Raw genomic sequence first — 57671 nt, 5'->3', positions numbered from 1 at the left:
AGCTCGCGCTGGCCGCGGCCGACGGGGATCAGGGCGTCGATGGCCTTGATGCCGGTCGACATCGGCTCATGCACCGATTTCCGCGGAATGATGCCCGGCGCCTTGACATCGACGCGGGACAGTTTCTCGGCGACGATCGGCCCCTTGCCGTCGATCGGATTACCCAGCGCGTCGACGACGCGGCCCAGCAGTCCCTTGCCCACCGGCACTTCGACGATGGCGCCGGTCCGCTTGACCGTGTCGCCTTCCTTGATGGTGCGATCATCGCCGAAAATCACGACGCCGACATTGTCGGCCTCGAGGTTCAGCGCCATTCCCTTGATGCCGCCCGGGAATTCGACCATTTCACCGGACTGGACCTTGTCCAGGCCATAGACGCGGGCAATGCCGTCACCGACGGAAAGGACCTGGCCGACCTCGGCGACTTCCGCTTCGGTACCGAAATTCGCGATCTGTTCCTTGAGGATAGCGGAGATTTCCGCGGCCCGGATTTCCATCACCCGATCCCTTTCATAGAGAGCTGTAGATGTTGCAGCTTGGTCCTGAGCGAGCCGTCCACCATCCGTGAGCCGACCTTCACGATCAGGCCGCCAAGCAGGCCGGGATCGACGGTGACGTCCAAGGTGACATTGCTGCCAACGACCTTTTTGAGGGCGGTTTCGATCGCCCCGATTTGTTTTTCGGCAAGCGGCACGGCGGAAGCCACCTCTGCCGTCACCTCTCCCCGCTTCGCGGCAAGCCGCGCCAGATAGGCGGCGATCATGCCCTCGACGGCGAACAGGCGGCGGTTCTTCGCCACCAGCCCGAGAAAATTCTTCGACAAGGAGCTGAGCTGCGCCCGCTCCGCCACGGCGCCGATGGCTTTCCGCTGCTCGCTCCGGCTCAGCACCGGACTCTTCAGCAGGCGGCGCAGATCCTCGCTTTCAACGATCAGAGCCTTCAGACTTTTCAAGTCCGCGGCGACCGCATCGAGACAGGATTGCTCTTCGGCCAATTCGAACAAGGCCGCGGAGTAACGTTCGGCGATTGAACCAGTGACTTCGGATGACACTTGATACGGTCCCCATCCATTGCCGCAACGAATTACAAGGTCGGTCGAAAATTATTGATTTTATTGATTAATATCGCAAGGCAGGCAAAAGGCCCCCGGCAATGCGTGGGTTAACTAGCATATCGAGGGATGGCTGGCAAGACGACTCCCGAGCAATCTCCTGTCGGGAATTGCTCTTTTTGAGATGTTTCTCGACAGGAGAATACCGGCGGATGCGGGTGGATGGGGATTTCTCAGACAAAACTGTAGGGATCCACGTCGATCTGGATACGCACCGCGCTTTGCGGACCAAGCCGTCCCAACCATTGGCGGATCACTCCCTGGACTTTGGTCGAGCGGGATGCCTTCAGCAGGAGGCGCCGGCGATGCCGTCCGCGCAGCAGGGCCAAGGGAGCCGGGGCCGGGCCGAGGACCTCGATTCCGCCGTCCCGCGGCGCCAGACGGGCCAGTTGCTGGGCGACCCGGTCGACCTGATCGGGATCCGGGCCGGAAACGATCAGGGCGACCAGCTTGCCGAAGGGCGGCATTCCGGCGATCCGGCGATCGTCGGCCTCGGCGCGGTAGAATTCCTCGGCGTCGCCGGAGACCAGCGCCCGCATCACCTTATCGTCGGGCTGATAGGTCTGCAGCAGGACGCGCCCCTTGCGGGCGGCGCGTCCCGCGCGCCCGGCCACTTGGCACAGCAACTGGAAGGTCCGCTCCGCCGCCCGCAGATCCCCGCCGGCCAGCCCTAGGTCGGCATCGACCACGCCGACCAGGGTCAGCAGCGGAAAATGATGCCCCTTGGCCACCACCTGGGTGCCGATCAGCAGGTCGATCTCGCGGCGCTCCATGCTGGCGATCAATTCTGCGGTGGCGCGCGGTCCGCTCAATGTATCGCTGGCCATGATGCGGACCCGGGCGTCGGGAAACTTCGCCGCCACCTCCTCGGCCAGACGCTCGACCCCTGGACCGCAGGCGGCGAAACTGTCCTCGGCCTGGCATTGAGGACAGACCGGGGGTTTGGACGAAATATAACCGCAGTGATGGCATTGCAGCCGTCCGGCATGACGGTGTTCGACCAGCCAGGCGGTGCAATGGGGGCATTGCAGCCGCAAGCCGCAGCCCCGGCACAGGGTCAGGGGGGCATAGCCGCGCCGGTTGAGGAACAGCATGGCCTGCTCGCCGGCGGCGAGCGATTCCTCCACCGCGGCGACCAGCGGCGCCGACAGCCAGGTCTGGCGGGGTGGAGCGTGCCGACGCATGTCGATCACCGCGAGATCGGGCATATCGGCCCCTCCGTGGCGCAACGGCAGATGCACCCGTTCGTACCGGCCGGCCTCGACATTGGTCTGGGTTTCCAAAGACGGCGTCGCCGAGGCGAGAACGATCGGCAGTCCGCCCAGCCGGGCCCGCACCACGGCCATGTCCCGGGCATGATAGATCACCCCCTCCTCCTGCTTGAATGACGAGTCGTGCTCCTCGTCGACGATGATCAGGCCGAGATCGGGATAGGGCAAAAACAGGGCCGAGCGCGCTCCCACCACCACGCGGGTCCGCCCCTCGGCGACGGCACGCCAGGACGAGCGGCGCTGTGCCTGCCCCAGTTCGGAATGCCATTCAAGCGGCGGGGCGCCGAAGCGGCGCTCGAAACGGGCCAACCATTGCGCGGACAGGGCGATTTCCGGGAGGAGGACCAGGATCTGCCGCCCCTGTTCCAAGGCCGCCGCCACCGCCTCGAAATAGACCTCGGTCTTGCCGGACCCCGTCACCCCCTCCAGCAGGGTGACGGAAAAGCCCCCGGACAGCTTGGCGCGCAGATGGGCGGCGGCGGCGGCCTGATCGGACGACAGGGGGAACCCCTCCCTCCGCCAATCGGACAACGCGCCGGGCGTGCGGCGCGGCATGACGAGCCGGGTAAGCGCCCCCGCATCCGCCAAGCCCTTGACCACCGATGCGCCGACCCCGGCGAGCCGGGCCAGTTCGGCGGCCGGCAACGGCTGACCGGCAGCCTCCAGCACGCGGCGGCGGGCCTCGGTCATCTTGAGGGAGGCCGGCGGCGGAGCGGCGACATAGGCGACCGGATCGGCCGGCGGCGGATCGAGGGCGGCAGGCACGCTCATGACCATCCGCAGCACGGCGCCCAGGGGCGAGACCGTGTAGGCGGCGACCCAATCGACCAGTTTTCGCGACTCTTCCGGCAGCGGCGGCAGATCGAGGCATTCCTCGACGGCTCGGCGCTTTTCGACGGGGACCAGGCCGCTCCCCGCTCCCCAGACGACGCCGCAGACCGTCCTGCCTCCCAGCGGCACGCGGACGAAATCGCCGGCCGCCAGCCGCTGTCCGGGACCGACGGTATAGTCGTAGGATCCGGCGAGCGGCAGGGGAAGCAGGATGGCCACGGCCTCGCCGGGCTGAAAAGAGGCGGGCGGGATTTGTGCTTGGGAATTGGCAGTCGGGAAGAGCATGGTCTACACTCTAACCGCCGTGCCGCCGAACCACCAGTCGGCACCTTTCCGGCCTCAAGGATCTTGATTTATAAATGACTTCTTTTTCATACCCCCGCGATGTCGTATACGGTTGTAAAGCTCTGAGCGCGGAGCCGCCTCATGGCGCCCGCCCGGGCCGGGGGACTGAACATGGCGCGTAAAAGCGAAACCGTCGACACCACGCCGCCACCGCCGGTCAGCGACGAGCAGGTGGTGTCCTATCTCAAAGATCATGCGAACTTCCTGCTCGATCATCCCGACCTGCTGGGCAAGCTGGCCCCGCCCTCCCGCTTCAACGGCGGCCCGGTGGTGGATCTCCAGCAGCATGTGATCAGCCGCCTGCGCGAGGAAATGGAGCATCTGCGCGGCTGCGCCGAGCATCTGATCACCACCTCGCGCAGCAATATGTCGACCCAGACCCGCACCCATGAGGCGGCACTCGCCATTCTGGAAGCGGGCAGCATGACCGGCCTGGCCCGGGTGGTGGCCGAAGATCTGCCCGCCCTGCTCGATGTCGACATCGCCACCATCGGCTTCGAAGAAGGTGATCGGCCTTTGCCGATCATTCCCGGGATCCGCACCTTCCCCCGCGATTTCCTGGAACAGACCCTGGGCGCCGGCGACGTCATGCTGCGCTCATCGACCACCGGCGATCCCGCCATTTTCGGGGATGGCGCCGAACTGGTCGCCTCCTGCGCCTTGGTCCGTCTCGATCCGAAGGATCTGCCGAACGGGCTGTTGGCCATGGGTTCGCGCAACGAACGGGGATTTCACGGCGGACAGGGCACGGAGCTTCTCGGATTCCTGGCCCGCGTCGTCGAGGATTGCATTCAGCGTTGGTGGCTGGAGGACTGATCCCCTTCCTGGGCGACGCCCCCTTGCAGGCGGCCCTGGCCGCCTGGCGGGGCTGGCTGGCCGACGAACGCCGTGCCTCCGCCCATACGCTCGACGGTTACGGGCGCGATCTCGCCGCGTTCCTGGGTTTTCTCACCGATCATCTGGGCGGCGAGCCCCGCCTCGGCGATCTTTCATCTCTGAAACCGGCGGATTTTCGCAGTTTTCTCGCCCGGCGATCGACCGAGGGACTGGGGCGCACCTCGATGGCGCGCGCCATGTCCTCGCTGCGCAGCTTCTTTCGTTATCTCGATCGCAACCATCTGGTGCACAACCCGTCGCTCGGCGCCGTTCGCGCCCCCCGCCCGCCACGCGGCCTGCCCAAGCCCCTGGCGGCGGACGAGGCTCTGGAGACCATCGAAAGCGCCGCCGAACTGCAAACCGAGCCCTGGATGGCGGCCCGCGACACCGCCCTTTTCACCCTGCTCTATGGTTGCGGGCTTCGTCTTGGCGAAGCCCTGTCCATGAACCGGGGCGAAGCGCCCAGAAGCGAGGTGATGGTCATCACCGGCAAAGGGCGCAAGCAGCGTCTGGTCCCGGTTCTGCCGGCGGTGATCGAGGCCGTCGCCCTCTATCTGGGGCAATGTCCCTACGTCGGTGACGCGAACGCCCCACTGTTCGTCGGCGCGCGCGGCAAACGGCTCAATCCCGGAGTCGTCCAGCGCCAGATGCGCAAGCTGCGGGCGCTGCTGGGCCTGCCCGACACGGCGACGCCGCACGCGCTCCGCCACAGCTTCGCCACCCATCTGTTGTCGGGCGGCGGTGATCTGCGGACCATTCAGGAACTGTTGGGGCACGCCTCGCTGTCGACCACCCAGCGTTACACCGAGGTGGACGCCGGCAAACTGGCCGCCGTCTATCGCGACGCCCATCCGCGGGCCAAGACATCCGACGAATAAAGATCGAACCTCCCGCTCAGCTCTGCGGGTCGGGATCGCTGCGTTCGATGAATGCCTGTAAGCGGGGCGGCAGACGGTGCTTGATGGAATTGAGACCCCGCGAAAGAAGGGGAACCTGGCGGCGCAAATGCTTGACCGAGCGCCGCGCCCGTTTCGACCCGCGCGCCGCCAGATACAGCCCGACGGCGAACAGGACGAAACCGATCGGCACCGGCGTCGGCACCGACAGGACGCCCAATATCATGAGCGATGCCCCCGATCCGACCAGGCTGAACCGCCGGATGATGACCCGCAGCCGTCTCCTACGCCGCCATTCAGTCCTGGAACAGGTCGCTTGGGGCAGCCTCATCGGCCGGTCCCTTCCGGCCTTGAATCGCCAGGATGACACCGGAAAGCAAAAAGACGGAACGTCACGGAAACTCGCACGAGATCGCTGGGCCCCCATTCTAGAAGAGGGGCGAGCCGTCTGTCGAGGCGGGAAGCGATGAAGCCCCGGGCAATCCGGCGAATACCAATTCTCGGTGATCGAAACCGATCACCGAGCCCTCAATGGGCGGCACCGGATGTCTCGCGGCACCGCCCGAATTTTAAAGATTTCAGATATGAATCGGCCTTCCGTCGACGGCCAGGGCGGCTTCCTTGACGGCTTCGGCCAGGGACGGATGGGCATGCGACGTCCGGGCGATATCCTCCGCCGCGGCCGAAAATTCCATGCCCAGGACCACCTCGGCGATCAGATCTCCGGCCGACGGCCCGATGATGTGGCAGCCCAGCACCTTGTCGGTTTTGGCATCGGCCAGAATCTTGACGAAACCGTCGATGTCGCCGTTCGCCCGGGCCCGGCCGTTGGCGGTGAAGGGGAATTTGCCCACCCGGTAGGCGACGCCTTCGGCCTTCAACTGTTCCTCGGTCTTGCCGACATTGGCGACTTCCGGCCAAGTGTAGACGACCCCCGGAATGGCGTCGTAATTGACATGTCCCGCTTGGCCGGCCAGCAATTCGGCCAGGGCCACGCCCTCCTCCTCCGCCTTGTGGGCCAGCATGACGCCGCCGATCACATCGCCGATGGCATAAACGCCCGGCACATTGGTTCGGAAATGGGCATCGACCTTGACGAAGCCGCGGGCATCGGTCTCGACTCCCGCCTCCTTGAGGCCCAGGCCGTCGATATAAGGCCGGCGGCCGATGGCCACCAGCACCACATCGGCGGACAGTTCCTCCTTATCACCACCCTTGGCCGGTTCCAGGGTCAGGTTGACGCCGCTCTTGTCCGTCTTCGCCGCGGTGACCTTGGTGCCCAGCTTGAACTTCATGCCCTGACGCTCGAGGATGCGCTGGGCCTGCTTCGATATCTCGCCGTCGTGCAACGGAAGGGCGCGGTCGAGGAATTCGACCACGGTGACTTCCGATCCCAGGCGCCGCCAAACCGAGCCCAGTTCGAGACCGATGACGCCGGCCCCGATAACCACCAGATGCTTGGGCACCTTGGGCAGTTCCAGCGCGCCAGTGGAAGAGACGATCTGCGCCTCATCGATGGCGACACCCGGCAACGGCGTCACATCGGAACCGGTGGCAATGACGATGCTTTTCGCCGTTATCGTCTGGGTGCCCTCTTTACCGGCGACCTCGACCTTGCCCGCCCCGGCAATACGGCCGGCCCCCACCAGATAGGTAATCTTGTGCTTCTTGAAGAGAAACTCGATGCCCTTGGTGTTGTCGAGAACGACCTTTTGCTTCCTGGCCATCATGGTGGCGAGATCGAGCTCGACCTTGCCGAGTTTGATGCCGTGGGCGGCAAAATGATGATTCGCCTCTTCGAAATGGTGCGAGGACTGCAGCAGCGCCTTCGACGGAATGCAGCCGACATTGAGGCAGGTACCGCCCAGGCTGCCGCGCTTTTCGACGCAGGCCGTCTTCATGCCCAACTGCGCGGCGCGAATGGCCGCGACATAACCGCCCGGCCCGCCGCCGATGACCACAACGTCGAAGGAAAGATCGCTCATTGAAAAACACCTTCATCCGGCCCCTTCGTCACCCCCGGACTTAGGTCCGGGGGTCCATGGATTGCCGGGTCAAGCCCGGCAATGACGGAAAGGGAGGGGCTTAAATTGAGTCGAAGCGTCGAAGTTACATATCCAGCAGGATGCGTTGCGGATCTTCGATGCATTCCTTGACGCGGACCAGGAAGGACACCGCCTCGCGACCGTCGATGATGCGGTGATCGTAGGACACCGCCAGATACATCATCGGCCGCGCCTCGATCCTGCCGTCGGGCATGACCATCGGGCGAAGCTGGGTCTTGTGCATGCCCAGAATGGCCGACTGCGGCGGATTGAGGATCGGCGTGCTCATCAGCGAGCCGTAGACGCCACCGTTGGAAATGGTGAAGGTGCCGCCGGTCATCTCCTCGATGGTCAGCTTGCCATCGCGGGCCTTCTTGCCATAACCGCCGATGGTCTTCTCGACACCGGCGAAACTCAGCTTATCGGCATCGCGCACCACCGGCACCACCAGCCCGTTCGGCGTTCCCACCGCCACGCCGATATCGTAGTAATTCTTGTAGACGACATCGTCGCCGTCGATTTCACCGTTGACCGCCGGCCATTCCTTGAGCGCGGTGACACAGGCTTTGACGAAGAAGGACATGAAGCCCAGCTTCACGCCGTGCTTCTTCTCGAAGCCCTCTTTGTACTGGTTGCGCAGAGCCAGCAGCGCCGTCATGTCCACCTCGTTGAAGGTGGTCAGCATGGCGGCGGTGTTCTGGGCCGCCTTCAGCCGTTCGGCGATCCGCTTCCGAAGGCGCGTCATCTTGACCCGCTCTTCGCGCGGGTCCTCGGCGCGGACAGTCGGAACGGGGGTGGGGGCCGGGGCGGCCGGAACGGGGCGTTCCAGAGCGGAAATGACGTCGCCCTTGGTGATCCTGCCGTCTTTTCCGCTACCGGCGATAGAGGCCGCATCCAGTTTGTTTTCCGCGATCATCTTCTGCGCCGAAGGCGCCGGAGGATGATCTCCCTTCACTGCGGCGGGAGTGGCGGCGGGAGTGGCGGCAGCCGGCGCCGGAGCGGCCACCTTGGCCGGGGCACCCGATGCGTCGATGGCCCCCAACAGGGCTCCGACTTCCACGGTGACGCCGACGGCGGCGGCGATTTCGCTCAACGTCCCGGCCGAGGGAGCATTGACCTCGACGGTCACCTTATCGGTTTCCAGTTCGACCAGCGGCTCGTCGGCGGCAACGGCATCACCGACCTGCTTGAACCATTTGGCGATCGTCGCCTCGGTCACGGATTCGCCCAGAGCGGGCACAACGATTTGCGTGGTCATCAGACTCTCTCGCCTTCTTTTTTCATTTCGCGTCTTGTACCTGGATCACTTTGTCTTGCACCTGGATCAGCCTGGTCTGCCGCCGGAAAGGTTGCGGAAGGGTGAACAAGGCGGCGGTGAGCGCCTGCTCGACCAGCAGTGCCTGTTCATAGACATGATTCTTGTGCACACCGGTCGCCGGCGCGGCGGCGGCCTTGCGGCCGACATAGTGCGCCCTGCGGACCTTGTGGGACAGCTCCTCGAGAATGAATTCGAGACGGCGGTCGACGAAGGTCCAGGGCCCCATGTTGGCCGGCTCTTCCTGCGCCCAGACCACCTCGGCGTTGGGATAGCGGGCCAGTTCCTTCAGCACCGTCTCCTTAGGCCAGGGATAAAGCTGCTCGACGCGGATGATGGCGACATCGTCGATGTTGCGCCTGGCCCTCTCCTCGAACAGATCGTAATAGACCTTGCCCGAGCAGAGCACGACGCGGCGGACGGCCTCGTCGGAAACCAGCGTCTGGGTTTCCGGCAGAACGCGGCGGAACCGCGTACCGGGCCCAAAATCGGCGAGCGGGCTGACGGCCAGCTTATGACGCAGCAGAGACTTCGGCGTCATCACCACCAGGGGCTTGCGGTAGTTGCGCCGCACTTGGCGCCGCAGGGCATGGAAATAGTTGGCCGGCGTGGTGAAATTACAGACCTGCCAATTGTCTTCGGCGCAAAGCTGCAGATAGCGTTCCCAGCGGGCGGAGCTATGTTCCGGTCCCTGTCCCTCGTAGCCGTGCGGCAGCAGCAGGACAAGGCCCGACATGCGCAGCCATTTCGCTTCGCCCGAAGAGATGAACTGGTCGATGATCACTTGCGCGCCGTTGGCGAAATCGCCGAACTGGCCTTCCCACAGGGTCAAGCCGTCCGGCGCGGAGAGCGTGTAGCCGTATTCATAACCCAGCACGCCCTCCTCGGAGAGGAGCGAATCGATCACCTCGAAATGGCCCTGCCCTGGACGGACGTGATTGAGCGGAATGTAAGGCGCTTCGGTTTCCTGGTCGATCAGCACCGAATGGCGCTGCGAGAAGGTGCCGCGTCCCGAATCCTGACCAGACAGGCGAACGCCCGTCCCTTCGACGACGAGACTGCCAAAGGCCAGGGCCTCGCCGGTGGCCCAATCGATCCCCTGGCCGGACGTCAGCATCTTCTGCTTGGCTTCCAGTTGCCGGGCGATCTTGCGATTGAGATTGAAATCCTCGGGCACCGTGGTGATGGCCCGGCCGACCTCCTGGAGAAGTTCGAAGGAGACGTCGGTATTTTCGTCGCGCATCTCCTCCTCGTCGGTCAGCGCGCCCAGACTGGCCCACTTGCCCTCCAGCCAATCGGCCTTGTTCACCTTGAAGGACTTGGCCGCCTCGAAATCCGCTTCGAGCAAGGATTGGAATTCACTGACCATGCCGTCGGCCGCCTCGGCGCTGACCACCTTCTCGGCGATCAGTTTTTCCGCATAGAGCTGACGCGTCGTCGGATGGGCGGCAATCTTGCGATACATCAGGGGCTGGGTGAAGGCCGGCTCGTCGCTTTCATTGTGGCCGTGACGCCGATAGCAGACGATATCGACTACCACGTCGATGGCAAACTCCTGGCGGAACTCGGTGGCGATGCGGGCGACGTGGATCACCGCCTCGGCGTCGTCGCCATTGACGTGGAAAATCGGTGCCTGGACCATTTTCGCCACGTCGGTGCAATAGGGGCCCGACCGGGAATATTGGGGCGCCGTGGTGAAACCGATCTGATTGTTGATCACCACATGCATCGTGCCGCCGGTGGAGTAGCCCTTGAGCTGGCTCATGGCGAAACATTCGTGCACCACGCCTTGGCCCGCGAAAGCGGCGTCACCGTGGATCAGCAGGCCCATCGACTGCCGGCGCTCGGTATCGCCCGCCAGCGTCTGCTTGGCCCGCACCTTGCCGAGAACCACCGGATCGGCGACTTCGAGATGCGACGGATTGGGGGTCAGCGACAGATGCACCACATTGCCGTCGAAATCACGATCGGCCGAGGTCCCCAGATGATATTTGACGTCGCCCGAACCCTGCACGTCCTCCGGCTTGGCCGGATTGCCCTGGAACTCGGAGAACAGGGCGACGAAGGGCTTTTTCATGAAATTGGTGAGCACGTTCAGCCGGCCGCGATGGGCCATGCCCAGCGTCACGTCGGTCAGACCGAGCTGGCTGCCGCGTTTCAGGATCTGTTCAAGCGCCGGAATCAGGACTTCGCCGCCCTCCAGACCGAACCGCTTGGTGCCGGTGTATTTCATCTGCAGAAAGCGCTCCAACCCCTCGGCCTCGGTGAGCCGTTCGAGGATGGCCTGCTTGCCGCGTTCCGTGAAATCCGTGTGGTTGCGGATCGATTCGATGCGCTTCTGAATCCAGATCTTCTGATCGGGATCCTGGATATGCATGAATTCAACGCCGATATTGCCGCAATAGGTTTCCCGCAGGATCCGGATGATGGTCCGCAGGGTCGCCGTTTCCAATCCCAGGGAATGATCGATGAAGATCTCCCGGTCGAGATCGGCCTCGGTGAATCCGTAGGAGCGATAGTCCAGTTCGGGATGCGGCTCGCGCTTCTGTAAGCCGAGCGGATCGAGATTGGCCTCCAGATGGCCGCGCACGCGATAGACGCGGATCAGCATCAGGGCGCGGATGGAATCCAGAGCCACTTTCCGGATTTCGGCCACCGACGGCGCCGCCGCCTGAGCCGCCGCCGGCAAGGCCTTGCCGGAGCCCGCCCTGCCTTCCGCCTTTTTCGCCGGCTCCTCGGCCTCGGCGCCGATCACCCGATTGCCATTCCTCCCCCAGGGAGCCCCCTTCACTTCGGCTAGGATGGCCCGGGCATCATCGTTCAGCTCGGCGAAGAACTGTGCCCATTCGCTATCAACACTGGATGGGTTTTCGATGAAGCGGGCGTAAAGCTCCGACACGTAAGTGGCGTTGGCCCCAGTCAGAAATGACAATTGCTGCATGCAGTGCGGTGGACGCGGTTCTTCGCCCCGTCCCCTCCCTAATGGTTCAATTCCTAAATCTCATTCCGACGGAATATTAGAACTGGACCACAGTTCGACAAGCCGGAGGTCTGTTTAGCGTTCGCTTGGCAGACCAGCGTGGAAAGCAGACCTCCGGAATTTCACGCCTTACCCGTTCAACAGTTTGAGCATGGTGCTGCCCAGCGAGGCGGGACTATCGGCAACCACGACGCCGGCGCTCTTCATCGCCTCCATCTTGTCGCCGGCCCCACCCTTGCCACCGGAAATGATGGCGCCGGCGTGACCCATGCGGCGTCCCGGAGGAGCGGTGACGCCAGCGATGAACCCAACCACCGGTTTCTTAACCTTTGCAGCCTTCAGAAGGGCGGCACCATCTTCCTCGGCGTTACCGCCGATTTCCCCGATCATGATGATCGCCTGGGTTTCAGAATCCGCCAAGAACATTTCCAGAGCATCGACGAAATTGGTTCCGTTGATCGGATCGCCGCCGATACCGATGCAGGTGGTCTGTCCGAGACCGGCCGCCGTGGTTTGCGCCACCGCCTCGTAAGTCAAGGTGCCGGACCGCGAGACGATGCCGATCTTGCCTCGGGAATGAATATGGCCGGGCATGATGCCGATCTTGCATTCGCCGGGCGTGATGACCCCCGGACAGTTGGGACCGATCAGCCGGCTCTTCGAACCCTGAAGCGCCCGTTTCACCGCCAGCATGTCGATCACCGGAATTCCCTCGGTGATGCAGACCACCAGTTCGATCTCGGCGTCGATGGCCTCCAAAATGGCGTCGGCGGCGAACGGCGGCGGAACGTAAATGACACTGGCGTTGGCGCCGGTCTTCGCCTTGGCCTCGGCCACGGTGTTGAACACCGGAAGGTCGAGATGATTGGTGCCGCCCTTGCCGGGCGTCACGCCCCCCACCATGCGGGTGCCGTAGGCGATGGCCTGTTCGGAATGGAAGGTTCCCTGAGCGCCGGTGAAGCCCTGGCAGATCACCTTGGTGTCCTTGTTGACGAGAACGGCCATCACTGAGCCTCCTTCACGGCTTTGACCACTTTTTCAGCGGCATCCGCCAGATTGTCGGCGGCGATGATGGGCAGTCCCGACTGCGACAGGATCTTCTTGCCCAATTCGACGTTGGTGCCCTCCAGGCGGACGACCAGCGGAACATTGAGGCTGACCTCGCGGGCCGCGGCGACCACGCCCTCGGCGATGACGTCGCAGCGCATGATGCCGCCGAAGATGTTGACCAGGATGCCTTCGACGTTGGGATCCGACAGGATCAATTTGAAGGCGGTGGTCACCCGCTCCTTGGTGGCGCCGCCGCCGACGTCGAGGAAGTTGGCGGGCTCGCTGCCGTAGAGCTTGATGATGTCCATGGTCGCCATGGCCAGGCCGGCGCCGTTGACCATGCAACCGATCTGCCCATCGAGCTTGATGTAGTTGAGGCTGTGCCGGGCCGCCTCGAGTTCGGCCGGATCCTCTTCCGATTCGTCACGAAGCTCTTCGATTTCCTTGTGGCGGAACAAGGCGTTGTCGTCGAAATTGACCTTCGCGTCCAGGGCGATCACCTCGCCGGCGCCGGTCACCACCAGGGGATTGATCTCGACGATCGAGGCGTCGAGGTCGACGAAAGCCTTGTAGAGCGCGCCGATGAACTTGACGGCGGTGTTGATCTGCTTGCCCTCGAGACCGAGGCCGAAGGCGATCTGCCGGCCGTGATAGGCCTGGAACCCCTGCACCGGATCGATGGCCACTTTCAGGATCTTTTCGGGATGGCTGGCCGCCACCTCCTCGATCTCCATCCCACCTTCGGTCGAAGCCATGATGGTGATGCGGCTGGTCGCGCGGTCGATCAGCATGCCGAGATAGAGCTCGCGCTTGATGTCGCAGCCTTCCTCGATATAGACGCGCTTCACTTCCTTGCCGGAGGGACCCGTCTGGTGGGTGACCAGGGTCTGGCCCAGCATCAGCTTGGCATTGTCGCGAACCGCTTCGACCGACTTCACCACCCGGACGCCGCCGCCCTCGCTTTCCTTGCCTTTGAATTTGCCCTTGCCGCGTCCGCCGGCATGAATCTGCGATTTCACCACCCAGACGGGGCCACCCAGATCCTTGGCCACCTGTTCGGCTTCGGAAGCGGTATAGGCGACAGCGCCCTTCAGGATCGCCACGCCATATTTGGAGAGCAGTTTTTTTGCTTGATATTCGTGGATATTCATTGGGGCCTCGTCTGTTTTCTTGTCCTGGCCTCGAAATGAGTGTCCCGCATCCCCGGGGGAGCGGCAGGCTACTCAGGGGAAAACCGCGGGGGCAGCCGGTCCTCTTCGGCGGCCCCCGCGGGTCTTGAAAGTTACTTCGGCATCAGTTCTTTTGATTTTTCGATCAGCCCGCGGACGGATTCGACGGACTTGCCGAATTCCGTCTTCTCCTCGGCGTTCAGCTCGATCTCGACGATCTTCTCGACGCCGCCCGCGCCGATCACCACCGGCACGCCGACATAGATGCCGTCCAGGCCGTACTGGCCCTTGACCCAGGCCGCGGCCGGAAGCACGCGGCGTTTATCCTTGAGATAGGCTTCGGCCATCTGAATGGCCGCCGCGGCCGGTGCATAGAACGCCGAACCGGTCTTCAGGAGACCGACGATCTCGGCTCCGCCGTCGCGGGTCCGCTGGATGATCTGGTCGAGCTTTTCCTGGGTGGTCCAGCCGGCCTTGACCAGATCGGGAAGAGGAATGCCGGCCACCGTCGAATAACGGGCCAGCGGCACCATGGTGTCGCCATGGCCGCCCAGCACGAAGGCGGTGATATCCTCGACCGACACCTTGAATTCTTCCGACAGGAAATAGCGGAACCGGGCGGAATCGAGGACACCGGCCATGCCGACCACCTTGTTGTGGGGCAGGCCGGAAACCTCGCGCAGCACCCAGACCATGGCATCAAGCGGGTTGGTGATGCAGATGACGAAGGCGTTGGGGGCGTATTGCTTGATCCCCTGGCCGACCTGGCTCATCACCTTGGCATTGATGCCGATCAGGTCGTCACGGCTCATGCCCGGCTTGCGAGGCACGCCGGCGGTCACGATGATCACGTCGGCCCCGCTGATCGCGGCGTAATCGTTGGCGCCGGAATAAGCGGCGTTCAGGCCCTCGATGGGTGTCGACTGGGCGATATCGAGCGCTTTGCCCTGGGGGATGCCTTCGGCGATGTCGAACAGGACGACATCACCCAATTCCTTGAGTCCGATCAGATGGGCGAGTGTGCCGCCGATATTGCCGGCACCGATAAGAGCGATTTTCTTGCGAGCCATAGGACGTTGCCTTTCCGACTACAACAGAGGTGGGAGCGGACGTCGCCCCCCGGATCCGCCAGCACAAATCACTGGGCCCGGTGGTAGCGCGAAATCCGCCTGAGGGCAAGGGGGCTTACGCCATCAAAATACGCAGGCTTCCCTTATAAAATTTCAGGTTATTCGAGGTGAGCTTGATGGATATTTCCTCCCTGGTTTACACCAATATATTGATATCAAAGGTATAAATAGCATTTCACCGCTGTTCCCGGAGCCCGATCGTCCCGACCGGAGGGAAGGGCATGAAGTCCGACTTGTGAAGTTAGCTATTCAAGAGTCGAGGGATGGTCATATATCCTTAAAAATTTTCTGGTTATTATGCGAGCTTAGCGGAAATCCTTACGTCGATAAAGAGCGATTCGGCACGTCACGAGCGGACGCACCGGCGAATACCCGTTCTGCGGGCGGATGCCCGAAGATTTCGCGAAGCCGTATATGCCGACAAGACTGGTGAGGAACAGCCGAGCACGTTTTTTCCAAAAAAGAATCGCCCCGGAATTGCCGGCCGCGTCTTTCCGGAACAAAGCGGCAAAAAGCTCACGTCAAATGCTGACGCTGGAGATAGCTTTCCGATTGCATTTCCATCAACCGGCTGACCGTGCGATGAAATTCGAACGCCCCGTCTCCCGCATCGTAAAGGTTCTGAGGCGGAACGGCGGCCGAGCAGATCAGGGTCACCTTATGTTCGTAGAGAGCGTCGATCAGCGTCACAAACCGCTTGGCCGCATCACGGTCGGCCGGAGAAAGCCTGGGCACATCGGATAGAACGACCGTGTGATAAAGGGTGGCCAAGGCCAGATAGTCGGCGGCGCCCAGGGTGGCCCGGCACAGCTCGCCGAAGGTGAACCACGCCACGCCGTCGGCCGAACGCGGCACCGTCCAGTGACGGCCCTGGACGTGGATCTGTTCGGCCAGGGGAGGCTTTCCGTCGGTCAACCGGTCGAAACAGTGGCCCAGGGCGTCTTCCGACGAGCCATCGAGGGGCGTGTAATAAACCTGCATGCCTTTCTTGCGGCCCAACCGGTAATCGCCTTCGCTGTTCAGCTCCAAAATGTCGAGATGCTGTTTGATCAGCGCGATGAAGGGCATGAAACGGTCGCGCTGCAGGCCATATTTATAAAGTTCGTCGGGCGGACGGTTGGAGGTGACGACGACGACGACGCCTTCGGCGAACAGCGCCTGGAACAGACGCCCCAGGATCATCGCGTCACCGATATCGGTGACCTGAAGCTCGTCGAAACACAGCAACCACGACCGCTTGACGATAGTGCGGGCCAGATGGACGATCAGATTGTCATCGTCCTTGCGGACCGGTTCCCGGCGCCATTGATGGATTTCCCCATGGATTTCCTGCATGAAGGCATGGAAATGCACGCGGCGCTTGGCCTCCACCGGCACGCTGGCGAAAAAGAGATCCATCAGCATGGATTTTCCACGCCCGACGTCGCCGCAAATATAGAGGCCCTGCTTGGGCTCGCAACTTTCGCAATCACCAGGCGTCCATTGCAGCCGGCGCACCGTCCGCTGGCCGAAACCGAAACGGCCGAACCAGCCCGACGCCCCCTGCGACGGGTGGTAGCTCCCCAACGCATTATGCAGGCTTTCGAGCTTTTCGACGGCCATGGCCTGGGCGACGTCCGGCGACAGGCGCGCCTCGGCCAGCAGTGCCCGATATTTGGCAAGAGGTCCGGTCATCGGAGCCATCCAGCGAGCCGAGGGTCGCGGCGTGGCGGCAATGGAGGATGAAAATATTGCACTCGGGATACAGCGGATGAATCGTTAAACGATTGCCACATAGATGATCTCTTCCCCTCAAAGATCAAGAACCGCCACATTCTTGTGGACAATCGACGGATCGCCCGGGCGGTAAAAGAGGACGGCCCGGAATAATCGTCTTTGAGGATGGGGCAGGCTCGGGCTAAAGAGAAGACCAAGGTTTTCTTTCAGGTGTCGCCGATGTTTTTTTGGCCGCGTTCAGGATGTCTCGCCACCGCCGTCACCGCCGCCGTGATGCTGGCCGGATGCGCCGAGGACCCTTACCTCTCGACGGATTACCGTTACCACCAGCGGGGTGTCGTCCAGGTTTGCATCAATGAGGATACCGCCAGCATCGCCGATGCGAAAAAGCTCGCCGACGAAACCTGCCGGCCCTTCGACCGGACATCCAAACTGGCTTTGATCCAGCGCTATCAATGCAGTTGGACGGCGCCGACCCTGGTCGCGTTCAGTTGTGTCGCCCGCCCCGGCGAGACGCCGCCGCCCTTCGCCGAGCATCTCTCTCCCATGCGTCACGATCCCTCGCTGGGAGCGCAGTAGGCAAATCCACAGACCGTATCCGGGGCTGCCCTGGCGGAAGACGTGCCGGCGGCAAGGGGTCTCCGCCGGCCTTTTTCAAAATTGCCGGCTGGCAATCTTTTCCTTGATGCTGCCGATCGCCTTGGCGGGGTTGAGCCCCTTCGGGCAGGTCGAGGTGCAGTTCATGATGGTGTGGCAGCGGTAGAGACGGAAAGGATCCTCCAGTTCGTCGAGACGCTCCCCAGTGTGCTCGTCCCGCGAATCATGGATCCAGCGCGCCGCCTGCAACAGCACGGCCGGCCCCAGGTAACGATCGCCGTTCCACCAGTAGCTGGGGCAGGACGTCTGACAGCAGAAGCACAGGATGCATTCCCACAACCCGTCCAGCTTGGCGCGGTCTTCCGGGCTTTGCAGAACCTCGCGATCGGGCGGTTGGGGAGTTTCGGTCTGCATCCATGGCTTGATCGAGGCCAACTGGGCATAGGGCACGGACAGGTCGGGCACCAGATCCTTGATGACCGGCATATGCGGCAGGGGGAAGATGCGGGCGGTGCCCTTGATCTCTTCGATCGGCTTCAGGCAGGCCAGGGTGTTGGTTCCGTCGATGTTCATCGCGCAGGAGCCGCAGATTCCCTCGCGGCAGGAGCGGCGCAGGGTCAGCGTCGCATCCACCTCGTTCTTGATTTTCAACAGGGCGTCGAGAACCATCGGGCCGCAGTCGTCGAGATCGATCTCGAAACTGTCGAGACGGGGATTGGCCCCGCTGTCCGGGTCGAAACGATAGATCTGGAAGGTCTTGACGCGGGTGGCCCCGGCCGGAGCCTTGTGGCTTTTGCCCGGCAGAACCTTGGAATTGGCGGGAAGCGCGAATTCAACCATGATCGTTCCTCAAACGAAAGAAAGCCGGCTCTGAGGGCCTGTCGCGAAACATCGCACCACGCCCTTCGGTTTGATATGACGCCTCCGCGCCGCTCGGGCTTTGGGGCCTGGCGCGGTAATTTCTCTCCAAGCCCTAATAGACACGCGCCTTCGGCACGATGTAGTCGACCTCGTCGGTCAGCGTGTAGGTATGGACCGGGCGATAACCCAGGGTCACCTTGCCCTTCTCGTCGACCCAGGCCAGGGAGTGCTTCATCCAGTTGACGTCGTCGCGATCGGGAAAATCCTCGCGGGCATGGGCGCCACGGCTTTCCTTGCGCGCCTCCGCCGAGGTGATGGTCGCCTTGGCGCAGTCCATCAGATTTTCCAATTCGAAGGCCTCGATCAGATCGGAATTCCAGACCAGCGAACGATCGGCGAGCCGGATGTCGGCCAACTGGCCATAGATGTCGCCGATCTTCTGGACCCCCTCGGCCAGCGAGGACTGGGTGCGGAAGACGGCGGCGTCGTTTTGCATGGTCTGCTGCATGGACAGGCGGATCTGCTGCGTCGAACGGTTTCCGGAGGCGTTTCGCAGACGGTCGAGGCGCGACAGCCCCAGGTCGCCGGCGTCCTTCGGCAGGGGGCGGTGCGGCGTTCCCGGTTTCAGGGTCTCGGCCGCGCGCAGCGCCGCCGCCCGTCCGAACACCACGATATCGAGCAGGGAGTTCGTCCCCAGGCGGTTGGCCCCGTGCACCGAGACGCAGGCCGCCTCGCCGATGGCCATCAGGCCCGGACAGACCGCGTCGGGATGGTCCGCGGTCGGGCGCAGCACCTCGCCATGCAGATTGGTGGGGATGCCGCCCATGTTGTAATGGACCGTCGGCAACACCGGGATCGGCTCGCGGGTGACATCGACGCCGGAGAAGATCTTCGCCGTCTCCGAAATGCCGGGAAGGCGCAGTTCCAACGTTTCCGCGCCCAGATGTTCGAGATGCAGGAAGATATGGTCGGCGCTCTTGCCGACGCCGCGCCCTTCGCGGATCTCCACCGTCATGGCCCGCGAGACGACATCGCGGGAGGCCAGATCCTTGGCGGTCGGCGCATAGCGTTCCATGAAGCGATCGCCGGCCGAGTTGGTCAGATATCCCCCCTCGCCCCGCGCGCCCTCGGTGATCAGGCACCCCGATCCGTAGATGCCGGTCGGATGGAACTGCACGAACTCCATGTCCTGCAGCGGCAGTCCGGCGCGGGTCACCAGACCGTGGCCGTCGCCCGTGCAGGTGTGAGCCGAGGTGCAGGAGAAATAGGCCCGCCCGTAGCCGCCGGTGGCCAGCACCGTGGTATGGGCGCGGAAACGGTGCAGACTGCCGTCGTCGAGATTGATGGCCAGCAGGCCGCGGCAGGTTCCGTCGGCGTCCATGATCAGATCGATGGCGAAATATTCGACGAAGAACTCCGCCTCGTGTTTCAGACATTGCTGATAAAGCGTGTGCAGGATGGCATGCCCGGTGCGATCGGCGGCGGCACAGGCGCGCTGCACGGGCGCTTCGCCGAAATTGCGCATGTGGCCGCCGAACGGACGCTGATAGATCCGCCCGTCCTCGGTCCGTGAAAAAGGCACGCCGAAATGTTCGAGCTCATAGACCGCCGGCACCGCCTCGCGGCACATATATTCGATGGCGTCCTGGTCGCCCAACCAGTCGGAGCCCTTGACGGTGTCGTACATATGCCAGCGCCAATTGTCCTCGGCCATGTTGCCGAGGCTGGCGCCGATGCCGCCCTGCGCCGCCACCGTGTGGCTGCGGGTCGGAAACACCTTGGTCACGCAGGCCGTCTTGAGGCCGGCGGCGCCCATGCCCAGCGTGGCGCGCAATCCGGCCCCGCCGGCACCGACGACCACCACGTCATAGCTGTGATCGATGATCTTGTAAGCCGACATGGCGCTCAACCTCCGACAAAGACGACGCGCAGCAGGGCGACCGCCGCGAAAACGCCGAAGAACAGGGCGGCGAATTTCACCGCGATCAGGCCGATCAGCTTCAGCCCCTCGTCATGCACATAGTCCTCGATCACCACCTGAACGCCCAATTGGGCGTGGCGGAACACCGCGAACAGCAACAGAAGCATCAGCGCGGTATTGCCGGGCCAGGACAGCCAGCCGCGGAAATGCGCATAGTCGGCGCCGGCCAGCGAGACCACGGACACGACGAACCACAGGCTGATGGGCACCAGGGCGACGGCGGTGAGCCGCTGCCACCAGAAATGCGAAACACCTTGCTTGGCCGAACCGAGGCCGCGGACGCGGCCAAGCGGAGAGCGCAGGGTCATCCTCAAGTCTCCTCGATGTTCTTTTTAAAAAAGGGCGATGGCCCAGGTCAGCACTGTCAACCCGACGGCGGCCACCACCACCGCCCGCCCCGATTTGACTGCGGTGGGCAACTCGAAACCCAGCCCGACGTCCCAGAACAAATGCCGGATGCCGTTGCTCAGGTGATAAAACAGACAGAAGGAGAAAACGAATAGAACCAAAAGGCCGATCGGAGATCCGAGGACATGGCTGGCCCGTTCATAAGCCGCCGGACCATAGGCGGCGGATGCCAACCAATAAACCAGGAGTACTGTGCCGATGGAAAGAGCGATACCGGTCACCCGGTGACTGATCGACAGCAGGGCGACGAATGGAAACCGGTAGTTGAGTACATGCGGAGAGAGAGGTCTGGTGCGCTGTGCCATCTTGAACAACCTCTTGACTACGGTCCTTGGGGTCTTCCTTGTCGGGTTTAACCGTTCATCGGGGTCGAGTCAACGACCGCCCCATATGATCTATGCCCATGATTTTATTATGGTCATAGACAACGATTGGTCGCTGTTCACCCGCGCCTCGGCACCAATACGGTGTAATCGAAGTCGAGAATCACCGCCGGATCGGCACCGCTGGCGCCCTCCGCGCCTTCCGGAAAGTCTGCGCAGGATCGATTTTTCGTAGCGAAAGTCCGCAACCGGAGAGCGCCGACGTCATCGCGTCCCGGGATGGCGAGCGTCTCCTCGACGCGTGTCCAGGCATAGACCGTGTCCCCGGCGAAACAGGGAGCCGCATGGCGTCCGCCGTTGATGGCGATCAGGCGGAAGGCGTTGGTCAGACCGTTGAACGACAGCGAGCGGGCCAGGCTGATGACATGCCCGCCATAGATCAGGCGGCGGCCGAAACGGCCCTGGCCTTCGCTGTGCTGATTGAAATGAACCTTGGCCGTGTTCTGATAAAGTCTGGTCGCCATCATATGCTCGGCCTCCTCGACGGTGACGCCATCGACATGATCGATGCATTCTCCGGCTTCATAATCCTCCCAGGCGAAGGAGGATCCGGCCAGGGTCCAGTCATAGGCCCCGGCGGGAAGAGGGGGCGGCAGATGCCAGGAGTCCGGCGGCAGCCTCGGCATGGTCTCGGGCACCGTTTCGGCGGGCGCCTCGGCCTCCGGATCCCGTTTGCGCACCATCACCCAGCGGACGAACTCCACCACCGTCTCGCTCCTCTGGTTGACACCGGTGGAGCGCACATAGACCACCCCGGTCTGGCGGTTGGAATTTTCCTTGAGGCCGATGACCTTGGAGACGGCCGATAAGGTATCTCCCGGATAGACGGGAACGCCGAAGCGGCCTTCGGCATAGCCGAGATTGGCCACCGCGTTCAGCGAAACATCGGGAACCGTCTTGCCGAACACGATATGGAAGGTCAGCAGATCATCGACCGGCGCCCGGGCATAACCCAGCTTGCGGGCGAACTCGTCCGAGGAGGCGACGGCGAAGCGCCCCCCGAAAAGTCCCTGATAGAGAGCGACGTCGCCGCAAGACAGCGTGCGCGGCGTGGCATGAACGATCTCCTGGCCGAGCCGAAAGTCTTCGAAGAAATTTCCCCGGTTGGTCTTGTTCATGCAGCCTCCTTCAAAGGGGACGGACGTCATCCATCAGCTCGATCCGCTCGGCCAGCGCGACAAGGCGGCGGGCGTTGATCACATGCAGGTTTTCGACCAGCCGGCCGTCGACCACCACCACGCCACGCCCGGACGACTCCGCGTCCGCATGGGCGGCTATGATCCGGCGCGACCAGGCCAGGTCCTCCTCGCTGGGCGCGAAAATCCGGTTGGCGGCGTCAATGGTCTTCGGATGAATGAGCGTCTTGCCGTCGAAACCCATTTCGAGTCCCTGCCGGCAGGCGAAGGCTAATCCCTCGTCGTCGGCGAGATCGAGATGCACGCCGTCGAGGATGGTCAGGTCGAAAGCCCTCGCCGCCAACAGACAGCGTCCCAGGGCATGGAGCATCGGCAGCCGATCGCGCGTATGGGCGCAGTGCAAGTCCTTGGCAAGATCCGAGGTGCCCATGATCAGTCCGGCCAGACGCGGAGTCGCGCCGGCGACCGCTTCCACCGCCAGCACGCCGCGGGGGGTCTCGATCATCGCCCACAAGGCGAGATCGGACGGCGCACCGGCCTCGACCATGATCCCCTCAACCTGGCGCATCATGTCGGGACTTTCGGTTTTGGGGACCAGAATGCCATCGGCGCCGGACTTGGCCGCGGCGATGATATCGTCGCGGCCCCATGGCGTGGCGAGACCGTTCACCCGAATGAGGATTTCACGCCGGCCGTAACCGCCCCCGGCCACGGCGGCAATCACGAGACGGCGGGCCTCTTCCTTGGCATCGGGCGCCACCGCATCCTCAAGATCGAAAATCAGACTGTCCGCGGCGAGGCTTTTGGCCTTTTCCAGAGCCCGGGCGTTCGAACCCGGCATATAAAGAACGCTACGGCGAGGACGAATCGGCATGCCCATGGCGGAAAATTTCCTTTGCGATTTTTTGCGCCGCAGCACAGTAACAACAGCAAGGGTGGGTGGCAAGAGCGCCGCGTAATAATCGGTCTAATTTGGTGCGATAATATGAATATTCTTTCGATACAATCTTCGGTCGCCTTCGGTCACGTGGGCAATTCGGCGGCCGTCTTCCCCTTGCAGCGCCTTGGCCATGAAGTCTGGCCGATCAACACGGTCCAATTTTCCAATCACACCGGCTATGGCAAATGGCGGGGCGAGGTCTTTCCAGCCAGCCATCTCGCCGACGTCCTGCAAGGCATGGACGATCGGGGCGCCCTTGCCGATTGCCAGGCCGTGCTGTCGGGCTATCTGGGCGACGCCGCCATCGGCAATGTGGTGCTCGACGCGGTCGAGCGGTTGCGCGCCGATAATTCGCGCGCCCTCTATTGCTGCGATCCGGTCATGGGCGACGAAGGCCGGGGCATTTTCGTCCGCCCCGATATTCCGGGATTTTTCACCGAAAAGGCTCTACCGGCTGCGGATATCGCCACGCCCAACCAGTTTGAGCTGGAATTGCTGACCGGTATTCCCATCCATTCTCTCGCCGACGCCGTCCGCGCCGCCCAGGCGTTGCGCGAGCGAGGCCCCTCGGTGGTGGCGATCACCAGCCTCAGGGCTCCGGCGGTGCCCGAGGGACACCTCGGGTCGATGGTGGTCAGCGGACAGGGGGCGTGGCTGGTCGATACGCCGCTGCTCGACTTCCCGATCCTGCCGAACGGCGCCGGCGACGTTTTCGCCGCGCTGCTGCTGGGACGGCTGATGACCGGCGAGGCTCCCGCCGCGGCGCTTGAAAAAACCGTGAGCGGTCTTTATGGATTGCTCACTTACACTCTCTCCATCGGAATGCGTGAATTGGCCTTGGTCGCAGCTCAAAACGAATTGGTTCATCCCTCGCAACTTTACCAGGCACGGCAGGTCGCCTCATGACGACCGGGCGCCGGCCTTCGGTCCCGTCGTCTCCCCTGGACCTCGGCTTCACCGGGAAACATCCTGTCGGCTCCCGATGACATTTTCCTTTCACGGGGTCCATGTCCTGCTGGTTGGCAACAATCAGCATATGCGTCGCCTGCTGCGAACCATTCTGGCCAGCAGTGGAGCCGACGAGATCCGCGAGGCCCGGGATGGACAAGAGGCGATCGAGGCGGCTCGCCTCGATCCGCCCGGTCTGATCATCGCGGAATGGAGCATGGGGCCGATGAACGGCCTGGAGATGACCCGCTATATCCGCAGATCGCAAAAGAGCCCGGCGCCACATGCCCCGATCATTCTGCTGACCGGGGCAGGTGTCGGCGGCGATCTGCAGGCGGTGGCCCGCGAAGCGGGCGTTTCGGAGACGATTGCGAAACCGCTGCACGCCGAAGTCCTGCTCGCTTCGATTGACCGTCTCCTTCCCACCTCTCGATAAGATCGCCCAATCGAGAGGTGGAAGGAGGCAATGAGCCCCTCGCCACCACCGCAAGCGGTCAACCGGGCATTTTTTGCTTGGCCTCAAGCTCCCTTGGCCCTATCACTTCCGCTCCAAAATGTGAACGGGGCCTCATGCCGTCATATCTTTTCCTGCGTGGGCTGGCCATCGGATTTGCCCTTGCCGCCCCCGTCGGTCCGGTGGGGGTTCTCTGTGTTCGCCGCGCTCTCGCCGACGGTCGGCATGCCGCCTTCGTCGCCGGGCTGGGAGCCGCTTTCGCCGACACTTTCTACGGAGCCGTCGCCGGTCTCGGCCTGACGGTCATCTCGTCCTTTCTGGTCAGCCACAATATTTTCCTGCGCGTCACCGGCGGACTGATCCTGATCATCCTCGGCATTCGCAGCCTGCGCATGCCGGCGGCCTTCGAAGCGGCCCCCGCCTGCGGCCCCGGCCTGCTGAAGGATTTCATTTCGACCTTCCTGATCACGCTCACCAATCCGGGCACCATCCTCGCCTCGATGGGCGTCTTCGCCGCCCTCGGAGCCTTCGGCCAGCATGATGGCGTCGGCGCGGCGGCCATCCTGATCCTGGGCGTCTTCAGTGGTTCGACCCTTTGGTGGCTGATCCTCTCCGCCGCCGCCAGCGCGGCCCGGTCGCGACTGTCGCCACGCGCGCTCAACCTGCTCAACAGCGGCTCGGGCGTCCTGCTGGTGCTGTTCGGGTTGGGCATCATCGGCAGCCTGGCGTTCAACTGTCTCTGAACGGCCGGATGCTCCGTAAAACGGCGGACCGCCCCGGGACCGCCCGTGAAACGGCGATCCCGGGGCGGTCCCCACGTCCTACTTCTTCAGATAGTCCCGGATCAGGACTTCGGCGATCTGCACGGCGTTGAGCGCCGCGCCCTTGCGCAAATTGTCGGAGACGCACCAGAAGGACAGGCCGTTCTTCACGGTCGGATCCTTCCGGATACGGCTGACATAGACGGCATCCTCGCCGGCCGCCTCGACCGGCGTCACATAGCCCTCGTTGGCCCGATGGTCGACGACGATGACGCCCGGCGCCCTCGACAGGGCTTCGCGCGCCGCGTCCTCATCGATCGGCTTGTCGAACTCCACATTGACCGCCTCGCCATGGCTGACGAACACCGGCACCCGCACGCAGGTGGCATGGACCGCGATATTGGGGTCGAGGATCTTCCGGGTCTCGACCGCCATCTTCCATTCCTCCTTGGTCGCGCCGTCATCCATGAAGACGTCGATGTGGGGAATGACGTTGAAGGCGATCTGCTTGGTGAACTTTTCAGGCTTCACCGGATCGTTCACATAGATGGCGCGCGTCTGGTTGAACAGCTCGTCCATCGCCTCCTTGCCGGCGCCCGACACCGACTGGTAGGTCGAAACGACGACACGCTTGATCTTCGCCAGCGTATGCAGCGGCTTCAGCGCCACGACCATCTGGATGGTCGAACAGTTCGGGTTGGCGATGATGCCCTTCTTCTTATAACCGGCGATGGCCTGGGGATTGACCTCGGGAACCACCAGCGGCACGTCCGGATCCATGCGGAAATGCGAGGTGTTGTCGATCACCACGCAGCCGGCGGCGGCGGCGCGGGGGCTGTGCACCGCCGAAACCTTGGCGCCCGGCGAGGACACGGCAATGTCGACACCCTTGAAGTCGAACTTGGACAGGTCCTTGACCTTCAGAACCTGATCGTCACCAAAGGAGACCTCCCTGCCCGCCGAACGTTCCGACGCCAGGGCGATCACCTCGTCGACCGGGAACTTCCGTTCGGCCAACGTCTGAAGCATCTCGCGGCCCACATTGCCCGTGGCGCCGATTACCGCAACCTTGTAACCCATCTTTCACTCTCCACTGGAGGCCGCCGTCTGCTCCGCCAGACCCCCTTGTAACGAAAAGGCCCGCCGGGCTGAACCCGCGGGCCTTTCGTCAAAACAAATTCCGACCAGCCCGCGCTTCAAGCCATGGTTTTCTTGGTAGTCAGGGTGGTGGTGGCAGAAATGACGGTAGCGTCCGCGGGCTTGAGAGCCACGGCCAGCAGATCGAAGCTGGAAACGCACAGAGACATCACGTCATTCCTTCCGTCGGGGAAAAGCATTACCCGAGCCCCCCCGGCAAGGCAAGGGAAATTGGCGCGATACCCGGGGCAATCGGCGACGCCGCTCGGCCCCGGGTATCGCGAAGGCTTTCAGCCCGCCAGCTTGTCCATTTCGCGAACGATGGATTCGCCCATCACCGTGGTCGACACCTTGGCCTTGCCGGCCTGCATGATGTCGCCGGTCCGCAGGCCGCCGTCCAACACGTTCTTCACCGCCTGCTCCAGCAGATCGGCTTCCGCCCGCATGTCGAAGCTGTAGCGCAGCATCATGGCGAAGGACAGCAGGGTGGCCAGCGGATTGGCGATATCCTTGCCGGCGATGTCGGGGGCCGAACCATGCACCGGCTCATAGACGGCGCGGCGGTTGCCCTTGGCGTCGGCCGCCCCGAGGCTGGCCGACGGCAGCATGCCGAGGCTGCCCGTCAGCATGGCCGCGCAGTCGGAGAGAATGTCGCCGAACAGATTGTCGGTGACGATGACGTCGAACTGCTTGGGCGCGCGCACCAACTGCATGGCGCAGTTGTCGGCGTACATATGCTGGAGTTCGACGGACGGATATTTGGCGTCGTGCAGCTTCTGCACCTCTTCCCGCCACAGAACGCCCGATTCCATGACATTGGCCTTCTCGACCGAATGCACCTTGTTGCCGCGCTTCTTGGCCAGATCGAAGGCGACATCGGCGATACGAACGATCTCGCTGGTGGTGTAGACCTGGGTGTTGACGCCGCGGCGTTCGCCGTTGGGCAGCGTCTCGATGCCGCGCGGCTGGCCGAAATAGACACCACCGGTCAGTTCGCGGACGATCATGATGTCCAGGCCCTTGACCAGGTCGGTCTTCAAGGACGAAGCCTCGGCCAGGGCGTCGAAGACGAAGGCCGGACGCAGGTTGGCGAACAGTTCGAGATCCTTCCTGAGACGCAGGAGCCCACGCTCCGGCTTGACGTCGAAGGAAAGATTGTCCCATTTCGGGCCGCCCACGGCGCCCAGCAGCACGGCATCGGCGGCAAAGGCGTCCTGCATGGTCTCGTCGGTCAGCGGATGGCCGAACTTGTCATAGGACGCGCCACCGATCAGCCCCTCGCTCACATCAAAGGCGATATGACGCTTCTTGGCCATCCAGTCGATGACCCGCCGGACTTGGGCCATGACTTCCGGACCGATGCCGTCACCGGCGAGAATGAGGAGTTTCTTGGTGGACATGAAAGGGATCTCCGAAGGAAGGAACAGTGGCGCCGGCCTCCCCGCCGGCGCTCTCGCCGGCGGGGACCGGCAACGCCGACAAGAAAAGCCGGCGCCCACTGAGCTCTTGTTACAGCCAGGGCTGCTCGCGGGTACGGCGGGTTTCGAACGCGTCGATCTTGTCCTGCTTCTGCAGGGTCAGGCCGATGTCGTCGAGACCGTTCAGCAGGCAGTGTTTGCGGAAGGGGTCGAGGTCGAAGGTGATGCGGCCGCCGTCGGGACCGGTGATCTCCTGCTTTTCGAGATCGACCGAGATGATCGCGTTGGCTCCCCGGCCGGCGTCGTCGAGCAGTTTGTCGACCTCGGCCTGCGGCAGCTTGATCGGCAGAATGCCGTTCTTGAAGCAGTTGTTGTAGAAAATGTCGGCGAAGCTCGAGGCGATCACGCAACGGATTCCGAAATCCAGCAACGCCCAGGGCGCATGCTCGCGCGAACTGCCGCAGCCGAAGTTCGGGCCGGCCACCAGAATGCTCGCCTTGCGATAGGCCGGCTTGTTCAGCACGAAGTCCGCAACCTCCTGGCCATCCTTGGTGTAGCGCATCTCGTCGAACAGATTCTTGCCGAGACCGGTACGCTTGATGGTCTTCAGGAACTGCTTGGGAATGATCATGTCGGTGTCGATGTTGATGATCGGCATCGGCGCCGCCACACCCGTCAGCTTGGTGAATTTGTCCATGTTCCGTCTTTCCTTGTCCCTGCCTCGTCACCCCCGGACGTGATCCGGGGGTCCATGGATTGCCGGATCACGTCCAGCAATGACGAAAAAGCAACGCCTTCGATTATTCTCAGGAACCCAATGTGCGCACGTCGGTCAGCTTGCCGGTCAGGGCCGCCGCCGCCGCCATCGCCGGACTGACCAGATGGGTCCGCCCGCCGCGCCCCTGCCGCCCTTCGAAATTGCGGTTGGACGTGGAGGCCGAACGCTCGCCCTCCGACAGCTTGTCGGCGTTCATCGCCAGGCACATGGAACAGCCGGGTTCCCGCCATTCGGCGCCGGCCTCGCGGAACACGACGTCGAGCCCTTCGGCCTCGGCCTGCTCCTTGACCAGACCGGACCCGGGCACCACCAGCACGCGGACGTCCGGCGCCACCTTCTTGCCCTTGAGCACGGCGGCGGCGGCCCGGAAATCCTCGATCCGGCCGTTGGTACAGGATCCGATGAACACGGTGTCGACCTTGACCTCGGTCAGCGGCGTGCCGGGCGTCAGCCCCATATAAGCCAGGGAACGCTCGACGGCGGCCCGCTTGGCGGGGTCGGCGACGGCGGCCGGATCGGGAACGTTGGCCGTGATCGGCAACACGTCTTCCGGGCTGGTGCCCCAGGTCACCATCGGCACCAGGGCCGTGGCGTCGATCACCACTTCCGCGTCGTAATGGGCGCCGGGATCGGAGGCCAGCGTCTTCCAATAGGCGACGGCGGCTTCCCAGACGGCGCCCTTCGGCGCCTTGGGCCGCCCCTGGACATAGGCGAAGGTGATCTCGTCGGGAGCGATCAGGCCGGCGCGCGCGCCGGCCTCGATGGTCATGTTGCAGACCGTCATGCGGCCTTCCATCGAAAGAGCGCGGATGGCCTCGCCCGCATATTCGATGACGTAGCCGGTGCCGCCGGCCGTGCCCAGACGGCCGATGATGGCCAGGACCAGATCCTTTGCCGTGACGCCGGCCGGCAGCGCGCCGTCGACCCGCACCAGCATGTTCTTGGCCGGCCGCTGCACCAGCGTCTGGGTGGCCAGCACATGCTCGACTTCCGAGGTCCCGATGCCGAAGGCGAGCGCGCCGAAGGCCCCATGGGTCGAGGTATGGGAATCGCCGCAGACGATGGTGGTGCCGGGCAGGGTGAAGCCCTGTTCGGGACCGACGATGTGCACGATGCCCTGGCGGATGTCGTCCATCGCCAGATATTCGACGCCGAAAGCCTTGGCATTGTCTTCGAGGGTCTGCACCTGGAGGCGCGATTCGCTGTCGCTGATGCCCTTGGACCGGTCGGTGGTCGGCACATTGTGATCGGCCACCGCCAAGGTCGCTTCCGGGTGGCGCACCTTCCGCCCGCTGCTGCTCAAGCCTTCGAAGGCCTGCGGGCTGGTCACCTCATGAACCAGGTGGCGGTCGATGTAGATGAGACAAGTGCCGTCGGCCTGGACATCGACCAGGTGACTGTCCCAGATCTTGTCGAACAGGGTACGGGATTTGGCCATGGCGTCCTACGCTGCTCCACGCTCGAGAGAGGCCGCAGGCAGAAAAGGAAGCCGAGACGGTTCCGTCCCGCCCTGCGCCGGAATGATCACTGCATATTCGAAGAACGGGACACGAAAACCCGTGTCCCGCCGGATGCGAAGGCCTGACTTTAAGCCTTCCCACCCTTCTTCTCGGCGGCGGCGGCTTCACGCTCGGCAGCGGCCAGCTTGGCGGAATAGCCAGTGGTCTGCTCGGCGATACGGGCCGACTTGCCGCGACGATCGCGCAGATAATAGAGCTTGGCGCGGCGGACGTCGCCACGACGAACCACCTCGATCTCCGCGACATTCGGGGAATAGAGCGGGAAAATACGCTCGACGCCCTCGCCGTAGGAAATCTTGCGCACGGTGAACGAGCTGTTGAGCCCGTCGTTCTTGCGCGCGATCACCACGCCTTCATAGGCCTGAAGACGCTCGCGGCTGCCTTCGACCACCTTGACGCTGACCTTGACGGTATCGCCGGCCGAGAAGTCCGGGATCGCCTTCGCGGCGGTCAGCTTGTCCATCTGCTCCTTTTCGAGCGCCTGAATAATGTCCATGGCTCAACCCTCTTTTGCCGTGTCGGCAGCGACATACCGGTCCCAAAGGTCCGGGCGACGCTGCCTGGTTACTTCCTCCGCCTGGCACTGTCGCCAAGCGCGAATCTTCTCATGGTGACCGGAAAGCAAAACCTCCGGCACCCCCCGCCCCGCCCAAATCTGGGGCCGGGTATAATGGGGATATTCCAACAATCCCCACTCGAAGCTCTCTTCCGTCAGCGACTCTTCCTTGCCCACAACACCGGGCAGAAGCCGCACGACGGCATCCATCAACATCAGCGCCGCCGGCTCGCCGCCGGACAACACGAAATCGCCAAGGCTGATCTCCTCGGCGGCATGGGCATCCAGCACACGCTGGTCCACGCCCTCGAAGCGACCGCACAGGATCGTCACCCGCGGCTCCGCGGCCAGTTCGCGCACCCGCGCCTGGTCGAGCAGGCGTCCTCGCGGCGTCAGATAGATCAAGGGCCCGCCGCGATGCGATGCGGCGATCGCCGCATCCACCACATCGGGGCGCATGACCATGCCTGCGCCGCCGCCAAAAGGCGTATCGTCGACGGAGCGGTGTTTATCGCGCGCGAATGCGCGAATGTCCACCGATTCCAACGCCCAGACACCCTCGGCGAGAGCCCGTCCGGCCAGGGAATGGCCGAGCGGACCGGGAAACATCTCGGGGAACAGGGAAAGTACAGTGGCCGTCCACACCGGTCCCGCCTCACTCTCCGTCATTCCCGCCGACCTCCTCCTCTTCATCCTCCGGAACGTCTCCGGGTCCCGCCTCGATCTCGATCGGCGGCTCGACCACCAGACGCCCCCCCGCGATATCCACCACCGGAACCGCGGCCTTGGTAAAGGGAAGCATCACCGTACCGTCCGGACCCGCGATCTCGATGACGTCGCCGCCGCCGAAATCGAAGACCCCCTTCACCTTGCCCATCGCCTTGCCGTCGGCCAGTTCCGCCTTCAGCCCGACGAGATCGGAATAATAAAATTCCTCCTCCTCGGGCGGCGGCAGGCTGGACTTGGCCACATAGAGCTTCAGACCCTTCAGGGCTTCGGCGGCGTTTCGCTCGTCGATTCCCTCGATCCGGGCCGTCACCGCCCCTTTGACCTCACCCAGCAACCGTAGCCGGAAGCGCCGCCCGCCCGCTTCGTCCTCCACCGCGCCATAGGCCGCCACATCGACGGCCCGCTCGGTGAAGCTCTTGATGCGAACGGCACCTTTGAGCCCGTGCGCGCCTAAAATCACACCCACGCACACGCGCTCGGACATGGCTTATTCGCCTGCGGGCGCCTCGGCGGCAGCGGCCTCGGCGGCCTTCTGCTGTTCCTTCAGACGCTCCTGGGCCTTGGCCTTGGGCTGCGGCTTCTTGCTCTGCTCGGGCTGCACGCGGGCGGCGATATAGCCGGCCGTGGCAAAGAACTTGGCGACGCGATCGGTCGGCTGAGCGCCCACCGACAGCCAATGCTTGATGCGCTCTTCCTTCAACACCAGGCGCTGCTCGTGATCGTGGGGCAGCATCGGGTTGTAGGTGCCCAGCTTCTCGATGAACTTGCCGTCGCGGGGGCTGCGCGAATCGGCGAGCACGATCTTGTAGAACGGGCGCTTCTTGGCACCACCGCGGGACAGTCTGATCTTCAGCGACATTGCGTTGATTCCTCGTGGTCAGTCAAATGGTCAGGATTTGAGGGCGGTGACACACCGCCTCGATACGATAGCCGTCAGGGTCGATGACGAAGGCGGCCAGGGAAAGATGATCGATCATCCGCCGAACCTTCCGCCACCGGGGGGAAGCAAACCGGGCAAGCCATGGCGCATCAGGCCCTTCTTGCCCATCTTGCTGACCTTTTTCATCATGTCGGCCATCTGCTGATGCTGTTTCAGCAGCTTGTTGACGTCCTGGATGGAGACGCCGGCGCCGGCGGCGATACGCCGTTTGCGGCTGGCCTTGATCAGGTCGGGATTCTTCCGTTCGCCCTTGGTCATGGACAGGATGATCGCCTCTTGCCGATTGATCATCCTGTTGTCGATATTGGCTTCGTCGATCTGCTTCTTGAGCTTGCCGATGCCGGGCAGCATGCCGATGATGCCCTTCAAGTCGCCCATCTTCTTGATCTGGCGGAACTGCGCGGCCATGTCGTCGAGGTCGAACTTGCCCTTGGCCATCTTGGCCGCGAGCTTTTCGGCTTCCTCTTCCTCGAAGCTGCCGATGGCCTTCTCGACCAGCGATACCACGTCGCCCATGCCGAGAATCCGGCCGGCCACGCGATCGGGATGGAAAACCTCCAGCGCGTCGAGCTTTTCGCCGGCGCCCAGGAATTTGATCGGGCGGCCGGTAACCGCGCGCATGGACAGCGCGGCGCCGCCCCTGGCGTCGCCGTCGACGCGGGTCAGCACCATGCCGGTGACGCCGATCTTCTCGTTGAATTCGCGGGCCAGGTTGACGGCGTCCTGGCCGGTCATGGCGTCGACCACCAGCAATGTCTCGGTCGGGGTCACCGCGTCGCGGACCTCGGCCACCTCGGCCATCAGGGCTTCGTCGATATGCAAACGGCCGGCGGTGTCCAGGATCACCACGTCGTAGCCTTCGCGGCGGCCCATCTCCATGGCGCGCCGGGCGATGGCCACCGGCTTTTCGCCCATCAGGATCGGCAGCGAGCCGACATCGGCCTGACGCGCGAGAATTTCCAACTGCTGCTGGGCGGCCGGACGATAAATGTCGAGCGACGCCAGCAGGACCTTTTTCTTATCCAGGGTCTTGAGGCGAAGGGCGATCTTCGCCGAGGTCGTGGTCTTGCCCGACCCCTGCAAACCGACCATCAGGACCGGCACCGGCGCGGCGGCGGCGAGGTTGATATCCTCGGCGGTGCCCAGGGTCTCGACCAGGCAGTCGTGGACGATCTTCACCACCATCTGGCCGGGGGTGATGCTGCGCACCACATCCTGGCCGACGGCCCGTTCCTTGACCGAAGCGATGAAGTCCTTGACCACGGGAAGCGCCACGTCGGCTTCCAGCAGGGCGACGCGCACTTCGCGCAACGCCTCCGAGACGTCGGTCTCGGACAGCGCGCCGCGCCGCTTCAACCGCTCGAAGACATCACCCAGACGTGAACTCAGACTTTCAAACATAACTCTTCGACCAGATCCTTCAGTCGCATATCCGCCATTCGGCCAAACGAAAACGGGCCGGTGCGCGAGCCTTCGCGAACCGGCCGGCCTCCTCGGAGGCAAACGGCGTCTCAGATCCCTGAGAGGGAGCGGTTGTACGCTGGAGTTCGAAGAGGAGTCAAGCGATTCAAACGGCGTTGACCCGTCCGGCGTTCCTTGTCATTGAAAGTCCGCAGGCCCCGTCGAACAAATTCTCAAAGGAGAGCTTCTCGTGCGCATCGCCTTCTGCGGCTCGGGTTTTCCCGATGCCCCCCGGATGTTACGGGACCGACTGCCCTCCGACGAGATCGTCATCTGCGCGGAGGACGCTCCGCCCCGGTCGGTGGCCGAGGCCGAGGTGGTGATCCCGGCGATGACCCGCATCGATGACGCCCTCATGGCAAAAAGCCGTATCCGCCTGATCCAGCAGTGGGGCGCCGGGGTGGAGGGCGTCGACCTCGAAGCGGCGAAGCGGCATGGCATCTGGGTCGCCAATGTGCCGTCGGGAGATACCTTCAACGCCGAGTCCGTCGCCGATCTGGCCCTGCTGTTCACCTTGGAACTGCTGCGCGACCTGCGCCAGGCCCAGGCCAATGTCCGCGCCGGCCGTCTCGGCGCGCCGCTGGGGCGGTCCCTTGCCCAATGCACGGTCTGCCTGTTCGGCCTCGGCAATATCGCGGCGGCCCTGGCCCCCCGGCTCAAGGCCTGCGGTGCCCGGATGATCGGCATCAGCCGCCGCCCCGACCCGGCGAAAAGCGCGCAACTCGGCCTGAGCGACTGCTTCGCCGTCGAGGACCGCCTGACAGCCCTGGCGAAAAGCGACGTGGCGGTCCTGTGCCTGCCGCTGACGAGCGAGACCCGCGGCATCGTCGGCGCCGCCGAACTGGCCGCCCTTCCCCGAGGCGCTTTGCTGATCAATGTCGGACGGGGCGCGCTGATCGATTATCCGGCCTTCCTGACGGCCCTGGAAAGCGGACATCTGGGCGGAGCCGGCCTCGACGTCTATTGGAAGGAGCCGATCGACCCCGCCGATCCCCTGCTGGCCTTTCCCAATGTCATCGCCACCCCGCATGTCGGAGGCGTCACCGAACAATCCTACGCGGCGATCATGGAAACGGTCGCCGGCAACATCGAGCGCCTCCGCCGGGGCGAGCCCCCCATCAACCGCGTCGCCTGACTGACAAACGCATCAGCCACCTGAGACGATGGCGAAATTCCGAGGCTCATCACAGGGTGTGGGCTGATGATATGAACCACCAAGACACCAAGACACCAAGGCGTTTCGGGAAATGTCGGGCGACGGTTAGGAGCATCAGCGCCGCAGGCATTCATTCCCCGTTTGCCCAATACCGAATCGGTGCCGGGAAGGCGAATGCCTGCGGCGCATTCCTCCGCCTTGGTGTCTTGGTGGTTCGAATAACCAGAGAGGCAATCCCCGCCACACGGCCGAGTTGGGCAAGGCGTCGCCTGACGAATCAGCCCAGCACCGGCCGGACCAGGGCGGCGGCCTGTCTGGCGCGGGTCCGCGCCTCGTCGATATCGACGCCGGTGGCCACCGCCACGCCCATCCGCCGCTTGAGAAAGCTCTCCGGCTTGCCGAACAGGCGGACGTCGCTTTCGGGGACGGCCAGGGCCTCGGCCACGCCTTCAAAGGCGATCGCCTTGGCCTCCAGCCCTCCGTAAATAACCGCCGAGGCGCCGGGGGCGCGCAGAGCGGTATCCACCGGCAAACCTAGGATCGCCCGGGCATGCAGGTCGAATTCCGACAGGCGCTGGGAGGCCAGCGTGACCAGGCCGGTATCATGCGGCCGGGGACTGACCTCGGAGAACCAGACCTGGTCGCCCTTGACGAACAGTTCCACGCCGAAAATGCCGCGTCCGCCCAGATCCCCGGTGATTTGCCGGGCGATATCCCGGGCCCGCAGGAGCGCCGTCTCGCTCATCGGCTGAGGCTGCCAGGACTCGACGTAATCGCCGTTCTTCTGAACATGGCCGATCGGCGCGCAAAGATAGGTCTCGACCTGTCCCGACGGACCGACGGCCCGCACGGTCAGTTGCGTGATCTCATAGTCGAAATCGACGAACCCCTCGACGATGACCCGGCTTTGCCGGACGCGCGAGCCCACCATCGCGTGGCTCCACGCCATCTCGACGTCGGCGGCGCTTTTGACCACGCTTTGCCCCTTCCCCGACGACGACATCACCGGCTTGATCACCGCGGGATAGCCGATGTTGCCGTCAAGGGCGGCCCGCACCTCTTCGAGGGAATCGGCGAAAGCGTAAGGCGACGTCGGCAGGTTCAAGGTTTCGGCGGCCAGGCGGCGGATGCCCTCGCGGTTCATCGTCAGCCGGGTGGCCCGCGCCGTCGGAATCACCTCGGCCAGCCCATCGGCCTCGATCTCGGCCAGCGCGTCGGTGGCGATGGCCTCGATTTCGGGGACCACCAGATGCGGCCGCTCCAGTTCGATCAGGCGGCGCAACTGGACGCCGTCGGTCATCGTCACCACGTGCGAGCGATGCGCCACCTGCATGCCCGGCGCGTCGGCATAGCGGTCCACCGCGATGACCTCGACGCCCAGGCGCTGCAGGGCGATGATGACCTCCTTGGCCAATTCGCCGGCCCCCAGCAACATGACGCGTACGGCCGAAGGGCTGAGCGGGGTCCCAAGTCTCATTGACGGCATCCTTATTATCTGACCCTTGGAGTGGCGTATGCCCGCAACCTTACGGCGTCGGGCCGGGTCTGTCACCGTCCGGCTTGCCTGAAACCTCGGAGCCCCTCGTCCGGCGCCGAACAGCCATTCGGCTATGAGAGGAGCCCTCGCGAGGGTAAGGATTGTCGTGATCCGCCGGGGAGCTTATTCTCCGGCATCGCAGCCTTCCCGGGATGGATCGGATCATCGATGAGCAGAGGAAAACGAATCGGGCTTGTCGCCCATGACGGCCGCAAGCCGGACCTCACCGAATGGGTCAAAATCAACGAGGAGAAGCTGGCCGGACATCGGCTCTACGCCACCGGCACCACCGGTGCCATGCTGATGCAGAAATGCCCCAGCCTGGAGATCACCTGTCTTAAATCCGGCCCCCTGGGCGGCGACCAGCAGTTGGGCGCCCTGATCGCCGAGGGCAAACTGGACATTCTCATTTTCTTCATCGATCCGATGACCAGCCAGCCGCACGACGTGGACGTCAAGGCGCTGACCCGATTGTCGACGGTCTATAACATCGTTCTGGCGATGACCCGCTCGACCGCCGATTTCGTCATCGGCAGTCCGCTGTTCGCCGATTCCGACTGGACCCCGATCAAAACCGACTACCACGCCTATGTGCAGCGCCTGAAACCGGGCGACGCAGCCTACTGATCCGGCGGCAAGGCCGGCCGCGCCTCCGTCACGCCGGCCGGCCTTGTCGTTTTTTCATAAAACCGAGCAAGAAGAAAAAACATGACCACATCACGTCTTGCGGAAGCCCCGCAAGCGCTTCACGCGGATCAATCGAACCAAATTCCAGGGGGGGACATGTCCTATAAGCGCATCACGCTATCGCAATTCCTGATGGACGGACAACACCGCCGAGGCGGCTCGGGACGGTTCACATCGCTGCTGACGGACATCCGCACCACCTGCAAGATGATCTCGCACGAAGTCAACCGGGGCGCCATGGCCGGTAATCTGGGCCTCGCCGGCACCGAGAACGTGCAAGGCGAAGACCAGAAGAAGCTCGACGTCCTGGCCAACGAGATCTTCCTGCATATGACCGCCCAAAGCGGCAACTATGCCGCCATGGCCTCGGAGGAACTGGAGGACGTGCACATCGTGCATGGCGCCTCTGGCCGCTATCTGCTGCTGTTCGATCCGTTGGACGGCTCATCGAACATCGACATCAACATCGCGGTGGGAAGCATCTTCTCGATCCTGCATCTGCCCGACGGGGTGGACTGCAGCGATCGCAGCGTCTTCCTGCAGCCTGGCGTCAAGCAGGTCGCCGCCGGATACGCCATCTACGGCTCCTCGACCATGCTGGTGCTGACCACCGGCGAAGGGGTGAACGGCTTCACCCTGGATCAGAACATCGGCGTCTTCGTGCTCACCCATCCCAACATGCGGATTTCCGAAGACGCCAGCGAGTTCGCCATCAACGCCTCGCGTTCACGCTTCTGGGAACCCCCGGTGAAACGCTATATCGACGAGGCCCTGGCCGGCACCGAGGGGCCGCGGGCCAAGGACTTCAACATGCGCTGGGTAGCCGCCATGGTGGCCGAGGTCCACCGCATCCTCTGCCGCGGCGGCGTCTTCATGTATCCCGTCGATGTCCGAAACGCCAAGCAGGGCGGCAAGCTGCGCCTGATGTACGAGGCCAATCCCATGGCCTTCATCGTCGAACAGGCCGGCGGCATGGCCATCACCGGCCGCGACCGCATCATGGACCTGCAGCCGCAAGGCCTGCATCAACGGGTCGGCGTGGTCTTGGGCTCGAAGAACGAAGTGGAGCGCATCCAGCGTTATCACCGGGAATATGACGCGAGCGCCGGAAAGAACTGAGAAGAATAACCGAAAGAGGCGGCATGGCCGGACTTGCTCCGGCCATGCCTCATGGACCGCCGTAGATCAAGCCCGGCGATGACGGGGGTTTGTGCTCACCCCAGGAACAAATCCGGCAGCAGCGGCTGTCCGGGGGCGACCGCGTAGGCGGAAAAATCCGTCGCCCCCTCCTCAGCCAGAACCTCCTCGTCGAGCAGGAAACGGCCGGTGCGGAAACGGCTGGGCCGGGTCAGGATGGCGTGCGCCGCATCGGCGACGATCTCCGGCTTGCGGCAGAAAGCCGGTTTCACCACGCCGCCCAGCATGGCCAGCGCCGCCGTCGCGATGACGCTCTTCGGCCATAGCGCGTTGACGGCGATACCGGCATCCCGCCATTCCTCGGCCAGACCCAGCACGCACATGCTCATGCCGAACTTGCTCATGGTATAGGCCAGATGCGGCGCGAACCAGCGCGGCTCCAGTGAAATCGGCGGCGACAACATCAGAATGTGGGGATTGTCGGCCCGCTTCAGATGGGGAATGCAGGCCTGGGCGCAGAAGAAGGTGCCCCGCATATTGACGCCCATCATCAGATCGAAGCGCTTCGCCGTGGTCTCCAGGGTGCCCGTCAGATTGATGGCGCTGGCGTTGTTGACCAGCACATCGATGCCGCCGAAGGCGTCGACCGCCTGGTCGACCGCCCGGGAGACCTGCTCCGGTTCGCGGATATCGACGGCCAGGGCCAGGGCCTTGCCGCCGGCGGCCTCGATCTCCGCCGCCGCGCTGAAGATGGTTCCGGGCAATTTGGGATGGGGCTCGGTGGTCTTGGCCGCGATGACGATATTGGCACCGTCGGCGGCGGCCCTGAGCGCGATGGCCTTGCCGATGCCCCGGCTGGCCCCGGTGATGAACAGCGTCTTTCCCTTCAATGAGCGCATGAGACTTCCCCTGTCGCGACAAGTGACGGTTGATGATCCAATCCGGCGTCGAAGTCCCGCCAGGTCTGTACCCAGGTCGGCGCCGACGGCGGCGTTCGTCCCGCACCGACGAGTTCGGCGATCCGGGCCGGCGGCACCGTGGCGCTGCCCCGCAGAAAGGCGGCCCGGACCTGGGCCGAGCAGATCAGCATTCCGTCGCTTTCGATGGTCTGTTCGAGATAGAGCCAGCGATCGTCCCAGGTGATCTGCCGGGTTTTGAGGACGAAGCGCCGGAAGGGCGGCAGCGGCCGGCGAAAACGAACGATGGCGCCGCCGATGACCGGTTGCAGCTTTTCTTTCAGCACATGCCGCCAAAGACCGCTGCGCAGGATGAAATCCCAACGGCCGAGATCCATCATGGCCAGATAACGGGCATTGTTCATATGCAGATTGATGTCGATGTCGGCCGGCATCACCCGGAAAGCCAGCGCCGAGCAGTCGAACGGCCCCAGCCTGTCGCGGAACAGGGAGGCGATGATCACCCGAAGAAGGCGAATCAATTGAGTCATTGGCTAAGACCTAAATTTCTTCGACACGCAGAGCACCCCGAAAAATTTGAACCACCAAGGCACCAAGACACCAAGGTGACGGATTGCGCCGCAGGCATTTCCCATCCTGTTCATCCACAAGCGGCCGGATAACAGAACGAAGGCCTGCGGCGCCAATTCATGCGATCTGCCGCCAGTGGCAAAAAGCGCCTTGGTGCCTTGGTGCCTTGGTGTCTTGGTGGTTCACCTTCGACGTTCATAACGGCATCAATCCACGGGCTTTTACCGAACTAAAACGCCGCTTCCTCGAAATCCATCATCGAGGCACCGCCGGCCATGATGGCCGAGAACAGGGCGCCGCTCTGCGGCAGCACCCGCTCCATGTAAAACCGCGCGGTGCCGAGCTTGGCCCGATAGAAGCCGTCGGAATCGGCATCCGTGCCGACCTTCGGCAGGGCCACCTCGACCATCCTGACCCACATATAGCCGACCGCCACCAGCCCCAGCAGACGCAGGTAATCGGCCGCCGCCGCCGCCGCTTCCTCGGGCTTGGAAAGACCGACGCGGGCGATCTGCCCGGTGGCCTGCTGGAGGCGCACGAAGGCCTTGGCCAAAGGCTGGACGAAAGCTCCCAGCTGTTCGTCCTCGACCTTGGCGGCGATCAGATCGGCCACCGGATGGAAGAAGCGGCGTAGATAACGCCCGGCATGCGCCGGCAGCTTGCGCCCGATGAGGTCGAGAGCCTGAATGCCGTTGGTGCCTTCGTAGATCTGCGCGATGCGGGCATCCCTGACATATTGTTCCATGCCGTTTTCCCGGATGTAACCATGGCCGCCATAAACCTGCATGCCGAGGTTGGCCGCCTCGAACCCCAGATCGGTGAACAGCGCCTTGACCACCGGGGTCAGCAGGACCACCAGGTCCTCGGCCTCCTGGCGCGCCGCCTCGTCCTCGCCATGGTGCTGAATGTCCAGCGACCGGGCCACCCAGCCGCCCAGGGCACGGCAGCCCTCGGTGGTGGCCCGCATGGTCAGCAGCATCCGGCGGATGTCGGGATGAACGATGATCGGGTCGGCCGATTTGTCCGGATGCTTGACCCCCGACAGCGATCGTCCCTGCAGGCGTTCGCGGGCATAGGCGACGGCGCCCTGGTAGGAGGCCTCGGCGAGCCCCAGTCCCTGGATGCCCACCGCCAGACGCTCGGTGTTCATCATGGTGAACATGGCGCGCATGCCCTTGTGCGCCTCGCCGACCAGCCAGCCGACGGCGTCGTCGAAGTTCAGCACGCAGGTGGCCGATCCCTTGATGCCCATCTTGTGCTCGATGGAGCCGCAGGTGACGCCGTTCGGATCGCCCAGGGATCCGTCGTCGCGGACTGCGATCTTCGGCACGACGAACAGGCTGATTCCCTTGATGCCCTTCGGCGCGTCGGGCAGCCGGGCCAGGACCAGATGGATGATGTTTTCGGTCAGGTCGTGATCGCCGGCCGAGATGAAGATCTTGGTCCCGGTAATCCGGTAACTGCCGTCGCCTTGCGGGACGGCCCTGGTCCGGCAGAGCCCCAGGTCGGTGCCGCAATGGGGCTCCGTCAGGCACATGGTGCCGGCCCAGGTGCCGTCGACGATCTTCGGCAGGAAACGATCCCGCAACTCATCCGAACCATGGGCATGCAGGGCCAGATAGGCGCCATGCGACAATCCCGGATACATGCCGAAGGACAGGTTGGAGGCGCAGATCATCTCCTCGACCAGGGCGTTGACCGATTTCGGCAATCCCTGGCCGCCATAGGCCGGGTCGCTGGCCAGCCCGGTCCAGCCGCCGTCCCGGAACAGATCGTAGGCCTGCTTGAAGCCGGACGGCGTGCGAACCACGCCGTTTTCCAGATGGCACCCCTCCTCGTCCCCCGTCCGGTTCAAGGGGGCCAGGACCTCCTCGCAGACCTTAGCCGCCTCGTCGAGGACCGGGTCGATGATATCCGGAGTGAAATCCTCCAGACCGGGCAGGGCCGACAGTCCGGCGCCCTGGTGCAGTTCGTAGAGAACGAAGCGCATGTCGCGCAGCGGAGCCTGATAGCTGGGCATGACCTTATTCCTTATACCTGGTCGTCACCCCCGGGCGTGACCCGGGCATGACGGAAGAGAACGGTTCAGTTCCGCAATGGTTTGCCGGTTTCGAGAATGCTTTCGATGCGCGCCAGCGTCGCCGGATAACGGATCAGCCGCATGAACTGGGCGCGCTCCACCTCCAGAACCTCCTCCTCCGTCACCGGCTTGGTAACGTCGGCGCCGTTGCCCGACAGCACGGTGGCCAGGGCACCGGCCACCACCAGATCGTGCGTGGTGGCGATGCCTCGGCGATGGAAACCCTCGGCCGCCATCTGCATGCCGACCTTGCCCGATTCGCCGGGAAGGGTGAGGTCTACCGGCTCGGGCGGCGTGTAGTCGCGCGCCAGCTCCAGCGCCTTGGCCTTGGCGTCGGCGAGCAACCGATAGCGGTTCATGGTGATGCCGTCTGAGGGACGAAGGAACAGCAGTTCCTTGGCCTCCGCCGCCGATTTGGCCACCGTGGCCGTGCTCACCGTCTCGAAGACCTTGGCCACCGCCGGCATCGGCCCCTTGGGCAGGCGGCCAGGGGCGCTCCAACGGGACAGCATCTCCTTGCAGCCGCCCCAGGCCGGCACCAGCCCGACACCGCATTCGACCAGACCGACATAGGTTTCGGCATGGGCCTGGACGGCGTCGCAATGCAGCAGGATTTCACAGCCGCCGCCGAGCGCCAGCCCGGAAGGCGCCCCCACCACCGGGAAGGGGGCGTATTTGAGCGCCCTGTAGGTCTCCTGTCCGGCCGCGACCAACTGCTCGATCTCCGTCCAGGCGGCGATGTTGGCGGCGAAGATGGCCAGGCCGAGATTGGCGCCGGCCGAGAAATTGCTGCCTTCGTTATAGATGACCAGCGCCTTGAACTGCTTGGCGACGGTTTTAATGCTCTTGCCCAGCAAGGCCATGGTGTCCGGATCGAGCGCATTCATCTTGCTGGTGAATTCGAAGCAGGCCACGCCGTCGCCGATGTCCCACAGGGCCGCCGAACCGTTCTTGAGCACCGGCTGGCGGTCGAGCTTGAGATCGGCCAGAAGCAGCACGCCCTCGGGGCGGACGAGGTCGTGATAGGCGCCGTCGGTGCCCAGATATTGCCGGCGGCCGGCCTCGATCCGATAGAATTTCCGGTCCCCGGCCAGGGTGAGCAGCGGCGGCACCGGCAGTCCCTCGGCGGCCAGATGTTCGGCCAGCCAGGGCGCCCCCAACTGATCGATCAGCTCGAAAGGTCCCCATTTCCAGTTGTAGCCGAGGCGCATCGCCTCATCGACGGCGGCGACGTCGTCAGCCGCCTCGGGTACCAGCGCGGCCGCATAGGCCAGGGTCTGCCCCAGAACGCGCAGCGCGTAGCGGCCGGCCGGATCGGGATGGGCAAGCAGGGCCTTGAGATCGCCCCTGGTGGTGGCAAGCGCTTCCAGGTCGGCCTTGCGTTGCGGCCGGTATTCGCCGGTGACGAGCGATATCGCCTCCTTGACCTTGCCGCCGCCGGCCCGGTTCAACCGGTAGAAGCCGCCCTTGCCCTTGCGCCCCGTGTAACCGTCGGCGATCATCCGTTCGATCAGCGGCTGCGGGCGATGGATGGCATGCAGCGGATCTTCGGGCGGCAACAGGCCGATCATGCTGTCCATGACATGCGGCATGAGGTCGAGCCCGACCAGATCGATCAGGCCGAACACGCCGGTTTTCGGGATGCCCATCGGCTTGCCGATCACCGCGTCGGCCTCCTCCACCTCCAATCCCTGTTCGATGGCCTCGATCACCGCGCATTGGATCCAGAAGACGCCCAGGCGGTTGGCGATGAAGCCGGGTCGATCCTTGGGCGTGATCACGCTTTTGCCCAACGCCGCGTCGGCGAAACGGCTGACGAGGGCGATCGCCTCGGGACGGGTGAGCTCGCCTTTCACCACTTCGAGCAGCCGCATATAGCGAGGCGGATTGAAGAAGTGGGTGATGCAGAAATCGCGGGCGAAGGTTTCGGGCAGCCCCGAGATCAGGCTCGCCAGGGGGATGGTCGAGGTGTTGGAGGAAACCACCGATCCGGCCTTGCGCACGCCCTCGATCTTGCGATAAAGCGCCTGCTTGACGTCGAGACGCTCGACGACCGCCTCGACGATCCAGTCGCAGTCGGCGAGCAATCCCAGATCGTCCTCGATATTGCCGGTGGCGACCAGCTTGGCCGCCGCCCTGCTCATGAAGGGAGCCGGGTCGGCCTTCAACAGGGCCGCGACGGCGCCCTCGGCGATGGCGCTGCGGCTGGCGGCGCCCTCCTTGACGATATCGAGGAGAACCACCGGCACACCGGCATTGGCGACCTGGGCGGCGATGCCGGCCCCCATCACCCCGGCGCCGATCACCGCGACCTTGCCGATCCCGCTCATCGCACGGCCTCCAGCAGGGTGGCGATGCCCTGGCCGCCGCCGATGCATTGCGTGGCCAGGCCATACCGTCCGCCGGTCCGCTTGAGGAGCGCCGCCGCCTTGCCGACGATGCGCGCGCCGGTGGCGCCCAGGGGATGGCCGATGGCGATGGCGCCACCGTCCAGGTTGACCTTCTCCTCGGACAGGCCGAGGTCCCGGATGCAGGCCAGGGACTGGGAGGCGAAGGCCTCGTTCAGTTCCACCACATCCAGTTGGTCGGCCCGCAGGCCGGCGCGCTCCAACGCCTTGCCGGAGGCCTTGACCGGACCGATGCCCATCACCTCGGGCGCGCAGCCGGAGATGGCGATGCTTCTGATCCCGGCCAGCGGGGTCAAACCATGGCTTTCCGCGTAGTCGAGGCTGCACACCAGCACCGCCGCCGCCCCGTCGGTCAGCGGCGAGGCGGTGCCGGCGGTCACCGTGCCCGTCTGGTCGAAGGCGGGCTTCAACTCGGCCAGGGCCTCCGCCGTGGTTTCGGGACGGATGCACCCATCGACTTCGATGCGGCGATTGCCGTCCGTGATGGCGACGATCTCATCCTTGAAGCGCCCTTCGGCCTGGGCGGACGACGCCTTCCGGTGACTGCGGACGGCGAACTCCTCCTGCGCGGCGCGCGGGATCTCCCACTGCCGCGCCACGTTCTCGGCGGTATCGCCCATGCCGATGTAGGACTCCGGGCGCTTGGCGTGGAGACCGGGATGGGGCAGCGGGTTGTAGCCCATCATCGGCACGCGGGTCATGCTCTCGACGCCGGCACAGATGAACACCTCGCCGGCGCCCATCCGGATGGCACCGGCGGCGTTGTGCACCGACTGCATGGAGGATCCGCAGAAGCGGTTGACGGTGACGCCGCCCACCGACAGCGGCAAATCGGCCAGAAGAACGACCAGCCGGGCCAGGTTCAGTCCCTGTTCGCCCTCGGGGAAGGCGCAGCCGAGAATCAGATCCTCGATATCCTCCGGCTTGACGCCGCTGCGTTCGATCAGCGCGCGCACCACCTGCGCGGCCAGTTCATCGGGACGGACTCGGGCCAGGTCGCCCTTCTTCGAGGGCGTGAACGGCGAACGGGCATAGCCCGCGATAACCACGGTCTTCATCGACGGGTCTCCATGGAGGTCTGGTTATGAAACGGGAATGCGGAAAACAGGCGGTGTCCGCCGCGCCGCGGCGGCGTCTTTCCCACCGGAAAGCCGGCCGGCGCCACGAGCGCTTGTCTTGGCGACCGAGGGACGAGGGAGTGTGGGTGAAGGGGCTGGCAAGGGACAGGGGTCGTATGCCCCTTCACCCACCCGCTCGCGCGGGCGTCGGTCCCGCCCGGGAAGGAGCGGGAAAACGCGAAAGAGGGAAAGATCAGGCCGGACGGGACTGCTTGAGCTTGGCGGTCAAGGCGTCGACGGTCATCCGCTCGACGTCCTTCAATTCGGTCAGGGTCTGTTCGACCGCGATCCGCTGTTCCTCGAGCATGGCGATGCGGGCGCGGACCTTGGTGGCAAGAAGCTGAAGCTGTTCCACCTGGGTGGTGTCGACGACGTAGAGATCGAGGAATTCCCTGATGTCGCGCAGCGAAAAGCCCAGCCTTTTCCCGCGCAGGATCAGGATCATCCGCGCCCGGTCCCGATAGGAATAAACCCGCGTATTGCCGGCCCGCTGCGGCGCGATCAGCCCCTGGTCCTCGTAGAAACGGATGGTCCGGGGCGTCACGCCGAGCTCCCGGGCCAGCTCGGTGACCGAATAGATCTTGTCCATCTGATGTATCCTCAGTCGCGTATGCAAGATGACGGTAGGAGCCGTTACATTCCCTATACGTCACCATGCTGTCGCGAAGAATACCCATCATCGTCACCTTTGGCAAAGCGGAATTGGAGTTCAGGAAGCTTTGTCGAGCGAACCGCTGGCGGCGGCTTTCATCTCTTCTTCGGCGACCAGTTCTTTTTTGGACAATTTGCCCACCATGGTCTTGGGCAGGGTGTCCCGGATCTCGATCATTTTCGGCAATTCGATGCGCGAGACATAGCCGGTCAGGAACTGCCGCAATTCGTCGGGAGTGGCCTGAAGCCCGTCGCGCAGGCGGACGAAGGCCTTGGGGGCCTGGCCGCGATATTGGTCGCGAACGGCGATGACCACGGCCTCGGCGACGGCCGGATGCTGATAGAGCGCCTCCTCGATCACCCGCGGATAGACGTTGTAGCCGCCGCTGATGATGACGTCCTTGATGCGATCGACCAGGAACAGATAGCCCTCCTCGTCGATATAGCCGATATCCCCGGTCCTGAGCGCCCCGTCGACGAAGACCTGCGCGGTGTCGCCGGGCTTTTGCCAATAGCCCGTCATCACCTGCGGCCCGCGCACGCAGATCTCGCCTTTTTCACCCTGGCCCAATACCGTTCCCGGATCGTGGGGCGCGCGGATCTCCACGGTCGTCCCCGGCAGCGGAATGCCGACCGACCCCGCCTTGACGGCCCGGAAGGGATTGCAGGTGACCACCGGCGACGCCTCGCTGAGGCCGTAGCCCTCGACCAGCATGCAGCCGGTCAAATTCTCGAACTCGGTCCGGACCTCTATCGGCAGGGGGGCGCCACCCGAAATACAGCAGCGGATCGAGGAGAGATCCCATCCCCCTTTCCCGGCGGCGCCGTTGATCGCCGTGTAGATGGTCGGCACGCCCGGAAAAAGCGTCGGACGCTTGCGGGCGACGCACTTCATCACCTGTTCAAGATCGAAACGCGGCAACAGGATCAGTTCGGCACCGAAGGCGATGCCGAGATTCATCCCCACCGTCATGGCGAAGACGTGAAACAGGGGCAAAACGCACAGCATGCGCTCCTGGCCCTTTTGAATATCGGGGACCCAGCGCGCCAATTGATCGGTGTTGCCGCTGATATTGGCGTGGGTCAGCACCGCCCCCTTGGGCAAACCGGTGGTCCCGCCGGTATATTGAAGCACGGCGACGTCGATCGCCGGATCGATCTCCACCGGCTTCAACTGACCGTCGTTATTGATCAGACGGGCGAAGGTGACATGGCGCAGGTCGGCGGGGGCGTCGGCGAGTTCGGAGCGTTTCAGCACCTGGAACAGCAGACTTTGCACCGAAGGCAGGATATCGGCCATGCGACAGATCACCACCTTTTCGAGACAGGTGCTGTCCAGCATGGCTTTGATCTTCGGATAAATCTGGCGAAGATCGAGGGTCACCATGATGGTGGTGCCGCTATCCTTGATCTGGTGGGCGATCTCCCGCTCGACATAGAGCGGGTTGAAGTTGACCACCGTTCCGCCCGCCTTGAGGACCGCGTAGTAACAGACGACGAAATAGGGCGTGTTGGGCAGACAGAGGCCGACCTTGACCCCCTTCCTCACCCCCAGTTGCTGAAACCCCCGCGCCGCCATGTCGACCATGCGGCCGAGTTCGCCGTAGCTGGTCCGGCGTCCGAGAAAATCGAGCGCCGGCCGGTCCGCGAAGCGTCGCACCGTCTCGTCGAGAACGGCGCTCACCGCCGTCGCGGCGATTGGGGATTGCCAATCGATGGTGTCTTGCATCGATAAACCTCATGATCCACTACCGGATCCTTAAGGGTTTTCCGTAACGCTTCCGCGCCGCGGGGGACGTACAAGGCCTGTTTCACTTAATTTATCAACAGGCCCTTGGAGCCCCCGCGGGGAAGAATCCGGCCCGATCCTCTCAACGGCCTCAGAAGCGCACGACGAAGCTGGTGCTGACGATATCGACGCTGTTGTCGTAGGTGCCCGTCAGGACGCCGGCGAAGCGGTTGGCGCTTTCCGAAATACTGGCCTTGTCGGCGAAGATATGGGTATAGCCCAGATGCACCTCGGCCGACGGAGTGATCGCGTAGGAAGCGCCGGCCGACAGCCAATAGCGGTTGGAGTCGGGGATCCGCGCCGTCCGGTCCTCGGTCTTCACCGGCGACTGGTCGAAGGCGACGCCGCCGCGCAACGTCCATTTGTCGTCGGCCTTGTAATGGGCGCCGAGAGAGACGAACCAGGTATCGTGCCAGTTTTCCGGCGTGCTGCTGATCAACTGGCCGTTCGCGCCGATGACGTTGAGCTGCTTGAACAGGCTCCAGTGCGTCCATTGCACGTCGGAGAGGATGGCCCAGCGGCTGTCGAGCTCGTGGTAACCGCCCAGATTGACACTGTCGGGCAAGGTGATCTTGGCCGTGGCGTCCTGATTGGTGAAGGAACTGGCGATGGACGAGGCCAATGTCGTCGGCGTCTGATTGGTCACAGTGCCGGAAAGGGTGTGGTTGGACCGCGACCGGTAATCGAGGCCGACGCGGGTTTGAGGATTGAAGACATAGAGCAGGCCGACATTATAACCGGCACCGATGTCGTCACCCTCGACCTTGCTGAGACCGTCTCCCCAGCTTGCCGCACCGGTGGCCAGAGACGTGGCCTGGGCCGCGTAAGCCGCGGCCAGCGCGGGTTGACTGGCGGCAGCGGCAGCCGTGGCCGCCGCTTGCGCCTGGGAGGCGGCGCCCAGGCCGATGGCCTTGAAATTGACCGCCTGGCTGAGACGCGCCTTCAGATAATCAATGCGCGGACCGCCACCGATGGACAGATGGTCATCGATCTTGTAGGCGGCGACGACGGAGACGTCGACGTCGGTCACGTCGGATGCCAAGGCCTGATAGCGGCCGACCCAGTCTCCCTTGTAATCCGAGCGCATTCCAAAGGGCGTCGCCACCGAAAGGCCGATCTTCAGATCGGGACTGGCGTTCCAGACACCGAAGACCGAGCCGATGGCCGCCGCCTTGATGGCGTTCACGTCGTCGCGCCCGGCGACGGTGCCGCCGACGACATTGGTGTTCGATCCCTTGAACTGGGAGACGGGAGAGATCCAGGTCGTCGTGCCGGCGACTTCGCTATCGTTGAGATTGGTCATGCCGGCGGGATTGTAGAAAACGGTGCTGGCATTGTAGGCCTTGGCCGTCTGGCCGGCGAAGGCGTCGCCCAACCCTTCGGCGCTTTGTTCGCGTAAGGCGAATCCCGAAGCCTGGGCGGCGCCGGACAATCCACAGAAGGCAAATAGTCCAAGACAAGAAACGAGCGTTGCGTGGCGCTTGCTGAAAGACATTTCCGACTCCCCATCCACCGGGCCGGTTATCCGATCCCCGTTGCCGCTAAGATTGACTCATTATAAACGCAGTCGTCAAGAGGTATACGTATACGTCAACGTGCATAGTTCTGTCATATTAGTCTCCGACTATTCCCTTATTATTTCGATGGGATAACCCCGCCGTTGGAACGCCGTTTTCAAGAGCAACCCGTCCTCGCCGTACCATAAGTCGCGTTCGACATCGCCGCCGATCCGGTAATGCTCGGCGGCGATGTCGCGACCATGCCAGGCGAGCCTGGCCATCCCCAAAGAGTCGATCGCCACGCGATAGAGCGCCGCGTCGGAAACCCCATACAGAACCTTACGATCAAGAATTGCCTTGCTCCAAAGGCTCAAAGGCAGGGCGCCGTCCGGCATCTCCCTGCCCGTGCCGTCCAGGGTCAGGCCCGGCCCGCTGGCTCCCGACTCCAGGACGATATGATGGACAGAACCATCGTCGTCGGTGTCGGCGACCATCCGCTCAAGACGTCCGGCCCGCCAAAACTCCTGGCGGTGATGGCGGTAATGAAAATCAAGAAACAGCACTTTGACGCGGGTTTCGGTGTTCACCTCGACCTTCGCGACATCGCCGTTCCGCTCGATGTCCACCGTCTCGTGACCGATCGGCTCCCCCTCCTTCAGAATGACGTAGGAAATCGGCTCCGCCGCCGCGAGGCGGGGGGCCAGCAGAACGCAGACGAGCGCCGCGACCGCGCGCAAGATCATTCCCATCCCCCTATCCGATCGCCGCGACCAGCTTCATGGCCACGCCCATGGACCCTTTGACTTTGATTTTTCCCAGCGTATAGGCCAGCATCGGGTCGAGTTTTCCATCCATCAGTTTCAGAAGGTTTTCCCCGCTGATCAGAATGGAGCAATCGGGATCATCATCTCCTTCCCCCTCCGACAGACGCGCCGGGCCCTCCCGCGCATCAATCATCCATACGCCATCCCCGCCCAGATCAAACCTGACTATGGCCCTCAGGTTTCTGATTTTTGGCAAGACCTCACTCAACCGTTCATCTACTTTTACCTCGGACATACAACCTCCAGCCATGGCTTCCGTTGCCAACGTTGACGTATACGTCATGCCATATTGCGGGAATGTTGCGCCGTCGTCCAGAGCTTCGAAAGGATGGGACCGATGTCCGTTCGGTCAATCTTCGGTGCGGGCCGGGTAGAGATATTCGGTGAGGTAGGCGTCGGCCTCGAGCTTGGCCTCGTCGAAGAAGAGAATTTCATATCCGTCCCCCAGCGCCACCTGTACCGCACGGGCGATGTCCAGCCCGACGGTGCTGAAGGCGGTCAGCACCAAGGTCCTGTGCGGATCGGCCTCATCTCTGGTCGCCTCGGTGAAGGAGCGGGACCATTGTCCCAGCCGGTCGGCCAAATCGGCGGGCAGATTCAATTCGGCGGTCGAAACGGCGCCACCGGCGGCCCGCCATAAACCGCCGTCGCTGCCACGCGCCATCACCACCAGAACATTGGGTGCGTATTCGGAAGGCTCCAGCTCTTCCTGTACTTGCCGCCCCTCCTCGGACACCATCCGTCACTGCCCCCTTTTCACCATTCGTCATAGAGACCAGAGGGAATACGCCCGGTTTCTCCTGATAACTGTCCGACGGACGACGAAAACTTACAATGGAAAAGCAACGAACAGTTGGAGCAATCGGTGAAGGCGCGGGCTTCGGAATCAGGACTCCAACGCCCTCAACAGCGCCTGGGCCGGATGGGGCAGGATCACGCCGCTGAAGCGCTTGGCCTGCGAGCGGCAGGAATAGCCGGTGGCCAGCACCTGCCCGCCGGCGCCATCGGCCTCGACATGCCGTTTCCAGCTGAGGTCGTAGATGCGCCGGGACATATCGCGGTTCTTCGCGGCATGACCGTAAGTTCCCGCCATGCCGCAGCAGCCGCAGGACAGGATGTCGAGCTTAAGGCCCAGCTTGGCGAAGATGGCAACCCAGTCCTTGGTCGATCCGGCGACGGTGCTGAATTCGGTGCAGTGCGGCAGCATGCGGAAAGTTTGAGCCCGCGCGCGCGGCCGCTCGGGCATGTGACGCAGGAGCCATTCCTGCAACAGCAGCACCTTCGGGGCGGCATCCTTGCCCAAGGCCTCACGGTATTCGTCGCGATAGGTCAGCGTCATCGCCGGATCGACGCCGACCAGGGGAACCCCGGTGGCCTCCAGCGCCCGCAGGCCCGCCGCGCCGTTGCGCGCCACCGTCTCGAAGGCGCTCAGGAAGCCATGGATGTGCAAGGCCTTGCCGTTCGGCCGATAGGGCGCCAGCCACGGCCTGAAGCCCAGCCGTTTCAGCAGGTCCAGCACGTCGAGCACCAGCCGGCTTTCGAAATAGCTGGTATAGGCGTCCTGGACGATCACCACCGAACGCGCCCGCTCGGCCGCGTCCAATGCGTCGAGCGCCGAGACCGTCGCCACCGCCACGCCCATCGCGCCCGCCTCTCCAATCAGATCAACGCCTGAGAGCAGCGGCGAATCCACCAGCCCGAGACGCGCCATCGCCGCCCGGCCGATCCGGCTGCCGACCGGCAAGTTGTAGAGAACATGGATCTTCGCCAGAACGGGAAGCATGTGTTCCAGGGCCGCGACCAGATAGTCCTTCGCCGGCCTCATGTAACGGCTGTGATAAAGCTCGAGGAATTTCGCCCGGAATCCCGGCACGTTCACCTTGATCGGACAGCCGCCCACGCAGGATTTGCAGGACAGGCAGCCATCCATCGCCTCTTTGACCGCATGGGAGAAATCCGCCTCCCCGCGCCATTTCGCCAGCGTGTTCAACGCCCGCCTCGGCCAGCACCGCCAGGAGGCCGAAGCCCGCCAGCGGCCGGCCTCGGCCAGCGGATCGACGCCCAGGGCGGCCAGCCGGGCCAGCCATTCCTTGGTCAGCATGGCGCGCCCCTTGGGCGAATGGCGCCGCTCCCGGGTGGCTTTCCAGGACGGGCACGTGGGCGTGTCGGGATTCCAGTCGTAGCAGGCGCCATTGCCGTTGCAGTTCATCGCCACGTCGTAATCGGCGCGCACCTCGGCCGGAATGGTCCGGTCCTGCTGGCCGCGCGTCGGAACCCCGTCGATGCGCAGCAAGGCCCCCTCTCCGGGAGTGGCGATCTTGCCGGGATTGAGCTGATTCCGGGGATCGAAGGCCGCCTTGACCGACTGCACCAGCGGATAGAGGCTGCCGAAAAACGCCGGGGAATATTCGGAGCGCACGCCCTTTCCATGTTCCCCCCACAGAAGGCCCCCGTATTTCTGCGTCAACGCCGCGACGGCGTCGGTGATCTCGCGGATCAGCGGTTCCTGCGCGGGGTCCTTCATGTCGATGGCCGGGCGCACATGCAGCACGCCGGCGTCGGCATGGCCGAACATGCCGTAATCGAGACCGCGCGCATCGAGCAGGGCGCGGAATTCGGCGATGTAATCGGCGAGGTTGTCGGGCGGCACCGCCGTATCCTCGACGAAGGGGATCGGCCGCTTGTCGCCTTCCATGTTGCCCAGCAGGCCGACGGCGCTCTTGCGCATGCCCCAGACCCGCCGCACCGCGGCCTCGCCGCGGGCGATGGTGAAACCGCCCCGCCCCGCGGTCCGGCCATCGGCGGTCAATTGCGCCGCCAGGCGGGAGAGCAGCGCCTCGACCTCCTCTTCCGTCTCGCCGACGAACTCGATCAGATTGACGCCCCGGACCGGCTGGCCGTCGTCGGGAAAGAACTCCCGGACGCCGTCCCAGACGATATCGTTCTGCGCCAGCGCCAGGACCTTGGAATCCACCGTCTCCATGGATGCCGCGCCGAAGGCCATGACCGCCCGGGCATCACGAAGCGCCGCGTCGAAGCTTTCGTAACGCAGATTGAGAAGCGCGCTGAATTTGGGAATGGGCAGTACATTGAGCCTGGCCTCGACCACCACGGCCAGCGATCCCTCCGCCCCGCACAGCACGGAATTGAGATTGAAGCGGCCTTCGCCGTCACGGATATGGGCCAGATCATACCCGGTCAGACAGCGGTTCAGCTTGGGAAAGCGCGCCGCGATCTCGGCGCCGTGGTCGCGCGCGATCGCCTCCACCGCGCGATGGACCTCGCCGACACGCCCGCCGCGCCGGATGGCCGCGCGCAGATCCTCTTCCTCCAGCGGACGGGACGTCCAGGTCTCGCCGTCCATCAGAACCGTCGACAGCTCCAGGACGTGGTCGCGCGTCTTGCCGTAGAGGCAGGACCCCTGCCCGCTTGCGTCGGTGTTGACCATGCCGCCGATGGTCGCCCGGCTTGACGTCGAAAGCTCGGGCGCGAAAAACAGGCCATGGGGCTTCAGGGCGGCGTTCAGCTGGTCCTTCACCACGCCGGCCTGCACCCGGACCCAGCGGCCGGCGGCATCGATCTCCAGCACCTTGTTCATATGGCGGGAAAGATCCAGGACCACGCCGCCGGTCAGGGACTGGCCGTTGGTGCCGGTTCCGCCGCCACGCGCCGTGATGCTGACGCCATGGAAGCGCTCCCGCCCCAGAAGCTCCATGACCTTGACCACGTCTTCCGCGGTCTTGGGAAAAATGATCGCCTGCGGAGGCAACCGGTAGATCGAATTGTCGGTGGCGAAGGTCACCCGATCCGCATCGGACGAGGAAAGATCGCCGGTGAACCCGGAGGCGCGAAGCGCTTCGAGAAAATCCAGCGTCAGGGGGGACGGCGGGGCCGCGGCGGGCAAACGGGGAATCATCGATCAGGCCTCGTCACTGGGAAGCGATTCCGGATGGACCCTACGTCTCGTCAGCTTATCTGACAAGTGGAAAGGCGGATCCTTTCAGGGTAATCGGGTTCACCCGGTTACCCTGCGGGCGTTTTTTCCGCCAACCCCAGCCGGTCGCGGGCATTGCTCAAATGGACCGTCATGGCTTGGCCGGCCTGCGCCGCCTCACCCCGCTCGATGGCCGCGAAAATGGCCTCATGCTCGGTTTGCACCAGGGCCGACATGCCGGGCAGGCGCGCCGAATTCCGCCGCGCCGTGCCGATCGCCGCCCGAAGGGCCTCGCCCAGGAACTCGACCAGCCGGGCGAAATAGCCGTTGGCGCTGGCCGCCGCGATGGCGGCATGGAACGCGGCATCGGCTGAGACCTTGTCGTCGCTTTCCAGAACGGGGGATTTCATGCCGGCCAGGGCGTCGGCCATGCGGCGCAGATCGTCGGACCGCCGATGCGCCGCCGCGAGTTCCGCCGCCCGGGCCTCGGTGCAGATCCTGAGATCGAACAGCGCCGCCAGATCGACGCCGCCCGGCGCCTCGAGGCGGAACACCTGGCCGCCGGGATTGGCGCTGACGAAAGCCCGCACGCCCTGACGGACTTCGATCAGCCCGTCATGCTTGAGCCTGGAAATCGCCTCGCGCACCACCGCCCGGCTGACGCCGAAGGTCTCGCCCAGTTCCTTTTCGCTCGGCATCTGCTGACCGGGCGACAACACGCCGGAGGCGATCCGCTCGGCGATAATCCGCGTCACTTCGTCGGTCAGCCGCACCGGCCGCGCCAGGATCTCGCTTCCCGCCATTCTCGGTCTCCCTGCAATTGCCCGCACTATAGGGAAAGGAGTCCGGAACCGCATCGTCTTCTTTCTTGTCAGACAAGAAGATATGTTTAGCACCTATTGCGCAGGAAGTCCCCTGAGGGCGGCATCCACGGCGGAGACGACGCTGTCCCAGTCCCGGGATCCGTCCTGGCGGAACAGGCTCGCCGTCGGATACCAAACGGACGCCGATCCCTCCCTCCCCCATTTCCAATCGCAAGGCCGGGGCAGCAGGATCCACACGGGCTTGCCCATGGCTCCGGCAAGATGGGCGACCGAGGTGTCGACGGAAATCACCAGATCGAGACCGGAGACGACGGCCGCCGTGTCGGCGAAATTCGCCAGACCGGGAGAGGGATCGCGCAGGCGTCCCGCCCACGGGGACCCGGCGATCTCGGCACGGGCCGGCCCCATCTGCAGAGCGATCCAATCGATATCCGGCAAAGTCGCCAATGGCGCGAGGCCTTCAAGCGGGATGCTGCGGACCCGGCCGTTGGGACTGTCGGAGCCCGCCGCCCAGACCAATCCGATCGATCGTCGGTAGGTGACGCGGCCCGCCGGCGCGGAGGCGGCGAAAAGGTAGGGCCCCGTCCAGGCGTCCGCCGGATCGGCTTCGCCCAGCAGATGGGGCAGACTGGCCAACGGCAATTGATAATCCACCTGGGGTATGGGCTGGCCGATCTCGGCGATCGCGTCCACGCCCGGAGCCGTCGCCGCCAGATCGGTCAGAACCGGCGGCAGGAACAGAACGATCCGCATCCCGCGCGACCGCAATCGCGGTAGGTAGCGCAGGAATAGCATGGCGTCCCCCAGGCCCTGATCGTTCCACAAAGCGACCGACGCCCCTTGCGGCGCCTGGGCGTTCCACAAGGGAAAACCGGCCAGGATTTTGGGAATTCGGCTCAGATTGGAGCGCCATTCGAATTCCGCGAATCCGTCCTGCCAGCGCTCCTCTTCCAGCAACAGGGTCGCCAGATTGAAATGCGCCGGCCCTTCGTCGGGAACCAGGGATACGGCCTTGCGAAAGCAGGCTTCGGCCTCCGCCGGGCGGCCGAGAAAACGCTCGGCCTGCCCAAGATTGGTCCAGGCTTTGACGGAGTGGGCGTCCGCCCGCAGGGCCTGGCGATAAAAACCGCGGGCCTGGGCGATCTCGCCGCCGCGATAGGCGATATTGCCCAGTTGCAGCAGGGCCGCTCCATAGCCGCGGGCGACTTCGGCGTTGGCCGGTAGAATCTCCCGCAGAGCGGCGAAACATTTCACCGCCAGCACCGGATCGCCGCTCTCCGACAACGCCTTTACCAGGGCGAGATAGCCGTCGTAATGCCCCTCCCCCTCCAGCATATCCTGCGCACGGCGCAAGGCGCCCAGCGTATCGCCGGATGAAACGGCGGCGACGATGGCCGCGCGCGCTGCCTGGTCCATCAAATTCCCGTCACCCATTTCAAGGAGAGCCCGATCCAGGCGACATCAGCCCGTTACAGGTGGGCAGCTTCACCGGAATCGGCGCCAGATATCACATCCATCTCAGCGATCATTGGGCCGCAGTCGCAATCATCATGATACGGGCGGACCAGCCAAGGAAATCGTAGAAGAAAAAGCATAAAGTGGAATGTTTTTGTATTCCATCCTTTCTTATCGCAAATCGCCTCGGCCTCTCGGAAGTTACGAACCTCCTTTGGCAGGGATACGAAAAGCATCTGCCTTAGTGGGCTGCTGCGTATTCTTCCCACACTCGCGACATCAACGGGCCAGCCGACAATGGATTCCTGCAAGCAAGCGGACGACTGCTCGTCGATCAAAAGAGCCTGCACCTGTCACGGCCTGTCCAGACCATGACGGATGAGGGCCAGGAGCCGCAGATCAGTCCAGCCAATCAAGGTCATTCATCGTCCATAATTATTTTATGGTTACTATCCTTGCCTTGGGAATATCGGCGAATTTACGATTGATGAATAATTGCCCCGTTAAACTAGTCATCCAAATTAGTGGACCGTGAAGACCCGAAGGAAACATGTAATGAAATCCTGGAAGTGGATGCACGGCATTCAGATGAAGATGCAAGGCGTTGTGGCCTTGGGCGTGCTGTCCGTATTCGCCGTGTCGGCTCTGTCGCTGAATGCACTGCAGACCACCATGCTGGCTGATCGCAAAATGGAGCTGCAAGCGGCGACCGGCGTTCTGCACAGCCAAATCGGTGTGATCAAGAACAGGCTCGACCGCGGTGAGATCACGGAAGCTCAGGCGAAAGATCAGTTGATCGAGCTGATCCATACGGCTCGGTACAACGGCACCGCCTATTTCGGCGTCTATAACCTCGCCGGCATCATGGTGGCGCACGGAACCACACCGGCCTTCGACGGTGCCGACATGCTGCACCACGAAAAGCAGGCGGTGCGTGACAGCACCAAGGCCATGCTTGACCTGAGTACCGGTGGCAAGAGTGGATTCCTTACACTTCTCGGCACGAAGTCAGGCCACGCCGACATCAATGTCGAGAAGCTATATTACGCTGCATCCTTTGCCCCTTGGGGGCTGGTGACCGTATCCAGCAGCGAACTCGACGACATCCAAGCTGCCTTCTGGCAGGAAGCTTGGTATGTCGGCTTGATCGGCCTTGGAGTGGCCGCCGTGGTTGGCGCCGCCGGGTTCTGGATCGGCCGCAACGTGTCGCGCGGTGTGCAAACTCTCGATGGAAAAATGCGCCAATTGGCGGAGGGCAGCTTGGATATCACGCTCCCCGAAGCTGACCGCATTGACGAGATCGGGACGATGGCGCGCTCTGTCGCGTTTTTCCGCGACCGCT

General features: G+C 63.7%; 52 protein-coding genes (2 of these 52 running past the window's edge). 10 read left to right on the top strand and 42 right to left on the bottom strand.

All coding sequences use genetic code 11. The annotated features are described in order from the left end of the window. From atpA to CWS72_RS07070, 3 genes are all read right to left on the bottom strand, one after another. A protein-coding gene (gene atpA / locus CWS72_RS07080; RefSeq protein ID WP_101249876.1) for a F0F1 ATP synthase subunit alpha crosses the window boundary here: on the bottom strand, positions 1-497 show its 5' portion. The gene continues 1033 nt to the left of window position 1, outside the view; 497 of the gene's 1530 nt are visible here — the first part of the coding sequence; it begins with the start codon at positions 495-497; its stop codon lies beyond the left edge, outside the window. Continuing rightward, positions 497-1051 (bottom strand): F0F1 ATP synthase subunit delta, encoded by a 555-nt coding sequence (locus CWS72_RS07075; protein ID WP_101249875.1) that lies wholly within the window; start codon positions 1049-1051, stop codon positions 497-499. The genes atpA and CWS72_RS07075 overlap by 1 nt, the downstream gene beginning before the upstream one ends. A 233-nt stretch (positions 1052-1284) precedes the next feature. After that, positions 1285-3498: a primosomal protein N' gene (locus CWS72_RS07070; RefSeq protein WP_101249874.1), complete on the bottom strand. Its 2214-nt coding sequence runs from the start codon at positions 3496-3498 to the stop codon at positions 1285-1287. A gap of 141 nt (positions 3499-3639) precedes the next feature. Here CWS72_RS07070 and CWS72_RS07065 point away from each other — a divergent pair, with 141 nt between their 5' ends. After that, the gene (locus CWS72_RS07065) at positions 3640-4374 is read left to right on the top strand and encodes a DUF484 family protein (protein ID WP_241911617.1); all 735 of its coding nucleotides are present in this window, start codon (positions 3640-3642) and stop codon (positions 4372-4374) included. After that, complete coding sequence (locus CWS72_RS07060; protein WP_420824053.1) at positions 4356-5312, top strand: tyrosine recombinase XerC; 957 nt, start codon at positions 4356-4358, stop codon at positions 5310-5312. The genes CWS72_RS07065 and CWS72_RS07060 overlap by 19 nt, the downstream gene beginning before the upstream one ends. A gap of 16 nt (positions 5313-5328) precedes the next feature. On the opposite strand, the gene CWS72_RS07055 is transcribed toward CWS72_RS07060, so the two are convergent. The 8 genes from CWS72_RS07055 to zapE form a co-directional block, all read right to left on the bottom strand. Continuing rightward, complete coding sequence (locus tag CWS72_RS07055; RefSeq protein WP_101249873.1) at positions 5329-5661, bottom strand: hypothetical protein; 333 nt, start codon at positions 5659-5661, stop codon at positions 5329-5331. Between the two features lie 247 nt (positions 5662-5908). Beyond that, positions 5909-7315, bottom strand: coding sequence for a dihydrolipoyl dehydrogenase (gene lpdA, locus CWS72_RS07050; RefSeq protein WP_101249872.1), 1407 nt, complete (start codon positions 7313-7315; stop codon positions 5909-5911). 124 nt (positions 7316-7439) lie between these two features. Next, entirely contained in the window at positions 7440-8633 is a 1194-nt protein-coding gene (gene odhB, locus CWS72_RS07045) for a 2-oxoglutarate dehydrogenase complex dihydrolipoyllysine-residue succinyltransferase (protein ID WP_101249871.1), read from the bottom strand. Between the two features lie 22 nt (positions 8634-8655). Then, positions 8656-11631: a 2-oxoglutarate dehydrogenase E1 component gene (locus tag CWS72_RS07040; protein WP_101249870.1), complete on the bottom strand. Its 2976-nt coding sequence runs from the start codon at positions 11629-11631 to the stop codon at positions 8656-8658. Positions 11632-11799: 168 nt separating this feature from the next. Then, positions 11800-12675, bottom strand: a complete 876-nt coding sequence (sucD, locus tag CWS72_RS07035) for a succinate--CoA ligase subunit alpha (RefSeq protein WP_101249869.1) — start codon at positions 12673-12675, stop codon at positions 11800-11802. Continuing rightward, the gene (sucC, locus tag CWS72_RS07030) at positions 12675-13871 is read right to left on the bottom strand and encodes an ADP-forming succinate--CoA ligase subunit beta (protein ID WP_101249868.1); all 1197 of its coding nucleotides are present in this window, start codon (positions 13869-13871) and stop codon (positions 12675-12677) included. The genes sucD and sucC overlap by 1 nt, the downstream gene beginning before the upstream one ends. A gap of 131 nt (positions 13872-14002) precedes the next feature. Beyond that, positions 14003-14959: a malate dehydrogenase gene (mdh, locus tag CWS72_RS07025; protein WP_101249867.1), complete on the bottom strand. Its 957-nt coding sequence runs from the start codon at positions 14957-14959 to the stop codon at positions 14003-14005. Positions 14960-15535: 576 nt separating this feature from the next. After that, positions 15536-16693 (bottom strand): cell division protein ZapE, encoded by a 1158-nt coding sequence (gene zapE / locus CWS72_RS07015; RefSeq protein ID WP_101249952.1) that lies wholly within the window; start codon positions 16691-16693, stop codon positions 15536-15538. A gap of 261 nt (positions 16694-16954) precedes the next feature. On the opposite strand from zapE, the gene CWS72_RS07010 reads away from it, so the two are divergent. After that, positions 16955-17314, top strand: coding sequence for a hypothetical protein (locus tag CWS72_RS07010; RefSeq protein WP_146002659.1), 360 nt, complete (start codon positions 16955-16957; stop codon positions 17312-17314). 75 nt (positions 17315-17389) lie between these two features. Here CWS72_RS07010 and CWS72_RS07005 read toward each other — a convergent pair whose 3' ends face one another. From CWS72_RS07005 to CWS72_RS06980, 6 genes are all read right to left on the bottom strand, one after another. Beyond that, positions 17390-18172, bottom strand: coding sequence for a succinate dehydrogenase iron-sulfur subunit (locus CWS72_RS07005; RefSeq protein ID WP_101249864.1), 783 nt, complete (start codon positions 18170-18172; stop codon positions 17390-17392). 133 nt (positions 18173-18305) lie between these two features. Beyond that, complete coding sequence (gene sdhA / locus CWS72_RS07000) at positions 18306-20093, bottom strand: succinate dehydrogenase flavoprotein subunit (RefSeq protein WP_101249863.1); 1788 nt, start codon at positions 20091-20093, stop codon at positions 18306-18308. Between the two features lie 5 nt (positions 20094-20098). Beyond that, positions 20099-20482 (bottom strand): succinate dehydrogenase, hydrophobic membrane anchor protein, encoded by a 384-nt coding sequence (gene sdhD, locus CWS72_RS06995; RefSeq protein WP_101249862.1) that lies wholly within the window; start codon positions 20480-20482, stop codon positions 20099-20101. Positions 20483-20506: 24 nt separating this feature from the next. Beyond that, positions 20507-20887: a succinate dehydrogenase, cytochrome b556 subunit gene (sdhC, locus tag CWS72_RS06990; RefSeq protein ID WP_101249861.1), complete on the bottom strand. Its 381-nt coding sequence runs from the start codon at positions 20885-20887 to the stop codon at positions 20507-20509. A gap of 137 nt (positions 20888-21024) precedes the next feature. Beyond that, entirely contained in the window at positions 21025-22083 is a 1059-nt protein-coding gene (locus CWS72_RS06985; protein ID WP_101249860.1) for a MaoC family dehydratase, read from the bottom strand. 10 nt (positions 22084-22093) lie between these two features. Next, positions 22094-22981: an HpcH/HpaI aldolase/citrate lyase family protein gene (locus CWS72_RS06980; protein WP_101249859.1), complete on the bottom strand. Its 888-nt coding sequence runs from the start codon at positions 22979-22981 to the stop codon at positions 22094-22096. A 105-nt stretch (positions 22982-23086) separates the two neighbouring features. Between CWS72_RS06980 and pdxY the strand changes: the two genes are divergently transcribed. From pdxY to CWS72_RS06965, 3 genes are all read left to right on the top strand, one after another. Next, positions 23087-23947, top strand: coding sequence for a pyridoxal kinase PdxY (gene pdxY, locus CWS72_RS06975; protein ID WP_101249858.1), 861 nt, complete (start codon positions 23087-23089; stop codon positions 23945-23947). Between the two features lie 76 nt (positions 23948-24023). Then, positions 24024-24425, top strand: coding sequence for a response regulator (locus CWS72_RS06970; protein WP_158240541.1), 402 nt, complete (start codon positions 24024-24026; stop codon positions 24423-24425). A 134-nt stretch (positions 24426-24559) separates the two neighbouring features. Further along, complete coding sequence (locus CWS72_RS06965) at positions 24560-25186, top strand: LysE family translocator (protein ID WP_101249856.1); 627 nt, start codon at positions 24560-24562, stop codon at positions 25184-25186. 78 nt (positions 25187-25264) lie between these two features. Here the strand turns inward: CWS72_RS06965 and CWS72_RS06960 are convergent, their stop codons facing one another. The 9 genes from CWS72_RS06960 to ffh form a co-directional block, all read right to left on the bottom strand. Further along, positions 25265-26284, bottom strand: a complete 1020-nt coding sequence (locus CWS72_RS06960; RefSeq protein WP_101249855.1) for an aspartate-semialdehyde dehydrogenase — start codon at positions 26282-26284, stop codon at positions 25265-25267. A 347-nt stretch (positions 26285-26631) separates the two neighbouring features. Next, positions 26632-27741, bottom strand: a complete 1110-nt coding sequence (leuB, locus tag CWS72_RS06955; protein WP_101249854.1) for a 3-isopropylmalate dehydrogenase — start codon at positions 27739-27741, stop codon at positions 26632-26634. Between the two features lie 109 nt (positions 27742-27850). Beyond that, complete coding sequence (gene leuD / locus CWS72_RS06950; protein ID WP_101249853.1) at positions 27851-28456, bottom strand: 3-isopropylmalate dehydratase small subunit; 606 nt, start codon at positions 28454-28456, stop codon at positions 27851-27853. Positions 28457-28565: 109 nt separating this feature from the next. After that, a complete protein-coding gene (gene leuC / locus CWS72_RS06945; RefSeq protein WP_101249852.1) occupies positions 28566-29975 on the bottom strand; it encodes a 3-isopropylmalate dehydratase large subunit in 1410 nt (469 codons plus the stop codon). A 149-nt stretch (positions 29976-30124) separates the two neighbouring features. After that, positions 30125-30553 carry a 50S ribosomal protein L19 gene (gene rplS / locus CWS72_RS06940; RefSeq protein ID WP_101249851.1) on the bottom strand — a complete coding sequence of 143 codons (429 nt, stop codon included), beginning with the start codon at positions 30551-30553 and terminating at the stop codon, positions 30125-30127. Positions 30554-30556: 3 nt separating this feature from the next. Then, on the bottom strand, positions 30557-31282 hold the full coding sequence (gene trmD / locus CWS72_RS06935; protein ID WP_101249850.1) for a tRNA (guanosine(37)-N1)-methyltransferase TrmD: 726 nt from the start codon (positions 31280-31282) through the stop codon (positions 30557-30559). Beyond that, positions 31269-31826 (bottom strand): ribosome maturation factor RimM, encoded by a 558-nt coding sequence (rimM, locus tag CWS72_RS06930; protein WP_101249849.1) that lies wholly within the window; start codon positions 31824-31826, stop codon positions 31269-31271. Before rimM ends, trmD begins: the two co-directional genes overlap by 14 nt. Before the next feature lie 3 nt (positions 31827-31829). Continuing rightward, a complete protein-coding gene (rpsP, locus tag CWS72_RS06925) occupies positions 31830-32201 on the bottom strand; it encodes a 30S ribosomal protein S16 (RefSeq protein ID WP_101249848.1) in 372 nt (123 codons plus the stop codon). A 114-nt stretch (positions 32202-32315) separates the two neighbouring features. After that, on the bottom strand, positions 32316-33683 hold the full coding sequence (gene ffh / locus CWS72_RS06920) for a signal recognition particle protein (protein WP_101249847.1): 1368 nt from the start codon (positions 33681-33683) through the stop codon (positions 32316-32318). Positions 33684-33933: 250 nt separating this feature from the next. On the opposite strand from ffh, the gene CWS72_RS06915 reads away from it, so the two are divergent. Continuing rightward, complete coding sequence (locus CWS72_RS06915) at positions 33934-34878, top strand: 2-hydroxyacid dehydrogenase (protein WP_101249846.1); 945 nt, start codon at positions 33934-33936, stop codon at positions 34876-34878. Positions 34879-35176: 298 nt separating this feature from the next. Here CWS72_RS06915 and purT read toward each other — a convergent pair whose 3' ends face one another. Next, positions 35177-36376: a formate-dependent phosphoribosylglycinamide formyltransferase gene (gene purT, locus CWS72_RS06910; RefSeq protein WP_101249845.1), complete on the bottom strand. Its 1200-nt coding sequence runs from the start codon at positions 36374-36376 to the stop codon at positions 35177-35179. Positions 36377-36604: 228 nt separating this feature from the next. Between purT and CWS72_RS06905 the strand changes: the two genes are divergently transcribed. Together CWS72_RS06905 and CWS72_RS06900 are read left to right on the top strand one after the other, a co-directional pair. Continuing rightward, entirely contained in the window at positions 36605-37063 is a 459-nt protein-coding gene (locus tag CWS72_RS06905) for a methylglyoxal synthase (protein ID WP_101249844.1), read from the top strand. A 156-nt stretch (positions 37064-37219) separates the two neighbouring features. After that, a complete protein-coding gene (locus CWS72_RS06900) occupies positions 37220-38242 on the top strand; it encodes a class 1 fructose-bisphosphatase (RefSeq protein WP_101249843.1) in 1023 nt (340 codons plus the stop codon). 95 nt (positions 38243-38337) lie between these two features. Here the strand turns inward: CWS72_RS06900 and CWS72_RS06895 are convergent, their stop codons facing one another. From CWS72_RS06895 to CWS72_RS06825, 15 genes are all read right to left on the bottom strand, one after another. Continuing rightward, positions 38338-39159, bottom strand: coding sequence for an SDR family oxidoreductase (locus CWS72_RS06895; protein WP_101249842.1), 822 nt, complete (start codon positions 39157-39159; stop codon positions 38338-38340). Continuing rightward, positions 39147-39707, bottom strand: a complete 561-nt coding sequence (locus CWS72_RS06890) for a thioesterase family protein (protein ID WP_101249841.1) — start codon at positions 39705-39707, stop codon at positions 39147-39149. Before CWS72_RS06890 ends, CWS72_RS06895 begins: the two co-directional genes overlap by 13 nt. A gap of 269 nt (positions 39708-39976) precedes the next feature. Further along, on the bottom strand, positions 39977-41767 hold the full coding sequence (locus tag CWS72_RS06885; RefSeq protein WP_101249840.1) for an acyl-CoA dehydrogenase C-terminal domain-containing protein: 1791 nt from the start codon (positions 41765-41767) through the stop codon (positions 39977-39979). A 65-nt stretch (positions 41768-41832) separates the two neighbouring features. Further along, complete coding sequence (locus CWS72_RS06880) at positions 41833-44157, bottom strand: 3-hydroxyacyl-CoA dehydrogenase/enoyl-CoA hydratase family protein (protein ID WP_101249839.1); 2325 nt, start codon at positions 44155-44157, stop codon at positions 41833-41835. Continuing rightward, on the bottom strand, positions 44154-45293 hold the full coding sequence (locus CWS72_RS06875; protein WP_101249838.1) for a thiolase family protein: 1140 nt from the start codon (positions 45291-45293) through the stop codon (positions 44154-44156). Before CWS72_RS06875 ends, CWS72_RS06880 begins: the two co-directional genes overlap by 4 nt. Positions 45294-45546: 253 nt before the next feature. Then, positions 45547-45942, bottom strand: coding sequence for a MerR family transcriptional regulator (locus CWS72_RS06870; protein ID WP_101249837.1), 396 nt, complete (start codon positions 45940-45942; stop codon positions 45547-45549). A gap of 120 nt (positions 45943-46062) precedes the next feature. Next, on the bottom strand, positions 46063-47733 hold the full coding sequence (locus CWS72_RS06865) for a long-chain-fatty-acid--CoA ligase (RefSeq protein WP_101249836.1): 1671 nt from the start codon (positions 47731-47733) through the stop codon (positions 46063-46065). A gap of 151 nt (positions 47734-47884) precedes the next feature. Further along, entirely contained in the window at positions 47885-49288 is a 1404-nt protein-coding gene (locus CWS72_RS06860; RefSeq protein ID WP_101249835.1) for an OmpP1/FadL family transporter, read from the bottom strand. A 129-nt stretch (positions 49289-49417) separates the two neighbouring features. Further along, positions 49418-50035 (bottom strand): DUF6134 family protein, encoded by a 618-nt coding sequence (locus CWS72_RS06855; RefSeq protein WP_101249834.1) that lies wholly within the window; start codon positions 50033-50035, stop codon positions 49418-49420. A 10-nt stretch (positions 50036-50045) separates the two neighbouring features. Further along, the gene (locus CWS72_RS06850) at positions 50046-50351 is read right to left on the bottom strand and encodes an SCP2 sterol-binding domain-containing protein (RefSeq protein WP_101249951.1); all 306 of its coding nucleotides are present in this window, start codon (positions 50349-50351) and stop codon (positions 50046-50048) included. Positions 50352-50465: 114 nt separating this feature from the next. Next, complete coding sequence (locus CWS72_RS06845; RefSeq protein WP_101249833.1) at positions 50466-50855, bottom strand: hypothetical protein; 390 nt, start codon at positions 50853-50855, stop codon at positions 50466-50468. 147 nt (positions 50856-51002) lie between these two features. After that, positions 51003-54032: a D-2-hydroxyglutarate dehydrogenase YdiJ gene (gene ydiJ, locus CWS72_RS06840; protein ID WP_101249832.1), complete on the bottom strand. Its 3030-nt coding sequence runs from the start codon at positions 54030-54032 to the stop codon at positions 51003-51005. A gap of 107 nt (positions 54033-54139) precedes the next feature. Further along, positions 54140-54853, bottom strand: coding sequence for a FadR/GntR family transcriptional regulator (locus tag CWS72_RS06835; protein WP_158240540.1), 714 nt, complete (start codon positions 54851-54853; stop codon positions 54140-54142). A gap of 93 nt (positions 54854-54946) precedes the next feature. Further along, positions 54947-56290, bottom strand: a complete 1344-nt coding sequence (locus CWS72_RS06830; RefSeq protein WP_158240539.1) for a tetratricopeptide repeat protein — start codon at positions 56288-56290, stop codon at positions 54947-54949. A gap of 53 nt (positions 56291-56343) precedes the next feature. Continuing rightward, positions 56344-56667, bottom strand: coding sequence for a hypothetical protein (locus tag CWS72_RS06825; protein WP_146002658.1), 324 nt, complete (start codon positions 56665-56667; stop codon positions 56344-56346). A gap of 217 nt (positions 56668-56884) precedes the next feature. On the opposite strand from CWS72_RS06825, the gene CWS72_RS06820 reads away from it, so the two are divergent. Then, positions 56885-57671 carry the beginning of a methyl-accepting chemotaxis protein gene (locus CWS72_RS06820; RefSeq protein ID WP_101249828.1) on the top strand. The gene runs 911 nt beyond the window's last position, so only the first 787 of its 1698 coding nucleotides appear in the window; it begins with the start codon at positions 56885-56887; the stop codon falls past the right edge of the window.

The organism is Telmatospirillum siberiense, assembly GCF_002845745.1.
Classification (GTDB): domain Bacteria; phylum Pseudomonadota; class Alphaproteobacteria; order Rhodospirillales; family Magnetospirillaceae; genus Telmatospirillum; species Telmatospirillum siberiense.
This window is presented reverse-complemented; position numbering and strand designations above follow the sequence as displayed.

Excerpts from the sequence above, each read along its gene's own strand:
- CWS72_RS06985 (WP_101249860.1), bottom strand. The coding sequence starts at position 22,083 with ATGAACAAGACCAACCGGGGAAATTTCTTCGAAGACTTTCGGCTCGGC.
- CWS72_RS06885 (WP_101249840.1), bottom strand. The coding sequence starts at position 41,767 with ATGCCCAGCTATCAGGCTCCGCTGCGCGACATGCGCTTCGTTCTCTAC.
- CWS72_RS06850 (WP_101249951.1), bottom strand. The coding sequence starts at position 50,351 with ATGTCCGAGGTAAAAGTAGATGAACGGTTGAGTGAGGTCTTGCCAAAA.
- CWS72_RS06845 (WP_101249833.1), bottom strand. The coding sequence starts at position 50,855 with ATGGTGTCCGAGGAGGGGCGGCAAGTACAGGAAGAGCTGGAGCCTTCC.
- purT (WP_101249845.1), bottom strand. The coding sequence starts at position 36,376 with ATGAGACTTGGGACCCCGCTCAGCCCTTCGGCCGTACGCGTCATGTTG.
- leuD (WP_101249853.1), bottom strand. The coding sequence starts at position 28,456 with ATGGACAAATTCACCAAGCTGACGGGTGTGGCGGCGCCGATGCCGATC.
- CWS72_RS06905 (WP_101249844.1), top strand. The coding sequence starts at position 36,605 with ATGAGCAGAGGAAAACGAATCGGGCTTGTCGCCCATGACGGCCGCAAG.
- CWS72_RS06970 (WP_158240541.1), top strand. The coding sequence starts at position 24,024 with ATGACATTTTCCTTTCACGGGGTCCATGTCCTGCTGGTTGGCAACAAT.
- CWS72_RS06960 (WP_101249855.1), bottom strand. The coding sequence starts at position 26,284 with ATGGGTTACAAGGTTGCGGTAATCGGCGCCACGGGCAATGTGGGCCGC.
- CWS72_RS06880 (WP_101249839.1), bottom strand. The coding sequence starts at position 44,157 with ATGAGCGGGATCGGCAAGGTCGCGGTGATCGGCGCCGGGGTGATGGGG.
- mdh (WP_101249867.1), bottom strand. The coding sequence starts at position 14,959 with ATGGCTCGCAAGAAAATCGCTCTTATCGGTGCCGGCAATATCGGCGGC.
- pdxY (WP_101249858.1), top strand. The coding sequence starts at position 23,087 with ATGAATATTCTTTCGATACAATCTTCGGTCGCCTTCGGTCACGTGGGC.
- sdhA (WP_101249863.1), bottom strand. The coding sequence starts at position 20,093 with ATGTCGGCTTACAAGATCATCGATCACAGCTATGACGTGGTGGTCGTC.
- CWS72_RS06900 (WP_101249843.1), top strand. The coding sequence starts at position 37,220 with ATGTCCTATAAGCGCATCACGCTATCGCAATTCCTGATGGACGGACAA.
- CWS72_RS07005 (WP_101249864.1), bottom strand. The coding sequence starts at position 18,172 with ATGGTTGAATTCGCGCTTCCCGCCAATTCCAAGGTTCTGCCGGGCAAA.
- rpsP (WP_101249848.1), bottom strand. The coding sequence starts at position 32,201 with ATGTCGCTGAAGATCAGACTGTCCCGCGGTGGTGCCAAGAAGCGCCCG.
- CWS72_RS06865 (WP_101249836.1), bottom strand. The coding sequence starts at position 47,733 with ATGCAAGACACCATCGATTGGCAATCCCCAATCGCCGCGACGGCGGTG.
- CWS72_RS06860 (WP_101249835.1), bottom strand. The coding sequence starts at position 49,288 with ATGTCTTTCAGCAAGCGCCACGCAACGCTCGTTTCTTGTCTTGGACTA.
- trmD (WP_101249850.1), bottom strand. The coding sequence starts at position 31,282 with ATGACGGAGAGTGAGGCGGGACCGGTGTGGACGGCCACTGTACTTTCC.
- CWS72_RS06965 (WP_101249856.1), top strand. The coding sequence starts at position 24,560 with ATGCCGTCATATCTTTTCCTGCGTGGGCTGGCCATCGGATTTGCCCTT.
- rplS (WP_101249851.1), bottom strand. The coding sequence starts at position 30,553 with ATGGACATTATTCAGGCGCTCGAAAAGGAGCAGATGGACAAGCTGACC.
- leuB (WP_101249854.1), bottom strand. The coding sequence starts at position 27,741 with ATGTCCACCAAGAAACTCCTCATTCTCGCCGGTGACGGCATCGGTCCG.
- odhB (WP_101249871.1), bottom strand. The coding sequence starts at position 8,633 with ATGACCACGCAAATCGTTGTGCCCGCTCTGGGCGAATCCGTGACCGAG.
- CWS72_RS07040 (WP_101249870.1), bottom strand. The coding sequence starts at position 11,631 with ATGCAGCAATTGTCATTTCTGACTGGGGCCAACGCCACTTACGTGTCG.
- CWS72_RS06895 (WP_101249842.1), bottom strand. The coding sequence starts at position 39,159 with ATGCGCTCATTGAAGGGAAAGACGCTGTTCATCACCGGGGCCAGCCGG.
- CWS72_RS07065 (WP_241911617.1), top strand. The coding sequence starts at position 3,640 with ATGGCGCCCGCCCGGGCCGGGGGACTGAACATGGCGCGTAAAAGCGAA.
- sucC (WP_101249868.1), bottom strand. The coding sequence starts at position 13,871 with ATGAATATCCACGAATATCAAGCAAAAAAACTGCTCTCCAAATATGGC.
- CWS72_RS07010 (WP_146002659.1), top strand. The coding sequence starts at position 16,955 with ATGTTTTTTTGGCCGCGTTCAGGATGTCTCGCCACCGCCGTCACCGCC.
- CWS72_RS06830 (WP_158240539.1), bottom strand. The coding sequence starts at position 56,290 with ATGGACCAGGCAGCGCGCGCGGCCATCGTCGCCGCCGTTTCATCCGGC.
- CWS72_RS06980 (WP_101249859.1), bottom strand. The coding sequence starts at position 22,981 with ATGGGCATGCCGATTCGTCCTCGCCGTAGCGTTCTTTATATGCCGGGT.
- CWS72_RS06890 (WP_101249841.1), bottom strand. The coding sequence starts at position 39,707 with ATGACTCAATTGATTCGCCTTCTTCGGGTGATCATCGCCTCCCTGTTC.
- lpdA (WP_101249872.1), bottom strand. The coding sequence starts at position 7,315 with ATGAGCGATCTTTCCTTCGACGTTGTGGTCATCGGCGGCGGGCCGGGC.
- CWS72_RS06855 (WP_101249834.1), bottom strand. The coding sequence starts at position 50,035 with ATGATCTTGCGCGCGGTCGCGGCGCTCGTCTGCGTTCTGCTGGCCCCC.
- CWS72_RS07070 (WP_101249874.1), bottom strand. The coding sequence starts at position 3,498 with ATGCTCTTCCCGACTGCCAATTCCCAAGCACAAATCCCGCCCGCCTCT.
- CWS72_RS07055 (WP_101249873.1), bottom strand. The coding sequence starts at position 5,661 with ATGAGGCTGCCCCAAGCGACCTGTTCCAGGACTGAATGGCGGCGTAGG.
- rimM (WP_101249849.1), bottom strand. The coding sequence starts at position 31,826 with ATGTCCGAGCGCGTGTGCGTGGGTGTGATTTTAGGCGCGCACGGGCTC.
- ydiJ (WP_101249832.1), bottom strand. The coding sequence starts at position 54,032 with ATGATTCCCCGTTTGCCCGCCGCGGCCCCGCCGTCCCCCCTGACGCTG.
- sucD (WP_101249869.1), bottom strand. The coding sequence starts at position 12,675 with ATGGCCGTTCTCGTCAACAAGGACACCAAGGTGATCTGCCAGGGCTTC.
- CWS72_RS06870 (WP_101249837.1), bottom strand. The coding sequence starts at position 45,942 with ATGGACAAGATCTATTCGGTCACCGAGCTGGCCCGGGAGCTCGGCGTG.
- sdhC (WP_101249861.1), bottom strand. The coding sequence starts at position 20,887 with ATGGCACAGCGCACCAGACCTCTCTCTCCGCATGTACTCAACTACCGG.
- sdhD (WP_101249862.1), bottom strand. The coding sequence starts at position 20,482 with ATGACCCTGCGCTCTCCGCTTGGCCGCGTCCGCGGCCTCGGTTCGGCC.
- ffh (WP_101249847.1), bottom strand. The coding sequence starts at position 33,683 with ATGTTTGAAAGTCTGAGTTCACGTCTGGGTGATGTCTTCGAGCGGTTG.
- CWS72_RS06875 (WP_101249838.1), bottom strand. The coding sequence starts at position 45,293 with ATGAAGACCGTGGTTATCGCGGGCTATGCCCGTTCGCCGTTCACGCCC.
- CWS72_RS06835 (WP_158240540.1), bottom strand. The coding sequence starts at position 54,853 with ATGGCGGGAAGCGAGATCCTGGCGCGGCCGGTGCGGCTGACCGACGAA.
- leuC (WP_101249852.1), bottom strand. The coding sequence starts at position 29,975 with ATGGCCAAATCCCGTACCCTGTTCGACAAGATCTGGGACAGTCACCTG.
- zapE (WP_101249952.1), bottom strand. The coding sequence starts at position 16,693 with ATGACCGGACCTCTTGCCAAATATCGGGCACTGCTGGCCGAGGCGCGC.